Annotated in this window: 49 protein-coding genes; 29 read left to right on the forward strand and 20 right to left on the reverse strand. The window is 70.9% G+C overall.

Going from position 1 to position 56,269, the window contains the following annotated elements; genetic code table 11:
* Positions 1 to 150: 150 nt before the first annotated feature.
* From ACIA8R_RS40570 to ACIA8R_RS40610, 9 genes are all read left to right on the forward strand, one after another.
* Positions 151 to 819 carry an amino acid ABC transporter permease gene (locus ACIA8R_RS40570; RefSeq protein WP_364094282.1) on the forward strand — a complete coding sequence of 223 codons (669 nt, stop codon included), beginning with the start codon at positions 151 to 153 and terminating at the stop codon, positions 817 to 819.
* A complete protein-coding gene (locus tag ACIA8R_RS40575; protein WP_397042846.1) occupies positions 816 to 1,733 on the forward strand; it encodes an amino acid ABC transporter permease in 918 nt (305 codons plus the stop codon). The genes ACIA8R_RS40570 and ACIA8R_RS40575 overlap by 4 nt, the downstream gene beginning before the upstream one ends.
* A gap of 166 nt (positions 1,734 to 1,899) precedes the next feature.
* Positions 1,900 to 2,751 (forward strand): glutamate ABC transporter substrate-binding protein, encoded by an 852-nt coding sequence (locus ACIA8R_RS40580; protein WP_397043060.1) that lies wholly within the window; start codon positions 1,900 to 1,902, stop codon positions 2,749 to 2,751.
* 40 nt (positions 2,752 to 2,791) lie between these two features.
* Positions 2,792 to 4,597: a S9 family peptidase gene (locus ACIA8R_RS40585; protein ID WP_397042848.1), complete on the forward strand. Its 1,806-nt coding sequence runs from the start codon at positions 2,792 to 2,794 to the stop codon at positions 4,595 to 4,597.
* Positions 4,598 to 4,833: 236 nt separating this feature from the next.
* The gene (locus tag ACIA8R_RS40590) at positions 4,834 to 6,627 is read left to right on the forward strand and encodes an ABC transporter substrate-binding protein (protein WP_364094273.1); all 1,794 of its coding nucleotides are present in this window, start codon (positions 4,834 to 4,836) and stop codon (positions 6,625 to 6,627) included.
* 61 nt (positions 6,628 to 6,688) lie between these two features.
* Positions 6,689 to 7,726, forward strand: coding sequence for an ABC transporter ATP-binding protein (locus tag ACIA8R_RS40595; protein ID WP_357694245.1), 1,038 nt, complete (start codon positions 6,689 to 6,691; stop codon positions 7,724 to 7,726).
* Positions 7,726 to 8,724 (forward strand): dipeptide ABC transporter ATP-binding protein, encoded by a 999-nt coding sequence (locus ACIA8R_RS40600; RefSeq protein WP_357694247.1) that lies wholly within the window; start codon positions 7,726 to 7,728, stop codon positions 8,722 to 8,724. Before ACIA8R_RS40595 ends, ACIA8R_RS40600 begins: the two co-directional genes overlap by 1 nt.
* Positions 8,721 to 9,722 carry an ABC transporter permease gene (locus ACIA8R_RS40605; protein WP_357694249.1) on the forward strand — a complete coding sequence of 334 codons (1,002 nt, stop codon included), beginning with the start codon at positions 8,721 to 8,723 and terminating at the stop codon, positions 9,720 to 9,722. Before ACIA8R_RS40600 ends, ACIA8R_RS40605 begins: the two co-directional genes overlap by 4 nt.
* Before the next feature lie 75 nt (positions 9,723 to 9,797).
* A complete protein-coding gene (locus tag ACIA8R_RS40610) occupies positions 9,798 to 10,760 on the forward strand; it encodes an ABC transporter permease (RefSeq protein ID WP_364094266.1) in 963 nt (320 codons plus the stop codon).
* Positions 10,761 to 11,066: 306 nt separating this feature from the next.
* Here the strand turns inward: ACIA8R_RS40610 and rny are convergent, their stop codons facing one another.
* Entirely contained in the window at positions 11,067 to 12,683 is a 1,617-nt protein-coding gene (rny, locus tag ACIA8R_RS40615) for a ribonuclease Y (RefSeq protein WP_397042851.1), read from the reverse strand.
* Between the two features lie 532 nt (positions 12,684 to 13,215).
* Between rny and ACIA8R_RS40620 the strand changes: the two genes are divergently transcribed.
* Positions 13,216 to 13,617 (forward strand): NUDIX domain-containing protein, encoded by a 402-nt coding sequence (locus ACIA8R_RS40620; RefSeq protein WP_397042853.1) that lies wholly within the window; start codon positions 13,216 to 13,218, stop codon positions 13,615 to 13,617.
* A 157-nt stretch (positions 13,618 to 13,774) separates the two neighbouring features.
* Here ACIA8R_RS40620 and recX read toward each other — a convergent pair whose 3' ends face one another.
* Together recX and recA are read right to left on the reverse strand one after the other, a co-directional pair.
* The gene (gene recX, locus ACIA8R_RS40625; RefSeq protein WP_397042855.1) at positions 13,775 to 15,820 is read right to left on the reverse strand and encodes a recombination regulator RecX; all 2,046 of its coding nucleotides are present in this window, start codon (positions 15,818 to 15,820) and stop codon (positions 13,775 to 13,777) included.
* 11 nt (positions 15,821 to 15,831) lie between these two features.
* Positions 15,832 to 16,926: a recombinase RecA gene (gene recA / locus ACIA8R_RS40630; protein ID WP_352323144.1), complete on the reverse strand. Its 1,095-nt coding sequence runs from the start codon at positions 16,924 to 16,926 to the stop codon at positions 15,832 to 15,834.
* 377 nt (positions 16,927 to 17,303) lie between these two features.
* On the opposite strand from recA, the gene ACIA8R_RS40635 reads away from it, so the two are divergent.
* The gene (locus ACIA8R_RS40635; RefSeq protein ID WP_364094252.1) at positions 17,304 to 17,915 is read left to right on the forward strand and encodes a GNAT family N-acetyltransferase; all 612 of its coding nucleotides are present in this window, start codon (positions 17,304 to 17,306) and stop codon (positions 17,913 to 17,915) included.
* A 413-nt stretch (positions 17,916 to 18,328) separates the two neighbouring features.
* A complete protein-coding gene (locus tag ACIA8R_RS40640; RefSeq protein WP_357694258.1) occupies positions 18,329 to 18,604 on the forward strand; it encodes a hypothetical protein in 276 nt (91 codons plus the stop codon).
* On the opposite strand, the gene ACIA8R_RS40645 is transcribed toward ACIA8R_RS40640, so the two are convergent.
* Together ACIA8R_RS40645 and ACIA8R_RS40650 are read right to left on the reverse strand one after the other, a co-directional pair.
* Positions 18,587 to 18,781, reverse strand: coding sequence for a DUF3046 domain-containing protein (locus ACIA8R_RS40645; protein WP_357694260.1), 195 nt, complete (start codon positions 18,779 to 18,781; stop codon positions 18,587 to 18,589). The genes ACIA8R_RS40640 and ACIA8R_RS40645 overlap by 18 nt on opposite strands.
* A 252-nt stretch (positions 18,782 to 19,033) precedes the next feature.
* Complete coding sequence (locus ACIA8R_RS40650; RefSeq protein WP_357694263.1) at positions 19,034 to 19,522, reverse strand: VOC family protein; 489 nt, start codon at positions 19,520 to 19,522, stop codon at positions 19,034 to 19,036.
* 89 nt (positions 19,523 to 19,611) lie between these two features.
* Here ACIA8R_RS40650 and ACIA8R_RS40655 point away from each other — a divergent pair, with 89 nt between their 5' ends.
* From ACIA8R_RS40655 to ACIA8R_RS40665, 3 genes are all read left to right on the forward strand, one after another.
* Entirely contained in the window at positions 19,612 to 24,258 is a 4,647-nt protein-coding gene (locus ACIA8R_RS40655) for an ATP-dependent helicase (protein WP_397042858.1), read from the forward strand.
* A gap of 36 nt (positions 24,259 to 24,294) precedes the next feature.
* Positions 24,295 to 24,819, forward strand: a complete 525-nt coding sequence (locus ACIA8R_RS40660) for a hypothetical protein (protein ID WP_397042860.1) — start codon at positions 24,295 to 24,297, stop codon at positions 24,817 to 24,819.
* Between the two features lie 153 nt (positions 24,820 to 24,972).
* Positions 24,973 to 25,227 carry a sulfite exporter TauE/SafE family protein gene (locus ACIA8R_RS40665; RefSeq protein ID WP_357694271.1) on the forward strand — a complete coding sequence of 85 codons (255 nt, stop codon included), beginning with the start codon at positions 24,973 to 24,975 and terminating at the stop codon, positions 25,225 to 25,227.
* Positions 25,228 to 25,236: 9 nt separating this feature from the next.
* On the opposite strand, the gene ACIA8R_RS40670 is transcribed toward ACIA8R_RS40665, so the two are convergent.
* The 3 genes from ACIA8R_RS40670 to ACIA8R_RS40680 all read right to left on the reverse strand — a co-directional run bounded on the left by ACIA8R_RS40670 (position 25,237) and on the right by ACIA8R_RS40680 (position 28,212).
* Positions 25,237 to 26,322: a glutamate--cysteine ligase gene (locus ACIA8R_RS40670; protein WP_397042862.1), complete on the reverse strand. Its 1,086-nt coding sequence runs from the start codon at positions 26,320 to 26,322 to the stop codon at positions 25,237 to 25,239.
* Between the two features lie 72 nt (positions 26,323 to 26,394).
* Positions 26,395 to 27,051: a M15 family metallopeptidase gene (locus tag ACIA8R_RS40675; RefSeq protein WP_357694275.1), complete on the reverse strand. Its 657-nt coding sequence runs from the start codon at positions 27,049 to 27,051 to the stop codon at positions 26,395 to 26,397.
* Between the two features lie 12 nt (positions 27,052 to 27,063).
* Complete coding sequence (locus ACIA8R_RS40680; RefSeq protein WP_364094231.1) at positions 27,064 to 28,212, reverse strand: ROK family transcriptional regulator; 1,149 nt, start codon at positions 28,210 to 28,212, stop codon at positions 27,064 to 27,066.
* Between the two features lie 137 nt (positions 28,213 to 28,349).
* Between ACIA8R_RS40680 and ACIA8R_RS40685 the strand changes: the two genes are divergently transcribed.
* The 4 genes from ACIA8R_RS40685 to ACIA8R_RS40700 all read left to right on the forward strand — a co-directional run bounded on the left by ACIA8R_RS40685 (position 28,350) and on the right by ACIA8R_RS40700 (position 33,049).
* Positions 28,350 to 29,669, forward strand: coding sequence for an extracellular solute-binding protein (locus ACIA8R_RS40685; RefSeq protein ID WP_357694278.1), 1,320 nt, complete (start codon positions 28,350 to 28,352; stop codon positions 29,667 to 29,669).
* Positions 29,670 to 29,671: 2 nt separating this feature from the next.
* Positions 29,672 to 30,685 carry a sugar ABC transporter permease gene (locus tag ACIA8R_RS40690; RefSeq protein ID WP_357694280.1) on the forward strand — a complete coding sequence of 338 codons (1,014 nt, stop codon included), beginning with the start codon at positions 29,672 to 29,674 and terminating at the stop codon, positions 30,683 to 30,685.
* Positions 30,682 to 31,533, forward strand: a complete 852-nt coding sequence (locus tag ACIA8R_RS40695) for a carbohydrate ABC transporter permease (protein ID WP_357694282.1) — start codon at positions 30,682 to 30,684, stop codon at positions 31,531 to 31,533. The genes ACIA8R_RS40690 and ACIA8R_RS40695 overlap by 4 nt, the downstream gene beginning before the upstream one ends.
* 76 nt (positions 31,534 to 31,609) lie before the next feature.
* Positions 31,610 to 33,049, forward strand: coding sequence for a glycoside hydrolase family 3 protein (locus ACIA8R_RS40700; RefSeq protein ID WP_397042865.1), 1,440 nt, complete (start codon positions 31,610 to 31,612; stop codon positions 33,047 to 33,049).
* 25 nt (positions 33,050 to 33,074) lie between these two features.
* Here ACIA8R_RS40700 and ACIA8R_RS40705 read toward each other — a convergent pair whose 3' ends face one another.
* A complete protein-coding gene (locus ACIA8R_RS40705; RefSeq protein WP_357694286.1) occupies positions 33,075 to 34,256 on the reverse strand; it encodes an ROK family transcriptional regulator in 1,182 nt (393 codons plus the stop codon).
* Positions 34,257 to 34,345: 89 nt separating this feature from the next.
* Between ACIA8R_RS40705 and ACIA8R_RS40710 the strand changes: the two genes are divergently transcribed.
* From ACIA8R_RS40710 to ACIA8R_RS40720, 3 genes are all read left to right on the forward strand, one after another.
* The gene (locus ACIA8R_RS40710) at positions 34,346 to 36,217 is read left to right on the forward strand and encodes an endonuclease/exonuclease/phosphatase family protein (protein WP_397042867.1); all 1,872 of its coding nucleotides are present in this window, start codon (positions 34,346 to 34,348) and stop codon (positions 36,215 to 36,217) included.
* A gap of 8 nt (positions 36,218 to 36,225) precedes the next feature.
* Positions 36,226 to 36,675, forward strand: coding sequence for an Rrf2 family transcriptional regulator (locus tag ACIA8R_RS40715; protein ID WP_357694290.1), 450 nt, complete (start codon positions 36,226 to 36,228; stop codon positions 36,673 to 36,675).
* A gap of 78 nt (positions 36,676 to 36,753) precedes the next feature.
* Positions 36,754 to 37,533 carry a DNA-formamidopyrimidine glycosylase family protein gene (locus ACIA8R_RS40720; RefSeq protein WP_364094218.1) on the forward strand — a complete coding sequence of 260 codons (780 nt, stop codon included), beginning with the start codon at positions 36,754 to 36,756 and terminating at the stop codon, positions 37,531 to 37,533.
* Here the strand turns inward: ACIA8R_RS40720 and ACIA8R_RS40725 are convergent.
* From ACIA8R_RS40725 to ACIA8R_RS40760, 8 genes are all read right to left on the reverse strand, one after another.
* On the reverse strand, positions 37,530 to 37,886 hold the full coding sequence (locus ACIA8R_RS40725) for a helix-turn-helix transcriptional regulator (RefSeq protein ID WP_357694659.1): 357 nt from the start codon (positions 37,884 to 37,886) through the stop codon (positions 37,530 to 37,532). The two genes, ACIA8R_RS40720 and ACIA8R_RS40725, sit on opposite strands and share 4 nt — an antisense overlap.
* Before the next feature lie 286 nt (positions 37,887 to 38,172).
* Entirely contained in the window at positions 38,173 to 38,664 is a 492-nt protein-coding gene (locus ACIA8R_RS40730; RefSeq protein ID WP_397042870.1) for a CinA family protein, read from the reverse strand.
* Between the two features lie 8 nt (positions 38,665 to 38,672).
* Positions 38,673 to 39,245: a CDP-diacylglycerol--glycerol-3-phosphate 3-phosphatidyltransferase gene (gene pgsA / locus ACIA8R_RS40735; protein WP_357694296.1), complete on the reverse strand. Its 573-nt coding sequence runs from the start codon at positions 39,243 to 39,245 to the stop codon at positions 38,673 to 38,675.
* On the reverse strand, positions 39,242 to 40,651 hold the full coding sequence (gene rimO / locus ACIA8R_RS40740) for a 30S ribosomal protein S12 methylthiotransferase RimO (protein ID WP_357694298.1): 1,410 nt from the start codon (positions 40,649 to 40,651) through the stop codon (positions 39,242 to 39,244). Before rimO ends, pgsA begins: the two co-directional genes overlap by 4 nt.
* 58 nt (positions 40,652 to 40,709) lie before the next feature.
* Entirely contained in the window at positions 40,710 to 41,474 is a 765-nt protein-coding gene (locus ACIA8R_RS40745; RefSeq protein ID WP_364094211.1) for a helix-turn-helix domain-containing protein, read from the reverse strand.
* A gap of 77 nt (positions 41,475 to 41,551) precedes the next feature.
* Positions 41,552 to 44,062 carry a DNA translocase FtsK gene (locus ACIA8R_RS40750; RefSeq protein ID WP_397042873.1) on the reverse strand — a complete coding sequence of 837 codons (2,511 nt, stop codon included), beginning with the start codon at positions 44,060 to 44,062 and terminating at the stop codon, positions 41,552 to 41,554.
* A gap of 69 nt (positions 44,063 to 44,131) precedes the next feature.
* Positions 44,132 to 44,434: a hypothetical protein gene (locus ACIA8R_RS40755; RefSeq protein ID WP_397042875.1), complete on the reverse strand. Its 303-nt coding sequence runs from the start codon at positions 44,432 to 44,434 to the stop codon at positions 44,132 to 44,134.
* Between the two features lie 189 nt (positions 44,435 to 44,623).
* Positions 44,624 to 45,340 (reverse strand): GntR family transcriptional regulator, encoded by a 717-nt coding sequence (locus tag ACIA8R_RS40760; protein ID WP_397042877.1) that lies wholly within the window; start codon positions 45,338 to 45,340, stop codon positions 44,624 to 44,626.
* An 87-nt stretch (positions 45,341 to 45,427) separates the two neighbouring features.
* Here ACIA8R_RS40760 and ACIA8R_RS40765 point away from each other — a divergent pair, with 87 nt between their 5' ends.
* Together ACIA8R_RS40765 and ACIA8R_RS40770 are read left to right on the forward strand one after the other, a co-directional pair.
* On the forward strand, positions 45,428 to 45,613 hold the full coding sequence (locus ACIA8R_RS40765) for a hypothetical protein (RefSeq protein WP_397042879.1): 186 nt from the start codon (positions 45,428 to 45,430) through the stop codon (positions 45,611 to 45,613).
* A gap of 237 nt (positions 45,614 to 45,850) precedes the next feature.
* Complete coding sequence (locus ACIA8R_RS40770) at positions 45,851 to 48,361, forward strand: SpoIIE family protein phosphatase (protein ID WP_397042880.1); 2,511 nt, start codon at positions 45,851 to 45,853, stop codon at positions 48,359 to 48,361.
* On the opposite strand, the gene ACIA8R_RS40775 is transcribed toward ACIA8R_RS40770, so the two are convergent.
* The 3 genes from ACIA8R_RS40775 to ACIA8R_RS40785 form a co-directional block, all read right to left on the reverse strand.
* Positions 48,351 to 49,286: an aldose epimerase family protein gene (locus ACIA8R_RS40775; protein ID WP_357694309.1), complete on the reverse strand. Its 936-nt coding sequence runs from the start codon at positions 49,284 to 49,286 to the stop codon at positions 48,351 to 48,353. The genes ACIA8R_RS40770 and ACIA8R_RS40775 overlap by 11 nt on opposite strands.
* Positions 49,283 to 50,245: a LacI family DNA-binding transcriptional regulator gene (locus tag ACIA8R_RS40780; protein ID WP_397042882.1), complete on the reverse strand. Its 963-nt coding sequence runs from the start codon at positions 50,243 to 50,245 to the stop codon at positions 49,283 to 49,285. Before ACIA8R_RS40780 ends, ACIA8R_RS40775 begins: the two co-directional genes overlap by 4 nt.
* 83 nt (positions 50,246 to 50,328) lie before the next feature.
* On the reverse strand, positions 50,329 to 51,123 hold the full coding sequence (locus tag ACIA8R_RS40785; RefSeq protein WP_357694313.1) for an NAD(P)-dependent oxidoreductase: 795 nt from the start codon (positions 51,121 to 51,123) through the stop codon (positions 50,329 to 50,331).
* Between the two features lie 135 nt (positions 51,124 to 51,258).
* Here ACIA8R_RS40785 and ACIA8R_RS40790 point away from each other — a divergent pair, with 135 nt between their 5' ends.
* The 5 genes from ACIA8R_RS40790 to ACIA8R_RS40810 all read left to right on the forward strand — a co-directional run bounded on the left by ACIA8R_RS40790 (position 51,259) and on the right by ACIA8R_RS40810 (position 56,113).
* Positions 51,259 to 52,566 (forward strand): extracellular solute-binding protein, encoded by a 1,308-nt coding sequence (locus tag ACIA8R_RS40790; RefSeq protein ID WP_397042885.1) that lies wholly within the window; start codon positions 51,259 to 51,261, stop codon positions 52,564 to 52,566.
* Complete coding sequence (locus ACIA8R_RS40795; protein WP_397042887.1) at positions 52,563 to 53,495, forward strand: carbohydrate ABC transporter permease; 933 nt, start codon at positions 52,563 to 52,565, stop codon at positions 53,493 to 53,495. The genes ACIA8R_RS40790 and ACIA8R_RS40795 overlap by 4 nt, the downstream gene beginning before the upstream one ends.
* Positions 53,492 to 54,352: a carbohydrate ABC transporter permease gene (locus ACIA8R_RS40800; RefSeq protein WP_357694319.1), complete on the forward strand. Its 861-nt coding sequence runs from the start codon at positions 53,492 to 53,494 to the stop codon at positions 54,350 to 54,352. Before ACIA8R_RS40795 ends, ACIA8R_RS40800 begins: the two co-directional genes overlap by 4 nt.
* Before the next feature lie 66 nt (positions 54,353 to 54,418).
* The gene (locus ACIA8R_RS40805) at positions 54,419 to 55,180 is read left to right on the forward strand and encodes an IclR family transcriptional regulator (RefSeq protein ID WP_357694321.1); all 762 of its coding nucleotides are present in this window, start codon (positions 54,419 to 54,421) and stop codon (positions 55,178 to 55,180) included.
* 24 nt (positions 55,181 to 55,204) lie between these two features.
* The gene (locus ACIA8R_RS40810; RefSeq protein ID WP_397042890.1) at positions 55,205 to 56,113 is read left to right on the forward strand and encodes a 5-dehydro-4-deoxyglucarate dehydratase; all 909 of its coding nucleotides are present in this window, start codon (positions 55,205 to 55,207) and stop codon (positions 56,111 to 56,113) included.
* Positions 56,114 to 56,269 lie beyond the last annotated feature (156 nt).

Here is a 56,269-nt window from a genome sequence, read left to right on the forward strand (position 1 = left end):
CAACCATCACCCCGCGGCGGTATAGGTGGTCCGGCGCCATCGCGGGCCTGAAGGTGTGGGAGCCCGCCCCCCCGCCGGGGGGTTGCAGTTAGACCCCCCGGGGGGGGGGGCGGGGCCCCCCCCCCCCGCCGCTCTATGCGGTGGAGCACGATGGATGAACTAATCAAGTACCTGCCCGACCTCGCGATGGGCTTCTGGGGGAACATCAGGATCGCGCTCGTGGCCGCGGTCGTCTCGCTCGTCCTCGGGACGGTCCTGGCCGGGATGCGCGTCTCCCCGACGCCCGTGCTGCGCGCGGTGGGCACGGTCTATGTGAACGTGGTGCGCAACACCCCCCTCACCCTGGTGCTGGCGTTCTCGGCGCTGGGCCTGAGCGACAAGCTCGGCCTCGTCTTCTCCGGCGAGCCGCGGACGAACTCCTTCTGGATCGTCTCGATGGGCCTGTCGATCTACACGTCGGCGTTCGTGTGCGAGGCGGTGCGCTCGGGCATCAACACGGTCCCGATGGGACAGGCGGAGGCGGCCCGGGCGATCGGGCTGAACTTCATGCAGACGCTGCGGCTGATCATCCTGCCGCAGGCGTTCCGATCGGTCATCGCGCCGCTGGCCAGCGTGATGATCGCCATGATCAAGAACACGACGGTGGCGGTCGCCGGCGGGTACGCCGCCGACGTGGCCGCCGAGATGAAGCTCACGTTCGACACCACGGGGGCCTCGATCCCGATCTTCCTCGGGGTGGTCGTGGCCTTCATGATCGTGACCATGCCGATCGGCTTCTTCTCCGGCTGGCTGGCCCGGCGTCTGGCGGTGGCCCGATGAGCGCGTCCGTGCTGTTCGACGCCCCCGGACCGCGGGCCCGGCTGCGCAATCACCTGCTGACGGCGATCAGTGTCCTGGCGGTCCTGGCCGTCGCGTACTTCGTCTACCGGGGCTTCGACGCCAAGGGCCAGTGGGACGGCAAGATCTGGCAGCCGTTCCTGACGGCCGAGGTGTGGCAGGAGTTCATCCTGCCGGGCCTGCTCGGCACGCTGGAGGCGGCGGCCGCCGCGGCGGTGCTCGCGCTGGTCTTCGGCGCGGTCTTCGGCCTGGCCAGGCTCTCCGACCACGCCTGGATCAGGGTGCCGGCGGCCGCGGCGGTGGAGATCTTCAGGTCCATCCCGCTGCTGCTGCTGATCTTCTTCATCTTCTACCTGGCCCCGGCCATCGCCGGTGGCGGCGACTACGCCTTCATCGCGGTGGTGCTGGGCCTGATGTTCTACAACGGCTCGGTGCTGGCGGAGATCGTGCGCGCGGGCGTGCACGCCATCCCCAAGGGGCAGGCCGAGGCCGCCTACGCGGTGGGCATGCGCAAGAACCAGGTGCTGCGCCTGGTGCTGCTGCCGCAGGCGGTCACGACGATGATGCCGGCGATCGTCAGCCAGCTCGTGGTGCTGCTGAAGGACACCGCGCTCGGCTACATCATCGCCTACGTCGACCTGCTCAACACCGGGTTCAAGATCCTGCCGGCCGCGTACTTCGGCTCGCTGATCCCGGCGGCGATCGTCATCGGCATCATCTACGTGGCGCTCAACATGACGCTGAGCCACCTGGCCACCCTGCTGGAGCGGCGCAGCCGGCGCAGCAGGAAGACCACGGCGCGGCCGATCGCCACCCCGGGCGCGGCCTCCGTCGGCGTGGGCACCGGCCAGGGCACCGAGGGCGGCGGCATGGCGCCCGACATCCCTGTGGAGTGACCGGCGGGTACGGCGGCGGGCTCGCGGGCCCGCCGCCGTACCCCCGCGGACGGCTCCGGAGCTCCCGGCCGCCGCCGTCTCGTAAAGAAAGCCTCAGATCTTCGCCCACGCGGCACGCGGACCGGCCCTCCGGGGCCGCCCAGCCCGCAGACTCCTGTGCGTGCGGATGCGTGGAGTCGTGGTGGCGCTGGCCGGCGCGGCCGCGGTCGCCGTACCGGTGGCGTGCGGTGGCGGCGGCGCCTACTCCAGCGTCGTGGGCAAGATCAAGGGCACCGGCCAGGTCATCGTGGGCACCAAGTGGGACCAGCCGAGCCTGGGCCTGAAGTCCGGCCCCGGCGACCCCGTGGGCTTCGACGTGGACGTCGCCCGGTACGTCGTCGCCAAGCTGGCCGGCGGCCGGCCCGTGCGCATCACCTGGTGGGAGGCGCCCGCCGCGGGCCGTGAGGCGCTGCTCCAGAACGGCACCGTGGACATGGTGTTCGCCACCTACTCCATCACCGAGTCCCGCAGGCCCAAGGTCACCTTCGCCGGCCCGTACGTGCTCGTGCACCAGGACACGATGGTCCGGGCCGATGATCCCACCATCCGCAAGGTCGGCGACCTGCGGGGCAAGCGCGTGTGCCAGGTGGCCGGCTCCAACTCCTTCAAGCGGGTCGCCGCCCCTCCGCCGGACGGCAAGCTCGACCTGCCCGTCGTGGCCGTGCCCGCGGCCAACTACTCCGACTGCGTGCGCAAGCTCTCCGCGAACGAGCTCGACGCCGTCTCCACCGAGGACCTGTCCCTGGCCGGCTTCGCCCAGCAGGCCCCCGGCCAGTTCCGGCTGCTCAACGACCCCTTCACCGACGAGTTGTACGGCATCGGGCTGAAGAAGGGCGACATCAAGACCTGCGAGGCCGCCGGCCAGGCCGTGGCCGAGATGTGGCGGGACGGGACGGCCACGCGGCTGCTGCGCAAATGGTTCGGCGACACCGGGCTCAGGCTGCCCACGTCGATGCCGCCGCAGGAGAGATGTTCTTGATCGCGCCCCACGGCCCCGGATCTTCCGGCAGGATGCGGGTATGCCTTTCTGGCCGTCCCCCATCTCCGCCCGCGACGTCGCCGCCGCCGGTCTGCGCCCCGGATGGCCCGTCGCCCGAGGTGGCCGGGTGTGGTGGACAGAAGACCGTCCGGGTGAGGGCGGCCGCACCGCGATCGTGTGCCGCGAGGCCGACGGCACCTGCCATGACCTGCTGCCCGCGCCCTGGAGCGCCCGCACCCGCGTCCACGAGTACGGCGGCCGCCCCTTCGCCGTGACACCGGACGGCGACGTGGTCTTCGCCGGGCTGGCCGACCAGCGCCTGTACCTTGTCGGGCGAAACGGCCAGCCGAAACCCCTCACCGCCGAGGGCTCCCGCTACGCCGACCTGACCGTCCGCGACGGCGAGGTCTGGGCGGTGCGCGAACGCCACGGCGAGCACGGCAAGATCGCCCGTTCCGTCGTGTCGATCCCGCTGGCGGGCGGCGAGCCCCGCGAACGGGCCTCGGGCCACGACTTCTACGCCTCGCCCGTCCTGTCCCCCGACGGCGCCCACCTGGCCTACGTCTGCTGGAACCACCCCCGCATGCCCTGGGACGGCACCGAGCTGCGCGTCGTCCGGCTGCGCGACGGGCAGACCCGCACGGTGCTGGGCGGCGAGGCCGAGTCCGTCCTGTCGCCCGCCTGGAAGGACGACTCCACCCTCTACCTGGTCTCCGACCGCTCCGGCTGGTGGAACCTCTACGAGTGCGGCCTCGACGGCGGGGCGCCGCGGGCGTTGTGCCCGGCGGAGGAGGAGTTCACGCAGCCGCCGTGGCAGCTCGGCGGAGCGCCGTACACCGTGCTCGGCGACGGGCGGCTCGCGGTCCTGCACGGGCGCGGCGACCTGCGGCTGGGCGTGCTCGACCCGGCCACGGGAGCGCTCCACGACCTCGACCTGCCCTACACGGGATGGCAGGCCGCGCTCGCGGCCGACGGCATGTCCGTCACGGGCATCGGGCACGCGGCCAGGCTGCCGCGGTCCGTCGTTCGGGTCGACGTCGCCTCCGGCCGGGCCGAGCCGCTGGCCCACGCCGCCGAACAGTTGCCCGACCTGTCCGGGCTGCCCGATCCGCGGCCGGTGGTCGTGCCGGGCGACCGGCCCGTCCACGCCTTCCTCCACCAGGTCGGCGAGGAGCCCACGCCGTACGTCGTCTTCGTGCACGGCGGCCCGACCGCCCACTCCGACACGGCGCTCGACCTGGAGAAGGCGTTCCTGACCTCGCGCGGCATCGGCGTGCTCGACGTGAACTACGGCGGCTCCACCGGCTACGGCCGCGCCTACCGGGAGCGGTTGCGCGGCCAGTGGGGGCTGGTCGACGTCGCCGACACGGTCGCCGCCGCGCAGTGGCTGGCCGACTCCGGGCTGGCCGATCCGGCCCGGATCGCGGTGCGCGGCGGCAGCGCCGGCGGCTGGACGGTGATGGCCGCCTGCTGCCGCTCCGGCGTGTTCGCGGGCGGGGTGTCCTACTACGGCGTCAGCGCGCTCGCGCCGCTCGCCACGCACACCCACGACTTCGAGTCGCGCTACGTGGAGTGGCTGGTCGGCGACGACCCGGCCGTCTACGCCTCCCGGGAGCCGCTCGGCCTGGTCGACGGGGTGTCCTGCCCGATGCTGCTGCTCCAGGGGCTCGACGATCCGGTGGTGCCGCCCGAGCAGTCGACGGCCTTCGCCGACGCGTTGTCCGAGCGCGGAGTCCCCTGCACCTATCTCGCTTTCGACGGCGAATCCCACGGATTTCGCCGGCTGGAGACGCGGGTCGCGGCCCTGGCCGCCGAGCTGGCCTTCTACCAGCAGCTATTCAGTTAATGTCGCGATCTCCAGACAATTCCCGTACTGAACCAGCATTACCGACCAGTCGCTGATCGCAAACAGTTACGTAACCGACCTCGACAGTCTTCTTCCGGCATGGGTTGCTCGATTCAGTAAACGTGGGGCGCGCGTCGCGGCCACGACACGCGCCCCAGCTGTGCCAGCCAAGAACACCCCCATCTCGGCACGAGGGAGGCCAGATGGCCAGCTTGCGCCATCTCAGCATCATCACGGTGGCAGCGGCAACTCTGCTCGCCACCTCTTGCGCGACGCAGAACGGAACCAGCAACTCCGCTCCGCCCACCGCGGCGAGCCAGAGCTCCGGCAGCCCCGTCTCGGGCGGCACGCTCAGGCTCGTGGGATCGGGCGACGTCGACCATCTCGACCCGACCAGCATCTACTACGTCGTCACCATCGCGATCATGCGCGGCTACTCGCGCCAGCTCTACGCCCTCCAGGGCGTCGCGGCGGGAGCCGACACCACCAAGGGCTACGAGGTGCTGCCCGACATAGCGACCGAACTGCCCACCGAGGCGAACGGCGGTCTGAGCGCCGACAAGCTCACGTACACGATCAAGTTGCGCGACGGCGTGCAGTGGGACACCCAGCCGCCGCGGCCGGTGACGGCGGGCGACTTCGTCCGCGGGTTCAAGCGCATCTGCAACCCGGTGGCGGGCTCCGGCGCGCCCGGCTACTACACCAGCACGATCAAGGGCATGGCCGAGTACTGCGACGCCTACATCAAGGCGTTCGAGAAGGCCAAGCCCACCGCCCAGGCCCTGGCCGACTTCCAGAACGGCCACGACATCGCCGGCGTGCAGGCCAAGGACGACAAGACGCTCGTCTTCACCCTGACCCAGCCGGCCGGTGACTTCCTCAACATCCTGGCCCTGAACTTCGCCTCGGCCGCGCCGCAGGAGTACGACCAGTACGTCCCCGACGACGCCACCTTCCGCCAGCACGTGATCTCCAACGGCCCCTACAAGATCGCCTCGTACGTGGCCACCAAGTCGATCCGGCTGGAGAAGAACCCCGCCTGGAAGCAGGAGTCCGACCCGATCAGGCACCAGTACGTCAACGCCATCGACGTCAAGATGGGCGTCGGCGAGCCGGACGCCGTCCAGCAGCAGATCGAGGCCGGCAGCGCCGACCTGTCCTGGGACCTGCCGGTGCCGACCTCGCAGATCCCGCAGCTCAAGGGCAACGACCCCAACTTCACCATCTTCCCCGGCGCGGTGACGAACCCGTACGTGGTGTTCAACCTGCAGAGCAAGAACGCGGGTGGGGCGATGGGCAAGCTCAAGGTCCGCCAGGCCATCGAGTACGCGATCAACAAGACCGCCATCGCCAAGATCTACGGCGGCGCAGACGTCGCGACCGCGCTGCACACGGTCATCCCGCCCGGCAACATCGGCTACCAGGAGTACAACCCGTACCCGACGCCGGGCGACCAGGGCGACCCGGCCAAGTGCAAGCAGTTGCTGAGCGAGGCCGGCTACCCCAACGGGCTGACCCTCATAGGCGCCTTCCGCAACGCGGGCAACCACCCGGCCAACTTCCAGTCGTACGCGGCCGACCTGAAGAAGTGCGGGATCACCGTCAAGGGCCTGCCGCTGCGCCAGGGCGACTACTACACCTACCTGCAGACGCCCTCGCACGCCAAGAACAGCGAGTGGGACCTGTCGGCCCCCGGCTGGATCCCCGACTGGTACGGCACCAACGGCCGCGCGGTCATGCAGCCGCTGTTCCAGACCAACTGCAACCCCGGCACCAGCAACTACGGCTGCTACAGCAACCCCAAGGTGGACGACCTGATCAAGCGGGCGCTCGCCGAGACCGACCAGGCCAAGGCCGCGGCGCTGTGGCACGAGGCCGACCAGACGGTGCTGGCCGACGCGGTGATGGTGCCGCTGAACAACCAGAACACGCCGCTCTACAAGAACAAGCGGGTGCAGAACGCCCTCTACCTGCCGTCGTATCAGGTCTACGACGTCACCAACCTCTGGCTGAACCCCAACACGCCTTGACGACCGGTGTCCCGCGGGCTCGCCGGCAGGCGGGCCCGCGGGACAACCGCGAGGGAGACATATGAGCCTGCTTGAGGTAACCGACCTCCAGGTGTCCTTCCCCACATCCGACGGCGTGGTCCAGGCGGTGCGGGGGCTGTCGTTCACCGTCGACCGCGGCCGGACGCTGGCGATCGTCGGCGAGTCCGGCAGCGGCAAGACCGTGAGCACCCAGGCGATACTCGGGCTGACCCCCGACGCCGACATCTCGGGCACGGCCCTGTTCGAGGGCATCGACCTGCTCGGACTCGACAACGAGCAACTCCGCCGGATCCGCGGCGCGGAGATCAGCGTGGTCTTCCAGGACCCGCTGACCAGCCTCCATCCGCTCTACAAGGTCGGCTGGCAGATCGAGGAGCTGATCCGCGTCCACAATCCGGGCACCCGCCGCGCCGAGGCCAGGAAACGGGCCGTCGAGCTGCTGGGCCTGGTGGGCATCCCGCGCCCCGACCGCCGGGTGGACGACTACCCCCACCAGTTCTCCGGCGGCATGCGGCAGCGGGCGATGATCGCCATGTCGCTCGCGCTCAATCCCAAGCTCATCGTCGCCGACGAGCCCACCACCGCGCTGGACGCGACCGTTCAGGCGCAGATCCTTGAGCTGATCGGGCGGGTGCAGGCCGAGTTCGACATCGCGCTCATCCTCATCACGCACGATCTCGGCGTCGTGGCGGGCATGGCCGACGAGGTCCTGGTCATGTACGCCGGGCTCGTCGTCGAACGGGCCGACCGGCGCACGCTCTACTACGACCCGCACCACCCGTACACCAAGGGCCTGCTGGAGTCGATCCCGGGCAGCACGGGCGACCGGGGCGGCCGGCTGCGGCCCATCCCCGGCTCGCCGCCGAGCCTGATCGCGATCCCGTCCGGGTGCGCCTTCCATCCGCGCTGCCCGTACGTGATGCCGGTCTGTCCCGCCGAACGGCCGCCGCTGTCCTCCATCGCGGGCGCGCGCGGGCACGCCTCGGCGTGCTGGCTGCCGCACGAGGCGATCGGGCTCGGCGCGGAGGCGGAGGCGCTGCGCAAGCGGGCGGCGCGGGTCACGGCGGAGGAGGCGTGATGCTGCTCGAAGTCGAGAACCTGGTCAAACACTTCCCCATCACCAGCGGCATGCTGATCAAACAGACGATCGGGCAGGTCAGAGCCGTGGACGGCGTCAGCCTGGAGCTGTCGCCCGGCGAGACGCTCGGCCTGGTCGGCGAGACCGGCTGCGGCAAGTCCACGCTGGCCCGATGCATCGCGGGCCTGCATCCCATCACCTCCGGCAGCGTGCGCTTCGACGGCGCGGACATCACCAACCTGCCGCGACGCCAGATGAGGCCCTACCGGCGCGACATCCAGATGATCTTCCAGGACCCGTACGGCTCGCTGAACCCGCGCCGGCGGGTCGGGTCGATCATCGCCGACCCGCTCGTCATCCACCGGGTGCAGAGCGGCCAGGAGTTGCGGCGTACCGTCCAGGAGCTGATGGAACGGGTCGGGCTCAACCCCGAGCACTACAACCGTTTCCCCGCCGAGTTCTCCGGCGGTCAGCGGCAGCGCATCGGGGTCGCGCGGGCGCTCGCGCTGCGGCCCCGGCTGATCATCTGCGACGAGCCGGTGTCGGCGCTCGACGTGTCCATCCAGGCCCAGATCCTCAACCTGCTCAAGGACCTCCAGGACGACTTCGGGCTGACCTACCTGTTCATCGCGCACGACCTGTCGGTGGTACGGCACGTCAGCGACCGGATCGCGGTCATGTACCTGGGCAAGGTGGCCGAACTGGCCACCGCGGAGGAGCTGCACACGGCGCCGCGTCATCCGTACACGAACGCGCTGCTGTCGGCGACCGCCGTGGCCGACCCCGACGAGGCCGAACGGCGGCACCGCATCATCCTCACCGGCGACGTGCCCTCACCGATCGACCCGCCCTCCGGCTGCCGCTTCCATCCCCGGTGCCCGAAGGCGCGCGAACGCTGCTCGGCCGAGGAGCCGGTGCTGGTGCCCCAGGAGCACCTGGTCGCCTGTCACTACCCCGTCGAGGCGGGCGAGGACCTGACCGCCGGGAGGACCGCATGACACTCACGGAGATCCGCCCGGACGTCGTCGCCGACCGCACGATCGCCGGACGCAGCCCCTGGCAGCTCGCCTGGGCCCGGATCAGGTCCGACCGGGTGGCCCTGATCTCGGGCATCGTCGTCGTGCTGCTGTGCCTGCTCGCCCTGGCCGCGCCGCTCATCTCGGCCTGGAACGGGCACGACCCCGACGAGCAGTTCCGCGACACCGGCATCACCGACCAGGGCCTGCCCGTCGGGCCCAACGGCGAGTTCTGGTTCGGCACCGACCGCCTCGGCCGCGACCTGTTCATCAGGGTCCTGTACGGCGCGCGCGTCTCGCTGCTCGTCGGCGTGGTCGCGACCGGCGTGGCGGCGCTGATCGGGGTGGTCGTCGGGCTGCTGGCCGGGTACTACGGCGGCGTCATCGACACCATCCTGTCCCGGCTCATGGACGTGGTGCTGTCGTTCCCGTACCTGATCTTCGCGATCGCGGTGGTGTCCATCGCCGGGCCGTCGCTGACCGCGACGATCGGGGTGATCTCGTTCTATTCCTGGGCGGCGATCGCCCGCGTGGTACGAGGCCAGACCCTGTCGCTCAAGGAACGCGAGTACGTGGAGGCGGCCAGGTCCTTGGGGGCCGGCGACGCGCGGATCATGTTCGTGGACATCCTGCCGAACCTGCTGGCCCCCGTCATCGTGCTCACCACGCTGCTGGTGCCGGCCGCGATCGTGTTCGAGTCCACCTTGTCCTATCTGGGGCTCGGGATCGTGCCGCCGACCCCGTCGTGGGGGAACCTGCTGAGCGAAGCCCAGGGGTTCTACCGGGTGGCGTACTGGTATCTGGGGTTCCCGGCGGCGTCGCTGCTGATCACGACGCTGGCCTTCAACCTGGTCGGCGACGGGATCAGGGACGCCATCGACCCCCGGATGGAACGGCTGTTCAGCCGGCGACGCCGCAAGCGCCGCTCCCCGCCGGCTCCGGCTCCCGCCACCGGGAGGTCCGATGCCGCGACTTCGTGACCCCGCCCGGCGGTCTTGGAAACCTTGCAGGTCACGCGGCGGGACGCCGGGACTTCGTCAGGAGGTGGAGGGCTGATGCTGCGACGGTTCCTGCTGCGGCGGACGCTGCTCGGGCTGCTCGTGTTGTGGCTGGTCTCCCTGGGCACGTTCTTCCTGTTCTTCGTCGCCCCCGGCGACCCCGCCCGTACGCTGGCCGGCCGCCAGGCCACCCCCGAGCAGGTCGAGCTGATCCGCCACAACCTCGGCCTCGACCGTCCCACCATCGTCCAGTACTTCGACTACCTGGGCCGGCTTGTGCACGGCGACCTGGGCCAGTCGTACTTCTCGGGCGAATCGGTGGGCAAGCTGCTCGCCCAGGACTTCCCGCCGACGTTCTCGCTGGTGCTCGGCGGGGCCGTCCTGTGGCTCTGCCTCGGCGTCGGCGCCGGCGTGCTCAGCGCCACCCGAGTCCGCTCGTTCCTGGACCGCGCGCTGACCACGCTGGCCCTGGCCGGGGTCTCGATGCCGACGTTCGTGGTCGGCCTGCTCCTGCTGTACTTCTTCTTCTTCCAGCTCACCATGGCGGGCGCCCCGATCCTGCCACCCGACTCGTACGTGCCCTTCTCCGAGAACCCCGGAGAATGGGCCCGGCACCTGATCCTGCCGTGGATCACGTTGGCCATGGTCCAGGCGGCCTCGTACGCCCGGCTCACCCGGGGGTCCATGCTGGACGTCCTGGGCGAGGACTACATCCGTACCGCCCGTGCCAAGGGCGTGCCCGAGGGCCGCGTCATCTACCGGCACGGCCTGCGCGCCGCGCTGACCCCCGTGGTGACGCAGCTCGGCGTGGACATCGGCACGCTGATCGGCGGGCTGGTGGTGACGGAGTCGGTCTTCGGGCTCGGCGGCATCGGGCAGGCGGTGGTGCAGGCGTTCGTCAGCGGGGACCTGCCGGTGATCATGGGCGTCGTCGTCCTGGCCACGACCGCCGTAGTGGTGGCCAACCTGATCGTCGACATCGCCTACGGCCTCCTCGACCCAAGAATCCGCCTGGCCTGACACCGCCCCGGGATCCGCCCGGCCCTCACATCGACCCCGGGAGCCGCCATCGCGGGAGACGGCACCTTCCGGCGGGCGCGACCACCCCGCGCCCGCCGACCCGCCCTCCCCTCGCTCCTTTGACCTGCGCCCTTCCCCGGACCCGCGCCCTTCCTTGGCCTACGCCCAACCCCCGGACCCGCGCCCTTCCCCGGACCCGCACCCTTCCTTGGCCTACGCCCAACCCCCGGACCCGCGCCCTTCCCCTGGCCTGTGCCCTACCTCCGGACGTGCGCCCTCTCTTGGGGGCAGCATGCGTGTGGGGGATCAGCGGGCGAACTCGGTGGCGCGGGACTCGCGTACCACCGTGATCCGGATCTGCCCCGGGTACGTCAGCTCCTCCTCCACCTGCTTGGCCACGTCCCGGGCGATCACCTGCGCCTGGATGTCGTCGATCGCGTCCGGCTTGACCATGACCCGGATCTCCCGCCCGGCCTGCATGGCGAACACCTTCTCCACGCCCTCGTACGACTGCGCGATCTCCTCCAGCCGCTCCAACCGCTTGACGTACGCCTCCAGCGACTCCCTGCGCGCCCCTGGACGGCTGCCGCTGATGGCGTCGGCCGCCTGGGTGAGCACCGCCTCGACCGTACGGACCTCGACCTCGTTGTGGTGCGCCTCGATGGCGTGCACCACGTCCTCCTCCTCGCCGTACCGGCGGGCGATCTCGGCGCCGATCAGCGCGTGGCTGCCCTCGACCTCGTGGGTGAGGGCCTTGCCGATGTCGTGCAGCAGCGCGCACCGCTTCATGAGCTGCTGGTTCATCTTCAGCTCGGCGGCCATGATCCCGGCGATGTGCGCGGACTCGATCAGGTGCTTGAGCACGTTCTGACCGTAGGAGGTGCGGTAACGCAGTTGCCCGAGCAGCAACGTCAGCTCGGGGTGCATGTCCGTGATGCCCAGCTCGACGAGCGCGTCCTCGCCGGCCCGCGCGCAGAGGTCCTGCACCTCCTGGCGGCTGCGGTCGTGCGCCTCCTCGATCCGCTGCGGATGGATGCGCCCGTCGAGCACCAGCTTCTCCAGCGTGAGCCGCGCAGTCTCCCGGCGAACCGGGTCGAAACACGACAACAACACCGCCTCAGGCGTGTCGTCGATGATCAGGTTCACGCCCGTGGTCGACTCGAACGCCCGGATGTTGCGCCCTTCGCGCCCGATGATCCGGCCCTTCATCTCGTCACCGGGCAGATGCAGGACGCTGACCACCGACTCCGCCGTCTGCTCGGCCGCCACCCGCTGAACCGCCAGCGTCACGATCTTGGTGGCGCGCTTCTCGCCCTCCTTGCGGGCCTCGCCCTCGATCTCCCTGATGATCAGCGCCGCCTCGCGCTTGGCCTGGTTCTCGATCTCCTTGACCAGCTCGGACTTGGCCTGCTCCCCGGTCAGCCCGGCGACCCGTTCCAGGATCATCCGCCGCTCGTCCTCGACCTGGAGCAGTTCCTCGCGCCGGTCGGCCAGCTCGACCTCGGTCTCGGCCAGCTTCCTGTCCCGCTCGGACTGCCGCCTGGCCTCCTCGTCGAGCCGCTGCTCGCGCTCGGCCAGCCTGGCCTCCCTGCGTTCGAGATCGGTCCGGAGCTCCTTGAGCTCGGACTTCAGGATCCGGCTCTCCTCCTCGACCTCCCGCCGCATCTGCGCGGCGCTCTCGGCGGAGCCCTCCGACCTGCGCAGAATCTCCTCGGCGTCGCTCTCCGCCTTGGTGCGGATCTCCTTGGCGCGTTCCCGCGCCTCCTCAAGCTCCGCGTGTACGGCCTCCACCTGCTCAGGGCTCGGCTGGGCCTTACGGGGCAGACCGCCAGAGGTACGGCGTATGACGACGAGCAGCGCCACGATCATCCCGAACGCGAGCACGAGCACCGCCACCATCAGCACCACGACAAGCGGCTGCATGCGCGCCCCGCCCTCCTCGCGTCGTCGACACCTCATAACGCGGACCCAAAACGGGAGGGGTCACGTGCGCGCCACGGAAAGCCCGGTCGGCGTCGTCTCCAGGACCGATGCCAGGCCAAGGCGGACCGGGCATCGGCCCTCATAGCCGACACCTCGCCTGCCTCGATCAACCGAGCTCGTTCGTCCGTCGTTCACCGTATGGCAATCCGCGCTGCGCGGAGTAACTCCTCACTGCCGTCGAGGTTATGCGTCGAACAGGTCACGAGCAAGCAAACGCGTCCTCAAGCGTGTCTTACGGGACCGCATCTCCCCAATCAACCACATAACCCACGATCACCCCCATTTGTCCCCCACCCTCACCCCTCCAACCCCCAAAAGCCCAGCCAAAGCCCAACAACCCAAACCCATCATGAAACCTTGGCCACCTAGGTCTGCAGACCATCCATGCGACTCAGCCCTGCCCCAAGCCCGCAACCGCAACCCGTCCGTACGCTTCGACCTCGGCCCGTCCCCTCGAACAGGAGCACACACAGTGGACGACACCATCGACAAGATCGCCTGGATCCACCTGGACGACGGCAAGATCCTCAGCACCCGCTCGCGAGGCAAGACCGTCTACTACCTCCCCGGCGGCAAGCGTGAGCCCGGCGAAACCGACCTCGACACCCTGATCCGCGAGATCGACGAAGAGCTCTCCATCGCCATCGTCCCCACCACCGCCAGCCACGTGGGCACCTACCGCGCCCAGGCGCACGGCCACGCCGACGGCATCATCGTGCAGATGACCTGCTACACCGCCGAACATCACGGCGTACCGACACCCAGCGGCGAGATCGAGGAGGTCACCTGGCTGACCTACGCCGACCGCGACCGCGTGTCCCCCGTCGACCAGATCATCTTCGACCACCTGCACCAGACCGGACACCTTCACTGACCCAGCCACACCCGAACCACTCCCCGGGCATCACCCGCCACCCGCCCTCGATCCCCTTGGGCTCCGGACCTGACGGGCTCTGGGCCCGAAGGGGCTCTGGGCCCGAAGGGGTTGGGAGTCCAGGGAGGTCGGGGCAGGTCAGGTGTGGTTCTGGGGATCAGGAGAAGTCGTCGTCCAGGTCGATGCCCTCCTGTTCAAGAGCCTCCCGGATCACCCGGTACGCGAGCCCCGACGAATACCCCTTGCGCGCCAGCATGCCGGCCAGACGCCGCGTACGGGTCTGCGGGTCGAGGGACCGGGTGGAGGAGAGCTTGCGGTCCACCAGTCGCCGGGCCGTCTCGGCCTCCTGGTCGGAGTCGAGGCGCTCCACGGCGTCCTTCACGGTGTCGGTGTCCACGCCCCGATGGCGCAACTCGGCCGCGAGCGCACGTTTCGCCAGGCCGCGACCATGGTGCCGGGAGTCGACCCAGGCCTCCGCGAACGCCTCGTCATTGATCAACCCGAGCTCGACGAACCGGTCAAGCACCTTTCCGGCCGCCTCATCCGGCACGTCCCGCTTGCGAAGGGCCTCGGCGAGTTGTGCCCGGGTTTTGGGAGCCATGGTGAGCAACCGCAGGCAGATGGCCCGTGCCACGGATTCCGGGTCCGCCTCGGGGGCCGCCGTGGCGGGACTGTCGGCGTCCGGGCCGTCGGGCAGCGGCCCGCCACGGCCCGCCGCGCCTCTCCCGAAACGTCCACTCCCTCTGCCGCTCCCCCAGCCGGTTCCCCGGCCGCCTGCACGACGTCCCTTGCTCGAACGCTTCTTCCCACCCGCGTCCTGCTCGTCGCCGAACCAGCTGCTTCCGGCCAGTACCTCAGAATGCCACTCATCGGCGCCGTGCTTCTCCGCGGGAGCAGCCGCACCCGCCGGCGCTTCCTCAACGCCGTCGGGCTCGTGCGGAACCTCCCGCTCCGGCAGGCGCTCCTCCACAGGGACATCCACAGGGACATCGCCGCCGCCCTCACCGCTCAGCCCAGCCGGACGCCGTCCGGAGAAGCCCTCACCATCCTGAGCTCTCCGCCTGCTCGTACGCCGCCCAGCAGTGTCCGCGTCCTCATGACCGCTCTGCTCGCCCAAGGGGCTTCCGGAGAGATCCTCGTCGGACTGGACCTTCCGCTTACGCCTTCCAGAACCGGCCTCGCGGGTTCGTCCCCGGCGGGCGTTCTCGGGAGACTCGCCTGCAACGGTGTCACTGTCGGCAGAGGCCTTGCGCTCTCCCGGCCAGACGAAGATCGGCGCGTCGGCACTCTCCTCCGACCGCCCCCGGGACGCCCGCCCTCCGGTTCGTCCACGACCACCTGAGCTGCGGCCGTCGGGTGCGGCTTCTTCGCCCGGGACGGGCTGATCGGCCGAGTGACGCCCATCAGGGCCGAGCTGGTCCGGCAGGTCACCACGGTCAGCGACCCACCACGCCGTGCCCGCTTCGCCACCGGGCTCAACACCCGCGGCATCACCCAGCCCAGCACGCGCCTCATCACTGAGCCCGGCGCCCGAGGCATCACTCAAGCTCGCGTCGGCTTCACCAGCCTGCCCCTCGGCATCCCCGTCGGCCTGACTGCGCTGGTCACCCGGCCAATGGAAGGTCGGCGCCGCCATCTGCCGGCCCGGGCCCCACGCCGGAGGCACGTCGACGGTCCGCCCGCCGGACGTGCCCTCGTCCTCCACCTGAGCATGAACGATCACCTCATCGGGGACGACGACGTCAGCCACGACGGCTGCGTCGTCCGCCTCAGCCTGGACGTCCGTGTCGTGAGCCCCGGCTTGGCCGGTCATGTCATCCAGCCCGGCGCGGGCAGCCGTGTCCTCCGCCCCCGTGTCGGCGGAGGAGGAGTGGTCGTCGTCCGGGGTGGGGGTCTGGGAGGCGGTGGCTCGGAGGCGGGCGCGTTGTTCGTGCCATTCGTCTACCGATGGCCAGCCGTCCGTGGCCGACCGGGCCAGGTCGGCGCCACGCGAGCCCCCGCCGGAGGCCCGGCGACCGGTCGCCCGGGTCACCGGCTCGGAGGTGGGCATCGGCTCGGGAGCAGCGGCCCGGGTCGTCGGCTCGGGGGTGGTGGCCCGGGAGCCGCGGGGTCCGCGCTTCTTGCGCTCCCCCGAGGCGGGGAGGTCGGGCCATGCGCCCCAGTCCTGGGAACGGGGCGCCTGCGACGGATCCCTGTCACTCATGCGCCGACCGATCAGACGTCACCAGGCTTGGGGGTGGACTTCGAGCCACGACCCGAGGGCGCGGCGGCGGGAGCCGGGACGGCGGCGGCGGGCTCGGCGGGCGTGTCGAGCTTCGGACCGACCCCGAGCTTGTCCTTGATCTTCTTCTCGATCTCGTTGGCCATGTCGGGGTGGTTCTTCAGGAAGTTGCGCGCGTTCTCCTTGCCCTGGCCCAGCTGGTCACCCTCGTACGTGTACCAGGCGCCCGACTTGCGGACGAAGCCGTGCTCGACGCCCATGTCGATGAGGCCGCCCTCGCGGGAGATGCCCACGCCGTAGAGGATGTCGAAGTCGGCGACGCGGAAGGGCGGGGCCATCTTGTTCTTGACGACCTTGACCCGGGTGCGGTTGCCGACCGCCTCCGTGCCGTCCTTCAGGGTCTCGATGCGGCGGATGTCCATGCGGACCGAGGCGTAGAACTTGAGCGCCTTACCACCGGTCGTGGTCTCGGGGCTGCCGAACATGACGCCGATCTTCTCGCGGAGCTGGTTGATGAAGATCGCGGTGGTGCCGGTGCTGTTGAGGGCGCCGGCGACCTTGCGCAGGGCCTGGGACATCAGGCGGGCCTGGAGGCCGACGTGGCTGTCGCCCATCTCGCCCTCGATCTCGGCCTTGGGCACCAGGGCGGCCACCGAGTCGATGACGATGATGTCGACCGCGCCGGACCTGATCAGCATGTCGGCGATCTCCAGCGCCTGCTCACCGGTGTCGGGCTGGGAGACCAGCAGGGCGTCGGTGTCGACGCCGAGCTTCTTGGCGTATTCGGGGTCAAGGGCGTGTTCGGCGTCGATGAACGCCGCGATGCCGCCGGCCCGCTGGGCGTTGGCCACCGCGTGCAGGGCGACCGTGGTCTTGCCCGAGGACTCGGGGCCGTAGATCTCGACGATGCGCCCACGCGGGAGGCCGCCGATGCCGAGGGCCACGTCAAGGGAGATCGACCCGGTGGGGATCACCTCGATGGGGGCTCGGGCGTCGTCACCCAGTCGCATGACGGAGCCCTTGCCGAACTGCCGCTCGATCTGAGCGAGCGCGGTCTCGAGGGCCTTCTCGCGGTCGTTGATAGCCATGGGAGCTCCCTCTGGAGGGTCGTGGTCCGATCAGTCGAGTGAAAGCTACGGCCTGCCACCGACATTTTCTGCGACGGTCGGAGAAGGCGTGGCCGAGTTCGGCAAGGTTCATCGTAGCCGAACGACTGTTCGATCACATCACGAACACGCTGCTGGGATGCATGCGGCGTGTTCAGTGTCCCGTGACAGCGAAGGTCGAGCGTGTTGGCGACGCGTCAGTCGGTCTTCGGTGTCACGAGACCGGTGGTCATCAACCTTCGTGACGATGATCAGCATTCGCCGGGTGTCCTGTGACAGCGAACAATGTGCGTTGCCGCCGAAGGTGGATGACCAGTAGGTTCGCGCCACCGAGGTCTGAGCGGGGAGGGATTGCCGAGGTGCTCACACTGAAGGCGGTCGCCGAAGACCCGCTTGTCCTGACGTGGCGCCTGAACCTGAATGACGGTTCGGAGGTCGCCTTCCGACCGCTCATGCACACTGACGCGGAACGTCTTGCGGCCTTCCTTGAGGGGCTGTCCGCCGAATCGAGGCGACTGAGCACCTTCGACGGGTACGACCTCAAGGCCGCCCGGAAGCTGTGTGACGCGATCGCGCGTCACGACAAGCTCAGGCTGGTGCTTGAGGACGTGCTGTCCGGCAGGATCGTCGGCCTTGTCGAGTTCAGTCTCGATCCTCACCCGGCGGACATCGCCCGCTACCGGGAGGCCGGCATCCACCTGGCGGCGACGGACTGCCGCTTCGGCCCCACCCTGGCCGACGACTACCAGGGGAGGGGGGTGGGAACGCAGATCTTCCCGCTCGTCGCGGACGTCGCACGGCATTTCGGCAGGAGGAGAATCATCCTGTTCGGCGGCGTTCTCGCCGACAACGCACGTGCCCTTCGCTACTACAAGAAGCACGGCTTCCAACTGGTCGGCTCCTTCACCGGGAGGGACGGCACACGGTCGTTCGACATGATCCTGGACCTCCATCCGCCATCGGGCCAGTGACGCCTTCGCCGGCGCGGGCCGCTCAGGAAAGGGCGAGGCCGTGCCCGGATACCGCTCGCGTTCATGGTGGTTGCCGGCTGACGGATCGGCCGTGGGGTCTGCCCTGGGGATCGTGGAACCGGCACGGCGGGCGGATGTGACGGGCGCTTGTAGGGGTCCGGGCCGGACTAACACCTGTCCCTTGCGGACGGGGGACAGGTGAACCAGGCCCGGGAAACGTGGATCGCCGCGCGGGGAGACGTCACGGACGTTCTCCCCACCGGTCCGGAGAGCGTGGTCATGGGACCGGAGTGACGGGTGAGGCGCGCGGAGCGGAACGTTCCCGATCTCCCGCGCGGGTTGCCGCCGACGTGTTGTCATACGCCGTGAGCTGGGGAGACTCACTTGCAGGGTACTGGCTTGGAGGCGGCGAAGTGGCGAGTGGCTACACCGGGGAACGACGCACCCTTCTGGAGGAGCTCGCCGAGTTGCTGCCCGACCGGGGGCTGGTCAGCCGCATGGTCGGCGGCGACGACCCGGTGCTGTGGGTGTGGCATCCGCGCACGCGCCGCCAGACGATCGTCTTCGCCACCCCCTCCAGCGGAGGCTGGACGTTGTTGTGGTCGCCGGGCGGGCAGGGCGACGCGGACGACCTGGAGGGCACGGCGGACGCGCTCCGCCGTGCGCTCGGCTCAGCGCAGCCGGGGTGAGACGTCCTCCACCTGGCACACGGCCCGCCACACGGTCTTGGCGCTCTCGCCGTCGGCCAGCGCCTGCGTCACGGTACGGCCGCCCAGCGGGGCGATCACGTAGTCGCGGGCCCACGAGTCGGCATAGGTCTCGCCGAAATGGGCGTTCATCCGTCTCCAGAACTCGGTCAGGCGCATGAACCAAGTATGGAAGCGCGTCAGGTGTGGGTAGGACATCCGCATGCCGAAGACCCCCAAGTCCTCACCCCCGAAGAGCGCCAGGACCAAGGCCAACAGAGCGCGCCGCCGCCGGCTGTTACTCGCGATGCGGCAGGCCGTGCAGAAGGCGAAGGGACAGCGCTCGGAGCGGCACGCCGGAATCAGGCAGGAGCCCCGCGCGGGCGTACCGCGTACGCGCAGGGCGTCACGGCGCTGAGCCGGGACGCACGGTCACAACACCCGCGTGCCGTACATCTCACCGAGATGGTCGGCGAGCAGCTCCAGGCGGGCGCCGTCGGGGTCCTTGAAGTAGATGGAGGCGCCGCTCTCGATCTGGTGCGGCACGCCGGCCATCTCCAGCTTGCCGCGCAACCGTTCCCAGGTGGCGGGGTCGACGGAGATCGCCACGTGGTGCAGCCCGCCGAGCACCTCCTGGTACGGGCCGAGGTCGAGCCCCGGGAAGTCGAAGAAGGCGAGCAGGTTGCCGTTGCCGATGTCGAAGAAGAAGTGGCTCGAACCCTTGTAGTCGCGGTTCTCGATGATCTCCGTCAGCGGGAACTCCAGAAGTTCCTGGTAGAACTTGATGGTCCGTTCCACATCGGACGACAGCAGGGCCACGTGGTGCAGGCCACGGGCGCTGCTCGACGGCCGGTGCGTTAAGGCGTACCGGTCTCGCAACTGGGCGCGTCGGCTCTCGACGGCGGCATAATCAATGGTCACGGTCGCTGTATGTCCGTCTTGCCCCCCGCTCAATCGCCCGTCGCCGCTCCAATGCGTTTTCTGTCGGTGGCGCGAGGCAGTATGTGCAGGTGAGCTCGCTAGACCACTTCACCCAGGTGACCAGGCAATGGTTCGCCGGCGCCTTCCAGGCGCCCACGGCGGCCCAGGAGGGCGCGTGGGAGTCGATCGCGCGCGGTGACAACACGCTGGTCGTGGCCCCCACGGGGTCGGGCAAGACGCTGGCGGCGTTCCTGTGGTCGCTCGACAGGCTCGCGGCGCGGGCGGCCGGGCAGCCCCCCGCCGAGACAACGGCGAAGGCCCCCAAACCGGGCACCCGCGTGCTCTACGTGTCGCCGCTCAAGGCGCTGGCCGTCGACGTCGAGCGCAACCTGCGCGCGCCGCTGGCCGGGCTCAGGCAGACGGCGCGCCGGCTCGGGCTGCCCGTGCCGGAGATCTCGGTGGCGATCCGCTCCGGCGACACCCCGGCCGAGGAGCGCAGGCGGTTCGCCGCCAAGCCGTCCGACATCCTGATCACCACCCCCGAGTCGCTGTTCCTGCTGCTCACCAGCCAGGCGCGCGACGCGCTGCGCGACGTCGAGACGGTGATCGTCGACGAGGTGCACGCGGTCGCGGCCACCAAGCGCGGCGCCCATCTGGCGCTCAGCCTGGAGCGGCTCGACGCGCTGCTGGAGCGTCCGGCGCAGCGGGTGGGGCTGTCGGCGACCGTGCGGCCGGTGAGCGAGGTGGCGGCCTTCCTCGGCGGCACGCGTCCGGCCACGGTGGTGCAGCCGCCGTCCGACAAGCGCATCGAGATCGAGGTCGTCGTCCCGATCGAGGACATGACGGAGATGGAGGGGGCGCCCGATCCCGAGCAGGTCGAGCCGTCGTCCGGCCGGTCGATCTGGCCCCATGTGGAGGATCGCCTGTTCGACCTGATCGAGGCCCACAGCTCGACGATCGTGTTCGCCAACTCCAGGCGGCTGGCCGAGCGGCTGTGCACCCGCCTCAACGAGCTGGCCTACACGCGGCGGCAGGGGCTGGAGGCGATCGACCTGTCGATCTGGGAGACGCCGCCGCAGGACCCCGAGGCCCCGGCCCCGCCCAGGCGCATGCCGGCCGAGACGATGGCGCAGGCGGGGGCGAGCAAGGGGGTGGTGACGGAGATCGTCCGGGCCCACCACGGCTCGGTGTCCAAGGAGGAGCGGGCCCAGATCGAGGAGGCGCTCAAGTCGGGGCGGCTGCCCGCCGTGGTCGCCACCTCCAGCCTGGAGCTGGGCATCGACATGGGCGCGGTCGACCTGGTGGCGTGCGTGGAGGCCCCGCCGAGCGTGGCCAGCGGGCTGCAGCGCATCGGCCGGGCCGGACACCAGGTGGGCGCGGTGTCCCGTGGGGTGATCTTCCCCAAGTACCGGGGCGACCTGGTCCAGACGGCCGTGGTGGCCGAGCGCATGCGCGGCGGGCAGATCGAGGAGCTGCGCTACCCGCGTAACCCGCTCGACGTGCTGGCCCAGCAGATCGTGGCGATGACCGCGCTCGACGAGTGGACGGTCGACGAGCTGGAGACCGTGGTCAAGCGGGCCGCCCCCTACGCCACCCTGCCGCGCAGCGCGCTGGAGGCGACCCTCGACATGCTGGCCGGCCGCTACCCGAGCGAGGAGTTCGCCGAGCTGCGGCCGCGCATCGTCTGGGACCGCGTCTCCGGCACGCTCCAGGGGCGGCCCGGCGCGCAACGGCTGGCCGTGACCAACGGCGGCACGATCCCCGACCGGGGCCTGTTCGGCGTGTTCCTCGTGGGCGAGAAGGCGTCCCGGGTGGGCGAGCTGGACGAGGAGATGGTCTACGAGTCGCGCGTCGGCGACGTGTTCGTGCTGGGCGCGACGTCGTGGCGGATCGAGGACATCACGGCCGACCGGGTGCTGGTCTCCCCCGCCCCCGGTCAGCCGGGGAAGCTGCCGTTCTGGCACGGCGACACGGCCGGGCGGCCGGCCGAGCTGGGCCGGGCGATCGGGCAGTTCCTGCGGGAGCAGGCCAAGCACGGTTCCACCGACCGCATGCGGGAGGCGGGGCTCGACGAGTTCGCCGCCGGCAACCTGCTGGCCTACCTCAACGAGCAGCGCGAGGCCACCGGCTACGTGCCCGACGACCGTACTCTGCTGGTCGAGCGCTTCCACGACGAGCTGGGCGACTGGCGGGTGGTGATCCACTCCCCCTACGGCGCGCGGGTGCACGCCCCCTGGGCGCTGGCGATCAACCGGCGGCTGCGCGAGCGTTACGGCATCGACGTGCAGGCCGTGCACTCCGACGACGGCATCGTGCTGCGCATCCCCGACACGCTGGCCGAGCCGCCCACCGACGTGGCGGCGTTCGACGCCGAGGAGATCGAGCAGATCGTCACCGAGGAGCTGGGCGGGTCGGCCATGTTCGCCTCCCGCTTCAGGGAGTGCGCGGGGCGGGCGCTGCTGCTGCCGCGCCGCGTGCCGGGCCGGCGCAGCCCGCTGTGGCAGCAGCGCCAGCGGGCCGCCCACCTGCTGGGCGTGGCCTCCCAGTACGCCTCGTTCCCGATCGTGCTTGAGACGATGCGCGAGTGCCTCCAGGACGTGTTCGACGTGCCGGGGCTGGTCCAGCTCATGCGCGACATCGCGGCGCGCCGGATCCGGGTGGTGGAGGTGGAGACCTCGCAGGCCTCGCCGTTCGCCGCGTCGCTGCTGTTCCACTACATCGGCGCGTTCATGTACGAGGGCGACGCGCCGCTGGCCGAACGCCGCGCGCAGGCCCTGGCGCTGGACACCACGCTGCTGGCCGAGCTGCTCGGCCAGGCCGACCTGCGCGAGCTGCTCGACCCCGACGTGATCGTGACCAGCGAGCGCGAGCTGGCCCGGCTCGACCGGCCGCTGCGCGACGCCGAGGACCTGGCCGACCTGCTGCGCTCGCACGGGCCGCTGCTGACGCCCGACGTGAGCGTGCGCGGCGGCGACCCGTCCTGGCTGGAGGAGCTCGAACGCGCGCGCCGGGCCATCCGCGTGCGCGTCGCGGGCGAGGAGCAGTGGGCTGCCGTCGAGGACGCCGCCCGGCTGCGCGACGCGCTCGGCGTGCCGCTGCCCGTGGGGGTGCCGCACGTGTTCCTGGAGCCGGTGCCCGACCCGCTGGCCGACCTGGTGGCCCGGCACGCCCGCACCCGTGGCCCGTTCCACGCCGGCACCGCCGCCGCCAGGTTCGGGCTCGGCGTGGCCGTGGTCACCGACGCGCTGCGGCGGCTGGCCGCCTCGGGGCGGGTCGTGAACGGGGAGTTCCGTCCGGGCGGCCGGGGCGAGGAGTGGTGCGACGCCGGGGTGCTGCGGATGTTGCGCCGCAGGTCGCTGGCCCGGCTGCGCAAGGAGGTCGAGCCGGTCGCGCCCGAGACGCTGGCCCGTTTCCTGCCCGCCTGGCACGGCATCACCGGTACGGGCTCGTCGTCGTCCGACGGCTCGCGGGCCGGGGCGGCCCGGGCCATGGACGCGCTGGTGCGTTCCGTCGAGCAGCTCCAGGGGGCCGCGGTGCCTGCGTCGGCGCTGGAGACGCTGGTGCTGCCCTCGCGGGTGCCCGGCTACCATCCGGCGCTGCTCGACGAGCTGACCTCGTCGGGCGAGGTGATGTGGGTGGGGCAGGGGTCGTTGCCCGGCGGCGACGGGTGGGTGTCGCTCTACTTCGCCGACACCGCGCCGCTGCTGCTGCCCGAGCCCGCCGAGATCACGATGACGCCGCTGCACGAACGCGTGCTCGACCTGCTGGGCGGCGGCGGCGCGCTGTTCTTCCGGGGCATCTCCGACCAGCTCGGCGCCCAGGGCAGTGCGCTCGACGACGCGGCGCTGGTCTCCGCGCTGTGGGATCTGGTGTGGTCGGGCCGGGTCTCCGGCGACACGCTCGCGCCGCTGCGGGCCACGCTGGGCACCGGGCGTCCCGCGCACCGGCCGGCCACGACGCGGCGGCGGCGGGCCGTGCTGCCGTCGAGAAGCGGGCCGCCGACCGTGGCCGGGCGGTGGTGGCTGCTGCCCGGGCCCGCCGACGACACGACGCAGCGGGCGCACGCGCAGGCCGAGGTGCTGCTCGAACGGCACGGGGTGGTGACGCGGGGCGCGGTCACCTCCGAACGGCTGCCCGGCGGGTTCACGCCCGTCTACCAGGTGCTTCGCGCCTACGAGGAGAGCGGTCGGTGCCGCCGGGGGTACTTCGTGGAAGGGCTGGGCGGTGCGCAGTTCGCGCTGCCGGGCGCGGTCGACCGCATGCGGGCCATGGCTCCGGGCATCGCGCCGACCGGGGGCGGGCCGCATGAGAGCTCCGGTCCTCCTTCCGAGGCCCCCCTCTGGGAAAGCGGCGGGCGGGTGACGCCGGGGCGGCGGGCCGTGGTGCTGGCCGCGGCCGATCCGGCCAGCCCGTACGGAGCCGCGCTCCCCTGGCCGCAACGCGCCGGCGACGTCGGGCACAAGCCGGGCAGGAAGGCGGGCTCGCTGGTCGTGCTCGTGGACGGTTTTCTCGTCCTCTATGTGGAGCGGGGCGGCAAGACGTTGTTGTCGTTCGCCGACGACGAGCGGCTGCAACCGGCCGTCGACGCCCTGGCGCTGGCCGTGCGCGACGGGGCGCTCGGGAAGCTGACCGTGGAGCGGGCCGACGGTACGTCCATCGTGGAGTCGCCGCTGGCCGCCGCGCTGGAGGCGGCCGGGTTCCATCCGACCCCGAGGGGGTTGCGCCTGCGCGCCTGAGGAGCGTGGCGGCCGGAAAGGCTGGAGGATGAGGGCATGCCGCCTCTGCAACGCTTACGTTCCGACCTCGGCTCCGGCAAGAACCTGGAGATCTACGTCACGACGGTCATCGCGCTCGTGGTGGGCGTCCTCGGCGTGCTCGGCGTGCTCGGCGTCCTCGGCGTCCTCGGCGTCGTCAAGGGTGAGATCCTGGCGGCGGCGACGCTGGCCACGCTCGCCCTGCTGGCGGCGTCCGCGCTCGGCCCCAAGCACCAGGTGGCCGACCTGGAGGCGCGCGTGGCCGAGCTCAACGCCCTCGTCCGCGACCGTCTGGCCGGGGAGGCGTTCCTGACCACCCGCAAGGACGGCCTGGATCAGCGGGTCGCCCGCACCGATGACCTGCGCTTCGCCGGGGTGACGCTGAGCCGCACCTGCTGCGCGACCTACCCCACCGGGACCGCGTCGAGGTGCGCTTCCTGCCGTTCGTGCCCGCGTTCGGGCTGGTCCTGCTGGATCCCGGCGACGACGACGGCGTCATCCACGTCGAGCTGGGCACCCACAGCACCGCGGGCCGCGCGATGACGGGTGGGGAGTTCGTGTTCCTGGGCGCGGTCGGGCTGGTGGCCGGGGTGGTCAACGCGCCGGCCGGGGGCGGCACGCTGGTCTCCTTCCCGGCGCTGGTGGCCTTCGGGGACCCGGGCGTCACGGCGTCGGTGACCAACGCGGTGGCCCGGCATGTTCTTGCACGACGACCTGCACCGGGTCAACGCCGTACGGGCCGCGTTGGCGCTGGTCGTCAGCACGGTCTCGGTGGTGGCGTGCTCGCTGTTCGGGCCGGTGGAGTGGCAGGCCGTGGCGGTGGTGGCGCCGGCCAGCCTGGCGGGTGGCTTCCTCGGCACCCGCGTGGCCCGGCTCATGCCGCCTGACGTGCTGCGCGGCGTCGTCGTGACCTTCGGCCTCGGCGTGGCGGCGGTGCTCGCGCTGCGTTGAACGGGCGGTTCAGGCGACGGTGGCCTCGATCAGGTCGTCCACCACGTCGGTCAGGTCGTTGCCCCGGGCGTGCACGCGCCGCTGGCGTACCGCGCCGGAGCCCTTGCTCAGCAGCCGTTCCAGACCCTCTTCGATGAAGGTCAGGTCGCCGGCCTCGGCCAGCGCGGCGCGTACGTGGCCGAACAGCCGGCGGGCCATCACCGTGGCGGGCACGAGCGTTCCGTGCCGCACGTCGAGGCTGTCGCCGACCAGGCCGTCCCGGGCCGCCCTCCAATAGGCGGCCCGCAGCACCTCCGACGGGATCGGCAGCCCGCGGTCGCCGCGCGCCACCTCCCGCAACGCGGTCACGACCAGGGCCCGGATCAGGCCGATGATCGTCAGGCTGTCGCTCACGTCGAGCGGCACGTCGGCCACCCTGATCTCGACCGTCGGCAGCCGCGGCGACGGGCGGGTGTCCCAGAAGACCGTCTTGGGGTCCATCAGCGCTCCCGACTCCGACAGCGCGCGCAGCGCCAGCTCGTAGGCGCCGAACGTCGGGAAGTACGGCGGCGCCCCGGACACCGGCCACCGCCCCCAGCTGATGACCCGCCAGGACGCGTAGCCGGTGTCGCGGCCCACGAAGAACGGCGAGTTGGCGGCCAGCGCGATCAGCGTCGGCAGCCAGGGTCTGAGATGGTTGCCGACGTAGACGGCGATCTCCTCGTCCGGTACGTCGACGTGCACGTGCAGCGCGCAGATGCTGATCTCGTCCTGCAACGCGCGGTAGAGCTCCTTGCCCTGCAGATAGCGGTGGTCGTCGGTGAGCGGTGGCGGCATGACGTTGCCGAGCACCGGGATGCCACTGGCCACGACCGCCAGGCCGCAGGACCGGGCCGCCTCGGCCACCTCCTTCCGTGCTGTCCGAAGCTGGGAACCCAGCTCGCTCAGGTCGGCGGAGGGCGGCGTACGGGCCTCCACCTGGAAACGGGTGATCTCGTGGGCCACGTCGAGCATGTCCGTCGCGGCGGCCAGGACCTCGGCCGCCCGGGGGGACACGTGACGCGTGCGGGGATCGACGACGAGGTATTCCTCTTCGATCCCGATCAACGGAACCATGCACACCTCGCTGGGGAGTCCAAAAGCCTCCGCCACAGGTTGTGCCCGTACCGCCGCCGGGGGAAAACCTGGCTAGAAGGGGGCAGGACCGTACAGGGCGGCGGGGGCGCCGGTGGACATGGCCCAGTAGCGGTCGCCGTAGGACCAGTGCCACCACTCGGTCGGGTAGTTGACCAGGCCCACGGGCTCCAGGACGGCGGCCAGGATCTTGCGGTGGGCGCGGGCCTCGGCCGGGATGCCCGCGGCGGCCGTGTAGCAGGCGCCGCCGCTCTCCTCGGGGTTGTCGTTGACCTCGGTGCCCATGTCGTACTCGGTGCCGTCGGGCGCGCACAGGGTCAGGTCGACGGCGGCGCCGGCGGTGTGGGGGGCGACCTCGACAGGGGACACATAACGACTCGCCGCGATATAGGACTCGTCAGGCGTCATGTCGGGATAAGTGGTGAGGAGCTCCGCGCGGTACCCCTCGAAGATGCGCCGCTGGGTGGCGATGGGCCGGTAGCCCTCGACGATCAGCAGGTGGAAGCCGTCGGGAAGGGCGCTCTCGGCCTGTTCGAGCCGGTCGAGCAGCCCCGCGCGCAGGTGCGCGTACGCGCCGTCGGCGTCGGCCATCCGCGTGTCGACCCGCAGCCGCCCGCGTACGTCGGCCAGCGGCTCGCCGCACTCCCGGACGGGGACCGCCGAGACGCGCGGGTCGGAGATGAGGACTACGTCGGTGTCGAGCTGCCACATGGGCAGAAATTCTCACACAGTGTCGGAGAAAACCTGCTCCCGGGCCTGCTCCAGGGCCGCGACCAGGGCCCCGCGCAGCACCGCGTTGCCGGTCACCTTGGTGGTCACCACGGTCGGCTGGCTGGGGCACAGGCGGGCCACGGCCTCTTGGACCTTGGCGGCCAGCCGTTCGCCGCCGGCCCGGCCGACGTCGCCGCTGAGCACGATCAGCTCGGGGTCGAGCACGACGGCCACGGCCGCCGCGCCCACGGCCAGGCGTCCGGCCACCTTGTCGAGGTAGTCCTCGTCGCCGTTGCGGACCAGGTCGGGCACGGTGTAGCCGATCACGCCGTGCTCGTCGGCCAGGCCGCGCAGGGCGTCGTGGCCGACCAGGCGCTGGAAGGAGCCCGACTGCGGCTGTGACACGTCGGCGGGCAGCGGCTCGCCCGGCACCGGCAGCCAGCCGATCTCGCCCGCGCCGCCGCTCATGCCGCGGTGCAGCCGTCCGCCGAGCATGACGCCGAGGCCCTGTCCGACGCCGGCCCAGATGACCACGAAGTCGTCGTGGCCGACGGCGGCGCCGTAGCGGCTCTCGGCCAGGGCGACCAGGTTGACGTCGTTCTCTATGGTGACCGAGCCGCCCAGGGTCCGGCGGAGGCTGGCCAGCACGCCGACGTGCCAGTCGGGCAGGTCGTAGGACCAGCGCACGTCGCCGCTGCGGGGATCGACGACCCCCCGGGTGCCGATGACGAAGGAGCGAAGCTGGGAGAGCTCGACGCGGGCCGCGGCGCAGGCCCGCTGGACGGCCGAGTGGACCGCCTTGACCGGATCGCGGGAGTCGGCCGGGTTGACCGTCACCTCGACAACGATTTTACCTGTGATGTCCGCCACACCGACGGTGAGGCTGTCGGGCAGCACCTCCAGCCCGGCGACGTACGCGGTGGACGGAACCACGGCGTACAGGGCGGCGTGCGGACCCCTGCCACCGGCGCGCTCGCCCGCGACCTCCACCAGGCCCCGTTCTTCCAGGCGGGCCAGCAGCTGACCTGCGGTTACCTTGGAGAGCCCCGTTCGCTCCCCCAGTTCGGCGCGGGTCAGCGGACCGTCCGCGAGGAGGAGTTCAAGTGCCGAGCGGTCGTTCAACCTGCGCAGCAACCGGGGGATCCCCGGGCTTCGACTCATTACCGCACCCCTCTCGTCACGAATGGCTAACGAGCGTTTCTTTTAAGAAAGTTTCTTGTTAGTTTAACAGCGTCGTTCGGCATTTGACGATCAGCCTGGTGCGGACCGTAGGCCAGCACCCGGGAAGGGAGAACCCTGTGAGGATCGCGAAGATCACAGCCACTACGGTCACCACGGCCGCCCTGGCCCTGGGCCTGGCCGCCTGTGGGTCAAGCGAGGAGCCGAAGCCGTCGTCCAGCGCGGCCGCCCCCGCTTCCAGTGGCCCGAAGTTCGCGGGCAAGACGCTCAGCATGTGGCGTCTGGGCGACAGCAACCCTGCCGCCGCCAAGTACATGGAAGAGCTCAACGCCGAGTTCACGAAGCAGACCGGCGCTGAGGTCAAGCTTGAGTGGATCCCGTGGCCGCAGGTGGCCGACAAGTTCGCCGCCGCCGCCACCGGCGCAGGCCCGGACGTGACCGAGATCGGCAACGACCAGGTCCCCATGTGGCAGAGCCAGGACGCGCTCACCCCGATCACCGACATCGCGCGTGAGGGCGACCGGGCCCAGATCCCCGAGAACCTCTACGGCTACGAGACGGTTGACGGCGAGATCTACGGCATCCCGTGGGGCGCCGGCGCCCGCGCGGTGCTCTACCGCAAGGACTGGTTCGCCGACCTCAAGATCGAGGTTCCCAAGACCTGGGACGAGCTCGTCGCCGCGGCCAAGAAGATCCAGAAGGAGAAGGGCGCCGGCGTCGACGGCTTCGCCTTCAACGGCGGCTCCGACGCCAACCACCTGCTGGCCGCGTTCGCCTGGTCCGAGGGCGGCGAGTTCGCCGTCAAGGAAGGCGACAAGTGGGTCGGCAAGCTGACCGACCCCGGCTTCCAGAAGGGCTTCGAGACCTACACCGGTCTGGTCACCGGCGGCCTGTCCAGCAAGGCGAACCTGACGCTGAACACCGTCGACATCCGCAAGCGCTTCGCCAACAACAAGGTGGCGATGTACCTCACCGCCGGCTGGGACCTGCCCGGCATCGAGGAGGACTCGAAGGGCAAGCTGAAGGGCGACAAGCTCGGCTTCTTCCCGCTGCCCGCCAAGACCGGCGGCCTGGCCCCCTCCTTCTTCGGCGGCAACGACATCGCGCTGTGGGGCGGCACCAAGGAGGCCGACCTCGGCAAGGAGTACATCAAGCTCGCCACCAGCAAGACCTGGGCCGACCGCTACGCCAAGGAAGGCGGCCTGCTGCCGGTCTACCCCGACACCCTGGCGGCGCTGAACGAGGACCCGGCGCAGGGCCCGTTCGCCCAGGCCTTCGCCAAGGCCAAGGCGTTCCCGGCCGACCCGAACTGGGCCGAGGCCGACGCCACCAAGGCCGTGCTGCAGAACGCGGCGCGCGCCGTCATCGAGGGCAAGAAGGACACCACCACGGCTCTCGCTGACGCCAACAAGGAACTCGAAGAGATCCTGAACCAGTAACGATGGCGAACACGACTACGGTCACCCGGGGCAGGGGCTCGTCCCCCGCCCCGGGGCGCCGCCGTAAGAAGGGCGGCGGGCCCGTCAAGGCCACCGGGATGCCCACCTGGAGCATCCCGTACGTGCTGCTCATCCCCGGGCTGCTGGTCATCGCGGGACTGCTGCTGTACCCGATGTTCCAGCTCGGCGTGATGGCCTTCCAGAAGGTCGGCCTCGCGCAGATCAGGGGAAGCAAGCCGGCCGAATGGGTGGGCCTGGGCAACTTCGACAAGGTCCTCTCCAACGACATCTTCTGGTCGGCTCTGCGCAACACCGTGGTGTTCGCCTTCGTCGCCGTCAGCCTCACCCTCATCGTGGGCACCGCGGTCGGCGTGCTGCTGAACAAGCTCGGCAAGAAGATGTCCCTGTTCGTGGTCATCGGGTGCATGTTCGCCTGGGCCGTGCCGCCGGTCGCGCAGGGCGTCATCTGGCGCTCGCTCTTCGACGCCGAGTCCGGCATCGTCAACTGGCTGCTCAACCTGCTGCCCGACTGGCTGGCCGCGCCGCCCGCGGGTCAGCAGGACTGGACGGGCACCCCCTGGCTCAACGACACCTTCCCGCTCTACGTCGCACTGATCGTGTGCGTGGTGTGGGCCGGGTTCCCGTTCATCGCGGTCTCGGTGCTCGCGGGCCTCAAGGGCATCCCGTCCGAGCTGTACGAGGCGGCGAAGGTCGACGGCTCGGGGGCGTGGCGGACGTTCAGGAAGATCACCCTTCCGCTGCTCAAGCCGGTCTTCGCCGTCCTGACGATCCTGTCGATCATCTGGGACTTCAAGGTCTTCAGCCAGCTCTACGTGCTGATGAACGGCCCGACCAACCGCGACGGTTTCAACCTGTCGATGTACGCGGTCGCGGAGGCGTTCAAGCCCCCGCAGAAGCTGGGCACGGGCGCGGCGATCTCCATCGTGCTGACGATCATCCTGCTCATCATCACCGTCGCGTACGTCCGGCAGATCGTGAAGCAGGAGGAGATGTGAACCCGCTGGCCCGCAAGAAGCTCGGGAAGATCCTCCTGAACACGGCCGGTGTGCTGGTCTTCCTCTACGCGGTCTTCCCCGTCTACTGGATGGTCTCCACCGGCTTCAAGGAGAACGACCAGATCTTCACGACGGAGTTCATCCCGTTCCCCACGCACTTCACCTTCGACCACTTCGCGCGGGTGCTGACCGAGGGCGTGGCGAACAACTCCATCTGGCTCTACATGCGCAACAGCGCGATCGTGGCGCTCGGCACCGTGCTCATCGGCTCGGTCTTCGCGCTGCTGTCGGCCACGGCCATCGCCCGCTTCCGCTTCAAGGGGCGTGGCACGTTCCTGGTCGTCCTGCTGATCGTGCAGATGCTGCCGGCGGAGGGCCTGCTCATCCCGCTGTACATGATGGTCAAGCGGGTCGGCCTCGGTGACCAGCTCATCGGGCTGATCATCACCCAGGTCGCGCTGACGCTGCCGTTCGGCATCTGGATGTTGCGCACGTTCGTGGCGGCGGTGCCGCGGACGCTGGAGGAGGCGGCCTGGATCGACGGCGCGAGCCGGCTGACCACGTTCTGGAAGGTGCTGTTCCCGCTGGTCGCCCCGGGGTTGGTGGCCACGAGCATCTTCTCGTTCATCACCGCCTGGAACGATCTCGTGTTCGCCCTCTACCTGATGTCGGGGTCCGAGGGATACACGATGCCGGTCGCCCTGCAGTACTTCTTCGGCCAGAAGGGCGTCGACTGGGGCGCGATCATGGCCGGTTCCACCCTGATGACCCTTCCGGTGGTCGTCTTCTTCCTGCTGGTACAACGCCGCATGGTCGCCGGTCTCACCGCCGGGGCCGTGAAGGGGTAACAGGCACTGATCCGCGTACGGCTCGGGTTCGTCCGAGCCGTACCCGGTCGTGCCTTCATTCAAGTGATGAGGAGCCATGAGTCAGAGTGATCGGGGGCTGCGTCGCCTCGCGGCCGGCACGCTGCTCGTCGCCTTCCAGGGCACCACGGCGCCCGACTGGGTGCTGCGCGAGCTGGACAACGGCCTGGGCGGCGTGACGCTCTTCGGGTTCAACGTCGCCAGTTCCGAGCAGGTCAGGTCGCTCACCACGACGTTGCGCGCCTCGGCCGAGCCCGTCATCTCGCTCGACGAGGAGGGCGGGGACGTCACGAGGCTGGCCTACCACGTCGGCAGCCCGTACCCGGGGAACGCGGCGCTGGGGGCGGTCGACGACGTGGACCTGACCTGCCGGGTCTACGCGGCGATCGGTTCGGAGCTGGCCGCGTGCGGCATCAACCTGGACCTCGCGCCGAGCGCCGACGTCAACACCGAGGCCGACAACCCGGTGATCGGGACCAGGTCCTTCGGCGCCGACCCGGCGCTGGTGGCCAGGCACACGGTCGCGGCGGTCAACGGCCTGCAGTCGGTGAACGTGGCCGCCTGCGTCAAGCACTTCCCCGGCCACGGCGCCACCCGGGTGGACTCCCACCTGGCCGTGCCCGTCGTGGACGTCGACCTGGACGTGTTGCGGGCCCGCGAGCTCGTGCCGTTCCGGGCGGCGATCGAGGCCGGCGCCAAGACCGTGATGACCGCGCACGTGGCGGTGCCGGTGGTGACCGGGGACACCCCGGCCACCCTGTCGCCCGCCGCGCTGACCGGGCTCCTCAGGGGCGAGCTCGGCTACGACGGCGTGGTCATCACGGACGCGCTGGACATGCACGCGATCACCAAGAGCGTGGGCCTGGCCAAGGGCGCCGTGCTCACGCTCGCGGCCGGGTCGGACCTGATCTGCCTCGGCCCGATCCCCGGCGAGGACGACGTCCAGCGGGTCATCGCGGAGATCGTGGACGCGGTGACCGAGGGCCGACTGCCGGCCGCCAGGCTGGAGGAGGCGGCCGAGCGGGTCCGGGCGCTGCGGGCCTGGTTCGGCGCGTCCGAGACGGTCGCCGCCGAGCAGAACGGGGTCGGCCTGCATGCCGCCCGCCGCGCCGTGCGGCTGACCGGCGAGACGGAACCCCTGGTGGAACCCCTGGTGATCGAGGTGGACACCCCGCCCACGATCGCCGTGGGAACCGTGCCGTGGGGTGTGGGCCCGTGGCTGCCGGACGCCGAGATCGTCCGCGTCGAGCCCGCGGCCGCCGACGTCCCCACCTTGCTGGCCAAGGCCGCGAACCGGTCGCTGGTCATCGTGGTGAAGGACGCCCACCGCTACCAGGCGAGCCAGGAACTGGTCTCCGCGCTGGTGGCGGCCCGCCAGGACGCGACGGTGATCGAGATGGGCCTGCCTGTCTGGCGGCCTGGCAGCGCCGCCTACATCGCCACGTACGGGGCGGCGAGGGCCAACGCCCAGGCCGCCGTGGAACTGATCACCGCCTGAGGCGGGCGACCACGCCCCCGCCGGATCAGGGCGCGAGGAGCTCCTCGCGCGCCTGGTCCAGCGCGGCCAGCACCGCGCCGCGCAGCACCGGGTTCGCATGGGCCACCGCCGTGGTGACCACCTGCGGCCGCACCGGGCAGATCCGCGCCACGGCCTCCTCCACCCTGGAGGTCAGCGCGGATCCCCCGGCGTGGCCCACCTCCCCGGCCAGCACGACCAGCCCCGGGTCGAGGATCACGCAGACCGCCGCCACACCCAGCGCCAGCCGGTGGGCGATGTCGTCGAGCATCGGCTCGCCGCGGGACCCGGCCGCCACCGCGACCTCGACGCACTCGCGGGCGCTCTCGGCCGTGAAGCCGTAGCCACGGGCCAGCTCGGCCACTTCCTCGGCGCTGACCAGCGACTGCAGGCCGCCCGCCAGCGAGGGCAGCCGGCCCGGCTTGGTCCGGATGTCCTCCGGCAGCGGAACGCCCGGCACCGGCAGGTAACCGATCTCCCCCGCGCTGCCCGAACGCCCCCGGTGGAGCTTGCCGCCCAGCATGACGGCCATGCCGAGGCCGCGGCTCGCCCACACCAGCACGAAGTCGTCGACGCCCTTGGCTGCGCCGTCGGCGTACTCGGCGAGGGCGGCGAGGTTCACGTCGTTCTCGATCGTCACCTCGCGCCGCAGGTCGCCGGCGAGCGCCTCGTGGATGCCCTCGTGCCAGCCGGGCAGGTCGAAGGAGAAACGCACGTCGCCGCTGCGCGGGTCGACCACGCCAGGGGTGCCGATCACCACGCCGCGCAGCCTGGCCAGGCTGACCTTGGCGCTGCGGCACGCCTTGACGATCGCGCCGTGCACGGCGGCGACCGGGTCGTCGTGGCCGCCGGGGTCGACGGTGACCTCGGCGATCGTACGGCCGTGGATGTCGGCCACGGCGGTCGAGATCAGCTCGGGGCCGACCTCCAGACCGGCCACATAGGCGCTTGAGGGGATGACCGAGTAGAGCGCCGCGTTCGGCCCTCTGCCGCCCGCCTGGGCGCCCACCACCTCGACCAGGCCACGCTCCTCCAGCCGCGCGAGCGTCTGGGAGGCGGTCACCTTGGACAGACCGGTCAGGTCGCCGATCTGCCCCCTCGTCATGGGGCCGGTGGCCAGCAACAGCTCCAGTGCGGCCCGATCGTTGATCTCCCGGAGAAGTCTGGGCACACCAGGACGACGCTCCACGCTGATTCCCACCGTCAAATCGAAAAGGTTGTTGGAAGTTTAGCGCCCGTGCTCTTGCATATCATCGGAGCCGAACACGAGGATGCCTCATGACCATCCTCCGCGGCCCGGCGATCATGCTCGCGCTCGGCCTCGTGCTGCTGCTGGACGTGTTGAGGGTCTTCCTCCCGTCGTTGATCACCTTGTTCGGCCGCGCGGGCGAGACACCGCCTGAGCTGATGGGCCTCTATGCAGCCGCCTGGTTCATCCTGCCTTTCCTCGCGCTGTTAGCCAAGCCGCGCCACGCTCTGCTCGGCGGCGCCGCGGCGCTGGTCCTCACCAGGATCCTGCTGCAGGCGGGGGTGGGCCAGCTCTACGTCGCCTCCGCCGGCGTCACCGCGGGTCTGGTCTTCCTGTACGGCTGCGCCCACACCGTGCCGCGACGGGCCGTCCCCGTGGGCGTCATGGGCGGCCTGAGCCTGTCGCTGACCGTCCATCTGCTGCTGGACGGCGTGGACCTGGTCTGGCGCGACGGCCTGGTCCCGTGGCTGGCGGCGCTGTCCCTCTGCGCCGCCTTCCTCGGCCTCGTACGCCCCCCGGAGGCCGAGGTGGACCGCGCGCCCACGCTGACGTGGTTCCTGCTCGGCCCGGCGATGCTGCTGACCGGCGTGGCCGCCACCGGCTGGGCCAAGCCCGTGGCGAGCCCGACCGACCTGTGGCAGGTGCTGGCGGGCACCGGGATACTCGCCGTCGTCCTGGTCATGGTCGTCGTACAGGCCGCCCATCCGCCGCTGTCCCCGGTCTTCGACCTCATCGCCGGGGTCGTGCTGGTGGCCTTCACGCTGGTCCTCACCCTGACGGCGTCCTACTTCGCCGTGCTGATGATCGGCTGGCTCGGCGCCCTGCTCGCCGGAACCGCGCGGCCGGACCATCCCTCCGGACGGCGTCCCGGCGTGGCCGTGCTCGGCGGCGGGCTGGTCTTCTTCGTCGGGCTGTTCGTCTACTACGCGGCCTACGACATGAACCTCGGCTTCCCCAACGGCCTGGTCCTCGTGGCGGTGGCGGTGCTGGTGGCCGCCCTCAGCGTGGTCACGGCCCTGGTCCGGCACTCGCCGCGGCCGGTCGCGCCGGTCCGCCTCGGCTGGTTGCCGGTGGCCGTCGTCGTCCTGCTGGTGGGGCTCGTGACGCTCGGGGCGCCGTCCGCGCCGCCCGTACGGGCCAAGCAGGGCGACACCTTCACCCTGATCACCTACAACATCCGCATGGGCTACGGCCTGGACGGCCGCCTGTCGCTCGACAAGATCGCGTCCTGGGCCGCGGCCCAGAAGCCCGACGTCGTGCTGCTCAGCGAGGTGGACCGCGGCTGGCTGCTGAACGGCGGCCACGACGACCTGGCCAGGATCGCCCGCGGCCTCGGCATGCGCTACCACTTCGCCCCGGCCGGCGACAACGTGTGGGGCGACGCCCTGCTCACCAACCTCCCGGTCAGGCAGGTGCACTCCTATCCCCTGGGCGCGCACGACTACCCGACGGGAGCCCAGGCCCAGGCGATCGTCCTGGAGGTCGGCGGCAAGGAGGTGGGCATCGTCAACACCCACCTGCAGGCCCCCGAGGGCCAGGCGCCGGAGGTGGCCGCGATCGCCCGCGCCCTGGCCGTCGGCCGGGACGCCGACGAGGCCGGGCACCGCGCCGCCGGAGCCGGGGAGCAGGTCAAGCGGCCGGTGATCCTGGCGGGCGACCTCAACACCCGGCCCACCGACCCGGCCATGGAGGTGCTGAAGGCGGCCGGGCTGACCGACCCGCTGACCGCGTTCGGGGACCCGCCGACCTCGCCCGCCGACGCCCCCAAGGAGCGCATCGACCACGTGCTGCTCACCCAGGGATTGACCGCGATTTCCGGGCAGGTGCCGCGCTTGCCCTATTCGGATCACCTGCCCGTTCTGACGACCTTGCGCCTAACCAGTGTTGACCAGGAGGGATAATCGAGAACATGCGCCTTTCCGCTCGTGTCGACTACGCCCTCCGTGCCGCCGCCGAACTCGCCGCAGCCGGCACGGGCCCGACTACTGTGGGTGAACTCGCCAAGGAACAGGACATGCCTCCCAAGTACCTGGAGAACATCCTGCTCCAGATGCGCCGCGCGGGTCTCGTGCGCGGCCAACGGGGTCCTGAGGGCGGCTACGTGCTGGCCCGGCCCGCCGCGAACATCTCGCTCGCCGACGTGATCAGGGCCGTTGACGGGCCGCTGGCGAACGTGCGCGGCGAGCGTCCCGAACACGTCGGCTACCGAGGTCCGGCGGAGTCGTTGCAGCAGGTGTGGATCGCGTTGCGGGCCACCGAGCGGGCCATCCTGGAGGAGGTCACGCTCGAACAGGTCGCCACGGGAAGCCTTCCCGAGCGCGTCCGGCAGCTCGCCGCAGACCCCGCCGCCTGGGACTGACCTCCACCGGGCGGCACAGCGGGCGCCCTCGGCCCGTGGCCATCGTGAAGGCCGGGAGGCGGTACCTAGACTGGAGGGATGCCCGAGGGAGACGCCGTCTATCGCACCGCCGCGCGCCTGCGCGGCGCGCTCGACGGCCGTGTGCTGACCAGATCGGACTTCCGGGTCCCGCGGCACGCCACCGCCGACCTGACCGGCCGTACGGTGCTCACGACCGTCTCCAGGGGCAAGCACCTGCTGACCCGGATCGAGGGCGGCCTGACGGTCCACACGCACCTGCGCATGGACGGGAGCTGGCGGGTCATGCCCGCGGGGCGGCGCACGGCCGGCGGAGACCAGGTGAGGCTGATCCTGGCCAACGAGCAGTGGCAGGCGGTGGGGATCAAGCTCGGCATGGTCGACCTGGTCACGACCGCCGACGAGGAGCGGCTGGTGGGGCACCTGGGGCCTGACCTGCTGGGCGCCGACTGGGATCCGGGCGAGGCCGTGCGAAGGCTACGAGGGGTGCCGGACAGGACGATCGGTGAAGCGCTGCTCGATCAGCGCAACCTGGCGGGGATCGGCACGATCTATCGCGCCGAGACCCTGTTCCTGCGCGGGATCTGGCCGTGGAAGAAGGTCGGGGAGATCGAGGATCTCGAAGGGCTCGTCACGCTGGCCCACCGGCTGCTGGAGGCCAACAAGGGGCATGGCGGCACGGTGACGACAGGTGATCGCCGCCCGGCGAACCAGACCTGGGTCTATGGCAGGGCAGGGAGACCCTGTCGCCGATGCGGCACGCGCATCAGCCGCGGGGAGATGGGGGCACAGCCACAGGAAAGGCTCATCCTGTGGTGTGGTGGCTGCCAGCCGCGTTAGGCCGCCACCATGTCCTTGACCTCGGGGAACACGGTGTCGCCGATCGACCCGGGAACCGTCTCGGCAAGGGGCAGGCGCTCGTGCTCGGGAACGTCGGCCAGAACAGGAGTGGCTTGGAGCTCCGCCAGCGCGAACTGGTCGGAAACCTCACGCAAAACCTGCGAGAGCGGCACTCCGAGGGCACCGCAAATGGACGCGAGCAGCTCGGACGAGGCTTCCTTCTGGCCACGCTCGACCTCGGACAGATAGCCGAGCGAGACACGCGCCAGCGTGGACACCTCGCGAAGCGTGCGCCCCTGACGCACCCGCAACCGCCTCAGCACGTCACCGAGCAGCTGACGCAGCAGAATCATCTGTCGCTCCCTCCCCGGCGTGGACGTCTTCACCACGCCCCGCGCGATCGGATCGTGCCGCACATTGGTCTTCTTGGCTTCGTACATACTCCTCGCCGTCATCATGGGGCGTCGCCGCCCCGGGTCTGCCGCTCGTGCCTGGTCGCGCGACTCATCAGGCCCGCCTGCCGGGCGCTCGGTGCTTGCAGTTGGCTCACGGACCTCACTCACAGCTCCACCGTACCCGTATCCACCGACACCGCGTCAGACCGTGCTTCGCATGTTCGCTCGGGACGTAACACGGTAATCATCCGGAATGTTCCCCTTTGTTAGCCTTCAGCACACCTGCGAGGAGATCGACTGCCTCGTGCACCGTCCTTACCCTGATACGTTCACGCGACCCCTCGAAGGTCAACTCCCGCACCGAGTTCTCCCCGCCGGGACCGTGGACGGCGGCGTACACCCGCCCCACGGGCTGTCCGTCCTGCGGTTCGGGGCCGGCCACGCCCGTCACGGCCAGCCCGTAGCCGGCCCCGCACACCCGGGCGACCCCCCTGGCCATGGCCGCGGCCACCTCGGGATGCACGGCCCCCTCGCGCCGAAGCAGCTCGTCCGGCACGCCCAGCAGGTCGTGCTTGAGATCGGTGGCGTAGGAGATCACCCCGCCCCTGAACGCCTTGGACGCCCCCGGGACCGAGGTGAACGCGGCCCCGATGAGCCCGCCCGTCAGCGACTCTGCCACCGCCACGGTGGCCTCCTGCCGCACCAGCAGGGCCAGAACCTCGGCCACGTCCGCCATCGCTCAGATCACTCCCCACGCGCCCGTCTGGCCACCTGGCGCAGCTTTACCGCCCGTACGAGATAGTCGCCGCCCGTCACGACCGTCACGACCAGCGCCGCGCCCATCACCACCCACCGCAGCGGCTCCGGCACCCCGGGCAGGATGTAGAGCACGATGGCGGCGATCTGCAGCACGGTCTTGACCTTGCCGCCGTAGCTGGCCGGGATGACCGCGTGCCGCAGCAGGACCAGCCGGAGCAGGGTGATGCCCAGCTCGCGGCCCAGGATCACGAGCGTGACCCACCACGGCAGCTCGTCGAGGATCGACAGGCACACCAGCGCCGCCCCGGTGAGCGCCTTGTCGGCGATCGGGTCGGCGATCTTGCCGAAATCGGTGATCAGCCCGTAGCGCCGGGCCAGCTCGCCGTCGAGATGGTCGGTGATCGAGGCGATCCCGAACACCCCCAGCGCGGCCAGCCGCCAGCCGGTGCCGGGCAGGAACAGGCATGCGACGAAGAAGGGGACGAGCACCAACCGGAGGACCGTGAGGACGTTGGCGATGTTCCACGGGCTTACCACGCGGCGCTCGTCCCTGGTCATGGACTGGCCTTGATGCGCGCGATCAGGTCAACCCCCTCGGCGTCGACCACGACCGCGCGCACGATCTGCCCCTTGACCAGGCCGATGCCCTGGACCGTCACCGAGCCGTCGACCTCCGGGCCCTGGTGGGCGGCCCGGCCCTCGTAGCCGCCGTCGCCCAGGTCGTCGTCGATGAGCACGTCGACCTCCGTGCCGATGCGCTCCTCCGCGCGCTGGGCGGTCAGCTCCTCCGCCAGCTCGGTGAGCACGCGAACGCGCTCGTCGATGACCTCCTGGTCGAGCTTGCCGGGCAGGTTGGCCGCCTCGGTGCCGTCTTCGTCGGAGTAGCCGAACACGCCGATCACGTCGAGCCTGGCCTTCTCCAGGAAGCCGACCAGCTCGCCGAACTCCTCCTCGGTCTCGCCGGGGAAGCCGACGATGAAGTTGGAGCGCACGCCCGCCTCGGGAGCGCCCTTGCGCACGCTCTCCAGGAGGCCCAGGAACCGCTCGGGGTCGCCGAAGCGGCGCATCCGGCGCAGGACGCTCCCACTCGCGTGCTGGAAGGACAGGTCGAAGTAGTCGGCCACGCCCTCGGTGGTGGTGATGACGTCGATCAGGCCCGGCCGCAGCTCGGCGGGCTGCAGGTAGCTGACCCGCACCCGGTCGATGCCCGGGACGGCGGCGAGCTGCGGCAGCAGCTTCTCCAGCGCCCGCAGGTCGCCCAGGTCCTTGCCGTAGGAGGTGGAGTTCTCGGAGACCAGGACGAGCTCGCGCACGCCCCGGTGCGCCAGCCAGTCGGCCTCGGCGAGCAGCTCGTCGGGGTTGCGCGAGACGTAGGCGCCGCGGAAGGCCGGGATGGCGCAGAACGTGCAGCGCCGGTCGCAGCCGGAGGCCAGCTTGAGCGAGGCGACCGGGCTCTCGTCGAGGCGCTTGCGCAGCACGCGCGGGCCGCTGGCGGGCGCGAGCCCGTCGGGCAGCTCGCCGTGGCCCGGGATGCCGGTCTTGGGCGCGCTCCCGCGCTCGACCGGCGAGATGGGCAGCAGCGTGCGGCGGTCGCGCGGCGTGTGCGGCTTGAGCGGTCGCCCGGCCAGCACGTCGTCGAGCCGGCCGCCGATCTCGGTGTAGTCGTCGAAGGAGATGACGGCGCTCGCCTCGGGCAGGGCCTCGGCCAGCTCGTTGCCGTAGCGCTCGGCCATGCAGCCCGCGGCCACCACCTTGACCCCGGTGTCGGCGGCGGCGAGCAGCGTGTCGATGGAGTCTTTCTTGGCCGAGTCAATGAAGCCACACGTGTTGACGACGACGACGTCGGGGTCGTCGTCGCCCAGCTGCCAGCCGGCAGCCTCAAGTCGCGCGGCCAGCTCCTCGGAGTCGACCTCGTTGCGCGCGCAGCCCAGAGTGATCAGCGATGCGGTTCGGCGGGATGACATGGTGAACACTACGGTATCGGGAGTTGGCCACCACCTGATGCACGGCCTCCCCGCCGGACTACCGCGGAGGCGACGTGGCGAGGCCGAACGAGCGGCTCACCATCTCCCCCCGGCCACCGAGTTTGTCCACCTTCTTGCCGTTGACCTGCAAGGACACCGCTCCGGCGTCGGCGAGGAGCAGGCTCAGCCTGTCCGCGGCCTGCCAGGTCGAGCTGTCGCCTTCCTGCAACATCCCGGCGAAGAGCATGCGGCCCTGACCGTCGCGCACGTTCACGTACGACGTACGCCTGGCCTTGATCTTCAAGGTCACCATGTTCTTGCCCGGTTTGGCCTTGGCCGCCGCCGCGCGGGGCCCTTCGGTGATGGGCGTGTTCGGCGGCACGCTCGGCCTGGGCGTGATGGCGTGCACGTCGGCGGTGCGCACCTGGTCGCTCGCACCCCCCAGCACCCGTACCGTGCCGAACACCACCACGACGGCCAGCGCCACGCCGAGCGCCATCGTCCAGTTGGGCCCCCGGCGCTCGCGCAGGGCGAGCGTGCGGTCGGCCTGGAACACGGCGGCCGCGCGCACGGGCTGCGGCGCCCCGCCGTGTTGCTGGTCGAACAAATGGACGGTGGCCTCCGGATCGAGGCCGACGACCTTGGCGATGGCCTTGACGTGGCCGCGGGCGTAGAAGGCGCCCCCGCACTGGTCGTAGTCTTCCTGCTCGATGCGGTTGATGATCGTTTCTCTGATGCGCGTGGCCGCGCTGACCTGCGCGACCGTCAATCCCGCCGCCTGCCTGGCCGCTGCCAGCATGGCCCCGATGCTCTGTTCCTGCACAGCGAACGCCTCCCCACCACGACAGTGCGTAGTGGTTCATATTCAATCAGTTATCGCCGTGGACCCGTGCATTGGGGTCATTCGCCACGCAGGTCGGCCAGCAGGCCAGGCAGATCGTCCGGTTTCACCAGGACTTCTCGGGCCTTGGAGCCCTCGCTGGGGCCGACCACGTTGCGGCTCTCCAGCAGGTCCATCAGCCGTCCGGCCTTGGCGAAGCCGACGCGCAGCTTGCGCTGCAACATCGAGGTCGAGCCGAACTGGGTGGTCACGATCAGCTCGGCGGCCTGGATCAGCAGGTCGAGGTCGTCGCCGATCTCCTCGTCGATCTCCCGCTTGACCGGCGCGGCGGCCACGTCGTCGCGGTATTCGACCTGCATCTGCTCCTTGCAGTGCGTGACGATCTCGGCGATCTCCTTCTCCGAGACGTACGCGTTCTGGATCCGGATGGGCTTGCTCGCGCCCATCGGCAGGAACAGCGCGTCACCCTGGCCGACCAGTTTGTCGGCGCCGGGCTGGTCGAGGATGACCCGCGAGTCGGTCAGCGACGACACCGCGAAGGCCAGCCTGGACGGCACGTTGGCCTTGATCAGGCCGGTGACGACGTCGACCGAGGGCCGCTGGGTGGCGATGACCAGGTGGATGCCGGCCGCGCGGGCGAGCTGCGTGATGCGCACGATCGAGTCCTCGACGTCGCGCGGGGCCACCATCATGAGGTCGGCCAGCTCGTCCACGATGACCAGCAGGTACGGGTACGGCTGGTAGACCCGCTCGCTGCCCGGCGGCGGCACGAGCTTGCCCGCGCGCACGGCCTTGTTGAACTCGTCGACGTGCCGGAACCCGCTGGCGGCCAGGTCGTCGTAGCGGCGGTCCATCTCGCCCACGACCCATTCCAGGGCCTCAGCGGCCTTCTTCGGGTTGGTGATGATGGGCGTGATGAGGTGGGGGATGCCCTCGTAGACGCTGAGCTCGACGCGCTTGGGGTCGACCAGCACCATGCGCACCTCGTCGGGGGTCGAGCGCATGAGGATGCTGGTGATGAGGCCGTTGACGCAGACCGACTTGCCCGCGCCGGTCGCACCGGCGATGAGCAGGTGGGGCATCTTGGCGAGGTTCGCCACGATCGTACGGCCCTCGACGTCCTTGCCCAGGCCCACGATCATCGGGTGGTGGTCGGCCTGGGCCACCTGGGAGCGCAGCACGTCGCCGAGCGCCACCAGGTCCTTGTCGGCGTTCGGGATCTCGACCCCGATCGCCGACTTGCCGGGGATCGGGGACAGGATCCGGACGTCGGCCGACTTGACGGCGTAGGCGATGTTCTTGGTGAGGGCGGTGACCTTCTCCACCTTGACCGCGGGGCCCAGCTCGATCTCGTAGCGGGTGACCGTCGGACCGCGGGTGAAGCCGATCACCTGGGCGTCGATGGTGAACTGCTCCAGCACGCTGGTCAGCGCGTTGACCACGGTCGTGTTGGCCTTGGTCTGCGGCTTGGGCGCGGTGCCGGGCTTGAGGAACTGCAGGTCGGGCAGGCTGTACGGCCCCGCCTGCGGCGACAGCACGAGCTGCTCGACCTTGCGCGGCGCGGGCGTCGGCTCCGGCGGCTCCGGCCTGCGCTCCGGCACGGACTGTTCCTCGTCCGCGGGCCCGTCGACGAGCCCCGGCACGATCTCCGGCGAATGGTCGGCCAGCTTGTCCTTCTCGGCGAGGACCGGCGTGTCGTACGGCTTGACCGTCTCGGCGACCTCGGTCTCCGCCTTCTTCGTCCGCGGCCTGCGCTTGGCCGGCTCCCGGGACGCGAGCGGCTCGGCGTGCCGCTCGAACAGCATGTGCCGCAGCTCCGACAGCCGCTCGGGGATGCGGTGGACGGGCGTGGCGGTGATCACCAGCACGCCGAACCCCGACAGGAGCAGCAGCAGCGGGATCGTGATCCAGGACGGCAGGATGCTCATCGGCGGCGCCGACACGATGAACCCGATCATGCCCCCGGCGGCCGACACCTTGTCCATGCCCTGACCCTGACCCGCGGGGTAGGGGGTGTCGTTGGCGACGTGGATGACGCCGAGCACGCCGACCATGAGCGCGCTCCACCCGATGACCATGCGGCCGGTGTCGGCGTTCTGGTCGGGGTGGCGCAGGTAGCGCCAGGCCAGCAGGCCGAGCAGCAGCGGCAGCGCCCAGGCCAGCGAGCCGAACACGGCGTGCACGACGGTGTTCACGACGCCCGAGACGGCGCCCTCGGGGTTGCGCCAGGTCATCGCGGCCAGCACGATCGCGCCGGCCAGCACCGACAGGCCCACGCCGTCGCGCCGGTGGGCGGGGTCGAGCTCGCGGGCGTTCTTGCCGAGCGCGCGGGCGGTGCTGCCGATGCCGTTGGCGAGCAGCATCCACAGCCCGACGATCAGCTTGCCGACCATCGTGAAGACCCAGCTGATCGGGTCGGGATGGGTCACGGAGGACTTGCGGCCGGAGCTCGCGGCCTTCGCCCTCGGTCGCCCCGCCGCCGTGGCCGGCCGCTTCGCGGGGGTCGATCGAGGCGAGGTCGACCGCTTCGCCGGCCCCTTCGATGCGCTTTTCGGCGTACGGGTGGCCATGATGCCAAAGGTACGTCGGAGACGCCGCCGCACGCGCGGAGACGCGCCGTGCGCCCGAAATGTCCTGTTCTATTCATATAGATGACTGATCACGTTCAGTGGCGCCGCGCATCGTTCGGTCATGACGTACACGCTGATCCATCTCACCGACGTCCATGTCGTGCCCGAGGGGCCGCTGCACGGCTGCTGGAGGACGCGGTCGGGGAGGCCGCGCGGGCGCTCGGCGCGGTCGTCGTGACCGCGATGGGCAACCACGACGAGCGCGCCGCCTTCCGGACGGGCCTGGCCGGCGGACACGCTCGCCACGCCCGCCCCCGACGGCACCGTGCTGGTGCCGCACCACCCGCCGATCCCCAGCGTGCTGCCCCTCATGGACGGCATCGGCCTGCGCGAGCCCGAACGGCCGGCCCGCGTGCCGGCGGGGTCGGACGTGCGACTCGTGCTGGCCGCAGCCGCTCCAGGCGTTCACCCGCGTGGACCTCGGCCCCTCAGGGGCGCCGGCCACACTCGTGCCGCTGTCGGCCGCGCCGCCGGTCTACGAGCTGGACACCGAGGTGCTGCTCAGTCATATCGGGTGACGAACGAGATCATGTCGCCGCGGCAGCGCCGCTCGACATGGCACAGGGGCCGCCCGTCGTGCGTGAGCAGCCCCTCCCGCACCAGCACCGCCTCGCCCGCCTGCATCTCCAGCATGCTCTGGTCGTGCAGGTCGGCGGGCTCGGCCGAGATGGCGTGCCAGGCGTAGCGGTAGGGGTGGCCGGCGGCCTCCAGGGAGACGAGCACGCCCGCCTTGGCGTCGAGGCGCAGCCCGGCCAGCTCGGGGGCCAGGCGGTAGCGGCTGAGCACGCAGGGCCGCTCGGCCGTCCCGAGCAGGGTGGTGATCTCGTGCACGACGCCGCCGGGCAGCCGCAGGTGGCCGGCCGCCGCCGGATGGGCCGCCTCGGCGCGCTCCACGACCCGCTCACCGCCGCCGAACACGCCCGCCATGCTCGCCAGGCCCGCGATGTCCGACGGGCGGTGGCGGCGCGTCTCGGGGTCGATGGAGACCTCGATGCGGCGCGGCGCCCGCCTGACGAAGCTCCCGAGCCCCTGCCGGGTCTCGACCAGGCCGGCCTTGCGCAGCTCCACCATCGCCTGGCGGGCGGTCAGCCGGTGGACGCCGTAGCGCTCGGCGAGCGCGTCCTCGGTCGGCAGGCGCTCGCCCGGCGCCAGCTCGCCCGACTCGATGGACCTGCCGAGGAGTCGGGCGATCTCCCGGTAGCGGGCTTGTCGTGGCACGTGAACACCTTAGAGGTGCCGCAGGGTTCACCCTTCGGCCACATGCGGGCGGTCTTCCCGCAGACCGCCCACTCATATATATGACTCATGCCCCTCCTGAACGTCCGGGACGTCGCCATCGAGACGTCCCTGCGCCCGGACGTGCTCTACCGCTCGGCGCAACCGCACACCCTCACCCCCGAGGACGCCCGGCTCGTCGCCGACCTGCGGCTCACGTGCTCTGGGTGGTGCTGTCCGACCGCCGGCTCGGTCCGGCCGAGCGGCGGCCGGTGAGCCTGGGCGGCCTGGCCTCGGCGCTGCTGGTGCTGCCCGCGGGCGCGCGCCTTCCGCCTGCTGTGGATCCAGCGGGTGCCGTCGGCGGTCGCGCCCGCGCTCGCGCCGCTGGTCGGCCTGCTCCGGGACGTGCGTCAGCCGGGAGCACCTTCTTCACAACCGGAGGTATCAACGGCACCCATCTGACACTCTGACTGTGACCGAACTGCCACAACGAGTGATGTTCTAGGACGCACAGTGGACACGACCAGAGTGTCGAGCACAGCCTTCGACGGCACTCCCCACGCCCCGGCGCACGCGCGCCGCTTCATCCGCCAGGTGCTCACCGAGTGGCGCCTCAGCCACCTGGCGGAGGACGCGGTGCTGCTGGCGGGCGAGCTCGTCGCCAACGCCGTGCTGCACGCGGGCACCGGCATCGAGCTGACCTGCCGTCTCGACGCGGCGGCGAGCCCGGCCAGGCTGGAGATCGAGGTCGACGACCACCGGCCCGCCAGGACGGTCCCGGCGCCCGGGAGCCCGTCCACCGACGCCGTGCGCACGTCCGGGCCCGCCACCGGCCCCTTCCCCGGACCTCCCTCCGGACCCGCGGCCGGGCGTGGGCTCGCGCTGGCCGCCATGCTGGCCGACGCCTGGGGCGTCACCTACACCCGGACCGCCAAGCGGGTGTGGGTGCGCCTGGAGCTGACCGACGGGCCCGACCACCAGGAGGTCATGGTCGGCACGCCGGGCCTGGCGCCCGCCACCGTGGCCGCGCCCATCGAGGCGCTGCACGTCGGGGTGCTGCTCGCCGACGGCGACGGGACCGTGCTGTCGTGGAACTCCGAGGCCGAGCACCTGCTGGGCTGGACGTCCGAGCAGGCCGTCGGCAGGCCGCTGGCCGACCTGGTGGCCTGGCGCGGCCACGGCCCGTACGCGATGTCGCTGGGCGCGACGCTGTCCCTGGGCCGCTGGCGGGGCGAGGCGCGCATGCGCCACCGTGACGGCCGGCTGATGCCCGTCTACGTCTCCCACGTACGCAGCCGCGGCGGTCCGGAGGACCGGCGGTCGGTCTGGATGATGGTGGCCGGCGACCACCGCTACGTGCTGACGCCGCCGTCGGCGCCGCCGCGCAGGGAGGCCGGACGGCGCATCAAGGACCTGCTCGACCGGGACATGCCGTTCGCGGAGTTGCTGGACACCATCGCCCGGATCGTCCAGACGAGCAGCGGCGGCGACGCGGCGTACGTGCTGCTGGCCGCCGACTGCGGCGACCGGTTCGGCGTGGCGGCGGGCGCGGGCGCGACGGCGGGGCTGGTGGGCGTGCTGGCCGCAGGCGTGTTCGGCCCCGACGGCAGGACGCCGTCGATGATCGACGACCTGCTGGCCGGCGACGTCGAGCTGGCCCAGCAGCTGCGGGCCAGGTCGCTGGCGTGCGCGCCGATGAACGTGGGCGGCGAGGTGACCGGCTACATCGTGGTGACCGCGGCCCAGCAGGGACGGTTCGACCAGGAGCTCACGGTCAGCCTCCAGCACATCGCCGACCAGGTGGCCGTGCCGGTGCAACGCGAGCGGCTGGCCGAGCGCGAGCGCGCCCATCGCGGCCGGCTGTCGTTCCTGGCCGAGGCCGGCGAGCTGCTGGCCGGGGTGCACGACGAGGAGCTGATCGCCGCGCTGACCGCGCAGCTCGTCGTGCCCAAGATCGCGACGTGGGCGGCGGTCTACCTGACCGATCTGGCGGGCATGACCAGGCTCGCCCACGTCTGGCACAGCGAGGAGCGCTACAACGCCAACCTGCGCAGGTCGCTGCCGGCGATCCCGCGCACCGCGCTCAACGAGGTGAGCTGGCCGGTCGGCGCCGAGACGGTGCTGTCGTTCCCGCTGCTCACGCAGGGCAGGTCGCACGGCGCGCTGGTGATCGGCCGCGCCGAGCCGACCCTGCCGCTGGAGCTGGCCGACCTGCTGGCCGACCTGTGCCGGCTGGTCGCGCTCAACCTGCACACCGCCATGCTGTACACCCGGCAGGCGACCACCTCGCGGGTGCTGCAGCGCAGCCTGCTGCCCATGCGCGTGGCCCCCATGCCGGGCCTGGAGTCGGCGGTCGTCTACGAGCCGGCCGAGGAGGGCGCCGACGTGGGCGGCGACTTCTACGACCTGTTCACGGTCTCCGACCACTGGTGCTTCGCCCTCGGCGACGTGTGCGGCAGCGGCCCCGAGGCGGCCGCGGTGACCGGCCTGGCCCGGCACGCCGTACGGCTGCTGGCCAAGGAGCACTACACGGTGGCCGACATCTTCGACCGGCTCAACCAGGCCCTGCTGGAGGAGGGCGACGACGGCCGCTTCCTGAGCCTGCTGTGCGGCGAGCTGACCCCGCTCCCCCAGGGCGGCGCGCTGTGCACGATCGCGTCGGCCGGGCACCCGCCGCCCCTGCTGCTGCGCGCCGACGGCGTCGTGGACACGGTGGCCGCGCCGCAACTGCTGCTCGGCGTCGAGGCCGGCGCCAGGTTCTACGTCGAGACGTTCGAGCTGGCGCCGGAGGAGGTGCTGCTGTGCGTCACCGACGGCGTGACCGAGCGGCGCGACGGCGACCGGCTGCTCGACGACGACGACGGCCTGTCGGCGCTGCTGTCCACCTGCCGGGGGCTGAGCGCCCACGCGGTGGCCGAACGCGTCCGGCAGGCGGTCGAGACGTTCGCCCAGGAGCCCTCGCACGACGACGTGGCGCTGCTGGTCATCAAGGCCGCGACGGAGCTACGCGGGGTCAGGCCGTGAACCGGTAGGTGGTCGAGGAGGTGTGGCGCTCGCCGGGCCGCAGCACGGTGGAGGGGAAGTGCGGCTGGTTCGGCGAGTCGGGGAAGTGCTGGGTCTCCAGGCACAACCCGGCGAAGGGCCCGTACGGCGTGGCGACCCCGTCGAGCATGCCGCCCGCGTAGAACTGCACGGCGGGCTCGGTGGTGGTCACCCGCATGGTCAGGCCGCCCGCGCTGACCTCGATGTCGCCGTCGAGCACGTAGCAGTGGTCGTAGCCGCCGTCCATCCGCTCGCCCACCGCGTGCGGCTCGGTGAAGTCGAAGGGGGTGCCCTTGACCGGCGCGAGCTCGCCCGTGGGGATCTTGCCGTCGTCCACGGGGAGGTAGTGGCCGGCGTCCATGCGGACGACGTGACCGAGCACGTCGCCGCCGCCGGTCAGGTTGAAGTAGGAGTGGTTGGTGAGGTTGAGCACGGTCGGCGCGTCGGTCTCGGCGGCGTAGTCGAGGCGGATCGCGTCGTGCTCAAGGGTGTAGGTGACCGAGGCGGTGAGCGTGCCGGGGTAGCCCTGGTCGCCGTCGGGGCTGGTCAGTTCGAGGGTGACCGAGGAGGGGGTGCGGGCGGTGATCGTCCAGACCTGGGCGTCGAAGCCCCGGGTGCCGCCGTGCAGGCTGTTGGGGCCGTTGTTGACCGGCAGGCGGTGCTCGCGGCCGTCGAGGGTGAAACGGCCGCCGGCCACGCGGTTGCCGTAGCGGCCGACCACGGCGCCGAAGTAGCGGCTGCGGGTCAGGTAGTCCTCCAGCGTGTCCAGGCCGAGCACGACATCGAGGCCGGAGACCTCCAGCGAGCGCAGGACGGCGCCGTAGGTGAGCACCTCGGCGCGCAACCGTCCGGACGACAGCTCCACGCGCTCGACGCTCTCGCCGGACGGCAGCGTTCCGAAGATCATGTGTTGGCCCTTCCCGTGGACTCGCGGACGATGAGGTCGGTGTCCAGGTTGATCACCGCGCCCTCGCCCTCTGACTGCAGCAGCAGGTCGACCGCCATCCGCCCGGCCGCAGCGGCGGGCATCGCCACCGTGGTGAGCTTGGGCCGGCCGAGCCGCCCGGGCAGGATGTCGTCGAACCCGATCACACTGATCCGGCCCGGCACGTCGACGTCCATCGCCGTCAGCCCCTCGATGAGGCCGAGCGCGACGAGGTCGTTGTAGGCCAGCACGCCGGTCGCCCCGCAGGCGGCCACGTCGGGCGCCACCGCCAGGCCGCCCGACTCGGTGGGCTGGTTGGGGCCGAAGAAGAGCAGGTCGAGGCCGGGCATCTCGGCCGCGGCGGCCTGCATCTCGTTGCTGGTCCACGAGCCGGGCGGGCCGGACAGCAGGGCGATCCTGCGGTGGCCGAGCCCGGCCAAGTGCTCCAGCGCGAGCCTGGCGCCCCTGCCGACGTCCATCAGCACCGCGGGCATGCCCTTGATCCGCCGGTTGACCAGCACGGACGGCACGTCCTCGGCCAGGCGCTCGATCATCCGGTTGGACAGCCGGGGGCTGCACAGCAGCACGCCGTCGACCTGCTTGGCGAACGTGCGGATCAGCTCCTCCTCGACCCGCGGATCCTCGTCGGTGTCGGCCACGAAGACGTGGTAGTCGCGCCCTCGCGCCTGCGCCTGCGCGGCCTTGATCAGCGGCGGGAAGAAGGGGTTGGCGATGTCGGCCACGATGAGGCCGAGGTTGAACGTGCGCCCGGTCGTCAGCGCCCTGGCCGCCCTGTTGGGCCGGTAGCCGAGGTCGTCGGCGGCGGCCAGCACCCGGTTCCGCGTGGCAGGATTGACCAGGCGCGGCGCCGAGAAGGTGCGCGAGACGGTCGACACGTGCACGCCGCAGGCGCGTGCGACGTCTTTGATCGTCACCGTCATCGCCCGTCCTCCTTGCAAACGGTTGCCAGAGCCAAGCCTTGACCTTCGGCAGTCTAGCCGTCAAGGTTTCTGCAACCGTTTGCTTACCAGGAGCCGCCGAGTTCCTTCAGCGTGAACACTCCGCCGGCGCGGTCGTGCACAGGGTCCGACAGGTCGGGCTCGCCCTGTTCCGCGACGAGCGCGGCGGCCTGCGGCTCGGAGTTGTCACGGGAGGCGTAGCCGATGCGGCGGGCCTCGGCCAGCGACCACCACCGGCGGGCGTTGTCGGAGACGCCCCAGACGACGTGGTAGCCGGGCGCCGTGAGCGCGGCCTCGACCAGCCGGGCGAGGTCGTCGGGCGAGATCCAGGTGGCCAGCCCGCGGGTGTCGGCCGAGCCCTCGTTGCAGGTGCCCAGCCGGATCACGGTCACGTTCATGCCGAACCGGTCGTGGTACAGGCTGCCCAGGGCCTCCATGACGACCTTGCTGACGCCGTAGAAGGTGTCCGGGCGCGGGAAGGCGTAGTCGGGCAGGACGGACCCGTCCCGCGGCCTGGTGTGGAAGCCGGCCGCGTGGTGGCTGCCCATGAGCACCAGATGCCGGACGCCCTCGTTCCTGGCGGCCTCCATGAGGACCTGGGTGCCGTTGACGTTGGCGTGCACGATGTCGTCCCAGGGGTGTTCGCGGCTCTGGCCGCCCAGGTGCAGGACGGCGTCCACGCCCTTCATGGCCGCGGCCATGGCCGCGGGGTCGGCGAGGTCGGCGCCCGCCCATTCCTCGTCCGGACCCGGCTCGACCGGGTGGAGGTCGGAGAGCCGCAGCGTACGACCTGGACGGGCGAGCCGGGGACGGAGCAGCGTGCCGACTTTTCCCGCCGCGCCGGTCATCAGAATGCGCATGCCAACCGTTGTACACAATTCTGATTCAAATTCACATACTCGAATATTGACCGCGTTGTCTCGCCATAGTTACCGTCACAGGAACCAGTTCAGACACACGACATGTGTCCATGTATGTGAACGGGAGGCGGTCTGATGTCACGCCGTTTGCTGGGACTCGCGCTCGCCGCGGCCCTGGCCGCCACGCTGACGGGCTGCGGTTCCGGGGGATCGAGCAAGGACGACACGCTGGAGATCTGGATCAGGCAACCGCCCGACTCCGATGCCGCGAAGACGGCGGTGAAACTCGCCGGGGCCTTCACCAAGGCCAGCGGGGTCAAGACCAAAGTCGTCGCGCTCTTCGACGACTTCGAGACGAAACTGAACCAGCAGGCCTCGCAGAAGGCGCTCCCCGACATCGTCATCAACGACACCGCGCAACTCGGCAACATGCATTCTCAGGGCTGGCTGCGGGAGATCGACAAGGGCAAGCTGGCCGGCGGCGACCAGCTCTCCGACCTGGCCTGGAAGGCGGCCACCGGCTCCGACGGCAAGTTCTACGGCGCGCCCTTCTCCGCCCAGGCCTTCGCGCTCATCGTCCGCAAGGACTGGCGGGAGAAGGTCGGCATGCAACCCCCGCGGACCTGGGCCGACCTGGCCGAGCTGGCGCGGGCGTTCACCGAGAAGGACCCCGACGGCAACGGCCAGAAGGACACCGCGGGCTTCGTGATCCCGGCCGGCACCAAACGCGGCTACGCCTCCTGGTACGCCTCCTCCCTCATCTACGCCAACGGCGGCGACTTCGTGAAGCCCACCGGCCCCGGCAGGTTCACCGCGATGACGGACGACCCCAGGACCGTCGAGGCCGTCCAGTACCTCCAGGACCAGTTCTGCCGGAGCAAGACGGTCAACCCGGGCGCGGTCAGCAACGACACCACCGTCACGCACGAGGTGTTCGAGAAGGGACAGGGCGGCATCTACCTGGTCGGCCCGTACGTGCTGGCCCGGTTCGTCAAGAGCGTCGGCACCGACAGGATCGAGGTGCTGCCGGTGCCCAAGGGCCCGTCCGGCGGCCCCGGGACCCTCGGCGAGGGCGAGAACGTCTACCTCATGGCCGGCTCCGGCATGGAGGACGCCCAGAAGAGGTTCGCCGAGTTCGCGATCTCTCCCGACGGCCAGCGGATCGGCATGAACAAGGACGCCAACGGCGCCATCGTCCGCCTGCCGGTGAACAAGGGCGTCGATCTGGCCGCCGAGCGGCAGGACCCGCGCTGGAAGGTGTTCCAGGAGTCCTACGAACATGCCGTCTACGCGCCGCCGGTGCCCAACTGGGCGCCCATCCGGCAGGGCTCGGCCGACGTCATCAATGCCGTGTGGGCCGACTGCGGCGCCGACGTCAAGGCCAGGATGGGCGAGCTGACCACCAAGCTCAATCAGGAACTGCAGAGCCAGAAGGCGTCATGACCCCGGCTGTCACCCGGGCGGCGGCCACAGCCACGGCGGCCGTCCAGCGCCGCCGCGCCAGGCCGGTGCGGCGGCGCGGGACGCTGGTCGCCTGGCTGTTCCTCGCGCCCGCCCTGCTGCTGTTCCTGTACTTCAAGTTCATCCCGATGGTCCTGGGCCTGTGGAAGAGCTTCAACAAGGTCCAGTACGTCTCGGACGAATGGGTCGGCCTCGACAACTACCGCACGATCATCGCCGACGACGCGTTCGTCGCGGCCAGCTGGCACAGCCTCGTGCTGGCGCTCGGCACCACGCTCGGCTCGCTCCTGCTCGGGCTCGTGCTCGCGTTGCTCGTCGAGGGGCCCGCCCGCCATCTGTGGTTCGTCAGGACCGCGGCCTTCCTCCCGGTCGTCACCACGATGGCGGCGGTGGCCGAGGTGTGGCGGATCATGTTCCATCCGGGCGACACCGGCATGCTCAACGTCGTCATCGGGTGGGTCGGCATCGGCCCTCAGCCGTGGCTGGGCAGCGAGGACTCCTCGCTCTGGTCGATCATGCTGATGAGCGTCTGGCGCGGGACGCCGTACGACATGATGATCTTCCTGGCCGGGCTGGTCGGCGTGGACCGCAGCCTGTACGAGGCCGCCGCCGTCGACGGCGCCTCCACCCGGCACCGGCTGCGGCACATCACGCTGCCGGCGTTGCGTCCGGTGTTCTGGATCCTGTTCACACTGGCCGCCATCCGCGGGCTGCGGGTGTTCGTCGAGGTGTACGTCCTGACCAACGGCGGCCCCAACGGCTCGTCGGAGGTGCTGATGACGCTGATCTACAAGCTCGGCTTCCAGAAGAACGAGCTGGGGGTCGCCTCGGCGGGCGGGATCGTGCTGTTCCTGGCCACGCTGGCGCTGACCCTGGTCGTGCAGGCACTGCGCAGGAGGCAGGCGACATGAGGTTCGACAGCGCCCTGGGCCTGGAGGCGCGCAGGGGGCCGCTGGCCACCGCGGGCAAGGTCGCGCTCTACTCCGCGATGGTCCTGGTCTTCACCGGGCCGCTGGTGGGGCTGCTGGTCAGCGCGTTCAGCAGGACGCTCGACCCGACGTCCTTCTCGTTGTGGCCCGACGACCTGACGTTGGAGAACTTCGTCCAGGCCGGGGAGAAGAACGTCTATCTGTACCTGTTCAACTCCTTCGTCGTCGTGGGGTTCGGGCTGCTGCTGCAACTGCTGGTGAGCGTGTTCGCGGCGTACTCGCTGGCGCGCAAGAAGTTCCGCGGCATGACGGTCGTGATGCTGCTCATGCTGGCCACGATGATGTTGCCCGAGGAGATCATCGCGATCCCGCTGTCGCTGGTCCTCGCCGACCTGCCCGTCCTGCACCTGAACCTGATCGGCACGTACGCCGGGATGATCCTGCCCGTCGGCGCCTGGGGCTTCTCGATCCTGGTGATGACCGAGTTCATGAAGGAGGTGCCGGTCGAGCTGGAGGAGGCGGCCCGCATCGACGGCGCGGGCGAGTTGCGCATCTTCGCGACGATCATCGTGCCGCTGTGCCGTCCGGCCCTCGGCGTGATCGGCGTCTTCGGCTTCACCATGATCTGGGACCAGTACCTGCTGCCCCTGATCGTCTCGACGGACTCCAGCACCTGGACCCTGCCCATCGCCCTGCGCTCGCTCCGCTCGGACGAGGAGGTCGGCCTCGGCGTGCTGCTCGCGGCCTCACTGCTGGCGCTGCTGCCGTCGATCATCGCGTTCCTGGCCTTCCAGCGGCAGTTCATGCGAGGTCTGACCAGTGGGGCGATCAAGGGTTGATGTCCATGTATCTGGACGGGATCCCATATCCTGACACCCTGAAGCCGCCGCCGAGATGGGACGAGTATGGAGCCACAGCTGGTCAAGTCCGCCGAGCGGACCGTACGCATCCTGGAGACCCTGGCAGAGTCCTCCGACCACATGACGCTCTCGGAGCTCCAGCGGCGCACCGGCTTCCCACGCAGCAGCCTGCACGCCCTCATGCGCACCCTGGTCGAGCTCAACTGGGTGGAGACCGACACGACCAGGTCGGCGTTCGGCATCGGGCCGCACGCCCTGCTGACCGGCACCGCCTACCTCGACAAGGACCCGGCGCTGCGCTTCGCCCAGCAGACCCTGGAGGACCTGCGGGACGAGATCGGCCAGACCGTGCACTTCGCCCGCCGAGACGAGGCCCACGTCCTCTACCTGGCCACCCGCGAGTCCCGCGAGGCGGGCCACGTGATCCCCAGGGTGGGCCGGCGGCTGCCCGCCCACGTGACCGCGCTCGGCCAGGTGCTGCTCGCCCAGCTCACCGACGACGAGGTCGTGGCCCTGCTGCCCGACCCGCTGAAGGCGCTGACCGAGCACACCATCACCGACCTGACCAAGCTGACCGGAGAGCTCGACCAGGTGCGCACCCGCGGCTGGGCCCTCGAACGCGAACAGGGCACCCCCGGCGTGGCCTGCGTGGCCGTGGCGGTCGACTACCGCATCCCGGCCACCGACGCGATCAGCTGCTCGATGCCGGTCGCGCTCCCGCCCGCCGAGATCGAGCGGATCACCGAAGCGGTGATCAAGCACACCCGCAAGCTGGCTGCCACTCTGCGCAGGGAAGGCATCCGCTAGACCCCCTCATTGGAAGGACTGCCGATGCGGCTGGACGGTGTTCTCTTCTTTCCCGTGACCCCCTTCGACGGCGACGGGGCCGTCTCGGAGCAGGTGCTGGCCGAGCACGTCTCCGCCGGGGTCGCGGCCGGGGCGGGAGGAGTGTTCGCCGCGTGCGGAACCGGTGAGTTCAACGCCCTCGACCTGGCCGACTACACCAAGGTCATGACCACGTCGGTGGCCGCGGCGCGGGGGCGGGCGCCCGTCTTCGGGGGCGCGGGCGGGCCGCTGCCCACCGCCAGGGCCGTCGCGCGGGCCGCCGCCGACAGCGGGGCCGACGGGTTGCTGCTGCTGCCTCCGTACCTGGTCAGCGCCCCACCATCCGGTCTCGTGCGGTACGTGCGCGAGGTGGCGGCCGCCACCGACCTGCCGGTCATCATCTACCAGCGGGCGAACGCCCGCTTCTCCCCCGCCGCCGTGGCCGAGCTCGCCGCCCTGCCGAACGTCATCGGCTTCAAGGACGGGCTGGGCGACCTCGACCTGCTCCAGCGCATCATCCTGACCGTGCGGGCGGCCGCGCCCGGCGGGGAGTTCACGTTCTTCAACGGCCTCCCCACCGCCGAGCTGACCGTGCCCGCCTACCGCGGGCTCGGGGTGAGCCTGTACTCCAGCGCCGTGTTCGCCTTCGCGCCCGAGATCGCGCTGGCCTTCCACAAGGCGGTGACGGCTGGGGACGAGGTGCTCGTGCGGCGGCTGCTCACCGGTTTCTACCTGCCGCTGGTGGAGCTGCGTGATCTGGTGCCGGGGTATGCGGTGTCGCTGGTCAAGGCGGGCGTACGGACGCGGGGGCTGGACGTGGGCGGCGTCCGCCCGCCCCTGCTGGACCCGTCCCCCGAACACCTGGCCGCCTTGGAGCGCATCACAGCGCAGGGCCTGCAAATCGCCGCCACCTGACCAACCCCAAGGCTCTCTCTCCCCGGCCCCTCCCTCACCGGCCATAGACCTACCTCCTGCCCCGCCCCCTCCCCTTACGCCCCGCTTCTCTCCCGAACCCACTCAAGACCCCTGACTAAGGTCTCCACCTCCTGCGCGCCCGCCCCTCCCCCACGC

The organism is Nonomuraea sp. NPDC051191, assembly GCF_044455665.1.
Lineage (GTDB): Bacteria > Actinomycetota > Actinomycetes > Streptosporangiales > Streptosporangiaceae > Nonomuraea.

What these genes read in the sequence shown, in the direction of transcription:
- ACIA8R_RS40570 (WP_364094282.1), top strand. Translation starts at nt 151, where the DNA reads ATGGATGAACTAATCAAGTACCTGCCCGACCTCGCGATGGGCTTCTGG.
- ACIA8R_RS40575 (WP_397042846.1), top strand. Translation starts at nt 816, where the DNA reads ATGAGCGCGTCCGTGCTGTTCGACGCCCCCGGACCGCGGGCCCGGCTG.
- ACIA8R_RS40580 (WP_397043060.1), top strand. Translation starts at nt 1,900, where the DNA reads ATGCGTGGAGTCGTGGTGGCGCTGGCCGGCGCGGCCGCGGTCGCCGTA.
- ACIA8R_RS40585 (WP_397042848.1), top strand. Translation starts at nt 2,792, where the DNA reads ATGCCTTTCTGGCCGTCCCCCATCTCCGCCCGCGACGTCGCCGCCGCC.
- ACIA8R_RS40595 (WP_357694245.1), top strand. Translation starts at nt 6,689, where the DNA reads ATGAGCCTGCTTGAGGTAACCGACCTCCAGGTGTCCTTCCCCACATCC.
- ACIA8R_RS40600 (WP_357694247.1), top strand. Translation starts at nt 7,726, where the DNA reads ATGCTGCTCGAAGTCGAGAACCTGGTCAAACACTTCCCCATCACCAGC.
- ACIA8R_RS40605 (WP_357694249.1), top strand. Translation starts at nt 8,721, where the DNA reads ATGACACTCACGGAGATCCGCCCGGACGTCGTCGCCGACCGCACGATC.
- ACIA8R_RS40610 (WP_364094266.1), top strand. Translation starts at nt 9,798, where the DNA reads ATGCTGCGACGGTTCCTGCTGCGGCGGACGCTGCTCGGGCTGCTCGTG.
- rny (WP_397042851.1), bottom strand. Translation starts at nt 12,683, where the DNA reads ATGCAGCCGCTTGTCGTGGTGCTGATGGTGGCGGTGCTCGTGCTCGCG.
- recX (WP_397042855.1), bottom strand. Translation starts at nt 15,820, where the DNA reads ATGAGTGACAGGGATCCGTCGCAGGCGCCCCGTTCCCAGGACTGGGGC.
- recA (WP_352323144.1), bottom strand. Translation starts at nt 16,926, where the DNA reads ATGGCTATCAACGACCGCGAGAAGGCCCTCGAGACCGCGCTCGCTCAG.
- ACIA8R_RS40645 (WP_357694260.1), bottom strand. Translation starts at nt 18,781, where the DNA reads ATGCGCCTGACCGAGTTCTGGAGACGGATGAACGCCCATTTCGGCGAG.
- ACIA8R_RS40660 (WP_397042860.1), top strand. Translation starts at nt 24,295, where the DNA reads ATGCCGCCTCTGCAACGCTTACGTTCCGACCTCGGCTCCGGCAAGAAC.
- ACIA8R_RS40665 (WP_357694271.1), top strand. Translation starts at nt 24,973, where the DNA reads ATGTTCTTGCACGACGACCTGCACCGGGTCAACGCCGTACGGGCCGCG.
- ACIA8R_RS40670 (WP_397042862.1), bottom strand. Translation starts at nt 26,322, where the DNA reads ATGGTTCCGTTGATCGGGATCGAAGAGGAATACCTCGTCGTCGATCCC.
- ACIA8R_RS40675 (WP_357694275.1), bottom strand. Translation starts at nt 27,051, where the DNA reads ATGTGGCAGCTCGACACCGACGTAGTCCTCATCTCCGACCCGCGCGTC.
- ACIA8R_RS40680 (WP_364094231.1), bottom strand. Translation starts at nt 28,212, where the DNA reads ATGAGTCGAAGCCCGGGGATCCCCCGGTTGCTGCGCAGGTTGAACGAC.
- ACIA8R_RS40690 (WP_357694280.1), top strand. Translation starts at nt 29,672, where the DNA reads ATGGCGAACACGACTACGGTCACCCGGGGCAGGGGCTCGTCCCCCGCC.
- ACIA8R_RS40700 (WP_397042865.1), top strand. Translation starts at nt 31,610, where the DNA reads ATGAGTCAGAGTGATCGGGGGCTGCGTCGCCTCGCGGCCGGCACGCTG.
- ACIA8R_RS40710 (WP_397042867.1), top strand. Translation starts at nt 34,346, where the DNA reads ATGACCATCCTCCGCGGCCCGGCGATCATGCTCGCGCTCGGCCTCGTG.
- ACIA8R_RS40715 (WP_357694290.1), top strand. Translation starts at nt 36,226, where the DNA reads ATGCGCCTTTCCGCTCGTGTCGACTACGCCCTCCGTGCCGCCGCCGAA.
- ACIA8R_RS40720 (WP_364094218.1), top strand. Translation starts at nt 36,754, where the DNA reads ATGCCCGAGGGAGACGCCGTCTATCGCACCGCCGCGCGCCTGCGCGGC.
- ACIA8R_RS40725 (WP_357694659.1), bottom strand. Translation starts at nt 37,886, where the DNA reads ATGATTCTGCTGCGTCAGCTGCTCGGTGACGTGCTGAGGCGGTTGCGG.
- ACIA8R_RS40730 (WP_397042870.1), bottom strand. Translation starts at nt 38,664, where the DNA reads ATGGCGGACGTGGCCGAGGTTCTGGCCCTGCTGGTGCGGCAGGAGGCC.
- pgsA (WP_357694296.1), bottom strand. Translation starts at nt 39,245, where the DNA reads ATGACCAGGGACGAGCGCCGCGTGGTAAGCCCGTGGAACATCGCCAAC.
- rimO (WP_357694298.1), bottom strand. Translation starts at nt 40,651, where the DNA reads ATGTCATCCCGCCGAACCGCATCGCTGATCACTCTGGGCTGCGCGCGC.
- ACIA8R_RS40750 (WP_397042873.1), bottom strand. Translation starts at nt 44,062, where the DNA reads ATGGCCACCCGTACGCCGAAAAGCGCATCGAAGGGGCCGGCGAAGCGG.
- ACIA8R_RS40755 (WP_397042875.1), bottom strand. Translation starts at nt 44,434, where the DNA reads ATGAGGGGCAGCACGCTGGGGATCGGCGGGTGGTGCGGCACCAGCACG.
- ACIA8R_RS40765 (WP_397042879.1), top strand. Translation starts at nt 45,428, where the DNA reads ATGCCCCTCCTGAACGTCCGGGACGTCGCCATCGAGACGTCCCTGCGC.
- ACIA8R_RS40775 (WP_357694309.1), bottom strand. Translation starts at nt 49,286, where the DNA reads ATGATCTTCGGAACGCTGCCGTCCGGCGAGAGCGTCGAGCGCGTGGAG.
- ACIA8R_RS40780 (WP_397042882.1), bottom strand. Translation starts at nt 50,245, where the DNA reads ATGACGGTGACGATCAAAGACGTCGCACGCGCCTGCGGCGTGCACGTG.
- ACIA8R_RS40785 (WP_357694313.1), bottom strand. Translation starts at nt 51,123, where the DNA reads ATGCGCATTCTGATGACCGGCGCGGCGGGAAAAGTCGGCACGCTGCTC.
- ACIA8R_RS40790 (WP_397042885.1), top strand. Translation starts at nt 51,259, where the DNA reads ATGTCACGCCGTTTGCTGGGACTCGCGCTCGCCGCGGCCCTGGCCGCC.
- ACIA8R_RS40795 (WP_397042887.1), top strand. Translation starts at nt 52,563, where the DNA reads ATGACCCCGGCTGTCACCCGGGCGGCGGCCACAGCCACGGCGGCCGTC.
- ACIA8R_RS40800 (WP_357694319.1), top strand. Translation starts at nt 53,492, where the DNA reads ATGAGGTTCGACAGCGCCCTGGGCCTGGAGGCGCGCAGGGGGCCGCTG.
- ACIA8R_RS40805 (WP_357694321.1), top strand. Translation starts at nt 54,419, where the DNA reads ATGGAGCCACAGCTGGTCAAGTCCGCCGAGCGGACCGTACGCATCCTG.
- ACIA8R_RS40810 (WP_397042890.1), top strand. Translation starts at nt 55,205, where the DNA reads ATGCGGCTGGACGGTGTTCTCTTCTTTCCCGTGACCCCCTTCGACGGC.